Annotated in this window: 57 protein-coding genes, 4 tRNA genes and 1 pseudogene (1 of these 62 running past the window's edge); 42 read left to right on the top strand and 20 right to left on the bottom strand. The window is 63.2% G+C overall.

The window, feature by feature from the left end:
* The 8 genes from CSZ94_RS15560 to CSZ94_RS15525 all read left to right on the top strand — a co-directional run.
* Positions 1-396, top strand: partial view of an MFS transporter gene (locus CSZ94_RS15560; protein WP_102122329.1) — the 3' portion only. The gene continues 912 nt to the left of window position 1, outside the view; 396 of the gene's 1,308 nt are visible here — the last part of the coding sequence; its start codon lies off the left edge, out of view; the stop codon is at positions 394-396.
* Between the two features lie 10 nt (positions 397-406).
* Positions 407-2,959 carry a nitrite reductase large subunit NirB gene (gene nirB, locus CSZ94_RS15555; RefSeq protein WP_102122328.1) on the top strand — a complete coding sequence of 851 codons (2,553 nt, stop codon included), beginning with the start codon at positions 407-409 and terminating at the stop codon, positions 2,957-2,959.
* Between the two features lie 12 nt (positions 2,960-2,971).
* Positions 2,972-3,325 (top strand): nitrite reductase small subunit NirD, encoded by a 354-nt coding sequence (gene nirD, locus CSZ94_RS15550; protein WP_102122338.1) that lies wholly within the window; start codon positions 2,972-2,974, stop codon positions 3,323-3,325.
* The gene (locus tag CSZ94_RS15545; protein ID WP_258001008.1) at positions 3,310-4,560 is read left to right on the top strand and encodes an NAD(P)/FAD-dependent oxidoreductase; all 1,251 of its coding nucleotides are present in this window, start codon (positions 3,310-3,312) and stop codon (positions 4,558-4,560) included. The genes nirD and CSZ94_RS15545 overlap by 16 nt, the downstream gene beginning before the upstream one ends.
* An 11-nt stretch (positions 4,561-4,571) precedes the next feature.
* A complete protein-coding gene (locus tag CSZ94_RS15540; RefSeq protein WP_102122327.1) occupies positions 4,572-7,241 on the top strand; it encodes a nitrate reductase in 2,670 nt (889 codons plus the stop codon).
* A 62-nt stretch (positions 7,242-7,303) separates the two neighbouring features.
* Complete coding sequence (gene cysC / locus CSZ94_RS15535) at positions 7,304-7,834, top strand: adenylyl-sulfate kinase (protein WP_102122326.1); 531 nt, start codon at positions 7,304-7,306, stop codon at positions 7,832-7,834.
* Positions 7,835-7,853: 19 nt separating this feature from the next.
* A complete protein-coding gene (locus tag CSZ94_RS15530) occupies positions 7,854-8,102 on the top strand; it encodes a hypothetical protein (RefSeq protein WP_102122325.1) in 249 nt (82 codons plus the stop codon).
* Between the two features lie 114 nt (positions 8,103-8,216).
* Positions 8,217-8,576, top strand: a complete 360-nt coding sequence (locus tag CSZ94_RS15525) for a PAS domain S-box protein (protein WP_180977495.1) — start codon at positions 8,217-8,219, stop codon at positions 8,574-8,576.
* A 183-nt stretch (positions 8,577-8,759) separates the two neighbouring features.
* Here CSZ94_RS15525 and CSZ94_RS15520 read toward each other — a convergent pair whose 3' ends face one another.
* The 3 genes from CSZ94_RS15520 to CSZ94_RS15510 all read right to left on the bottom strand — a co-directional run bounded on the left by CSZ94_RS15520 (position 8,760) and on the right by CSZ94_RS15510 (position 10,719).
* Positions 8,760-9,677 carry a pyridoxal-phosphate dependent enzyme gene (locus tag CSZ94_RS15520; protein WP_102122323.1) on the bottom strand — a complete coding sequence of 306 codons (918 nt, stop codon included), beginning with the start codon at positions 9,675-9,677 and terminating at the stop codon, positions 8,760-8,762.
* Positions 9,678-9,756: 79 nt separating this feature from the next.
* Positions 9,757-10,257: a MarR family winged helix-turn-helix transcriptional regulator gene (locus tag CSZ94_RS15515; RefSeq protein ID WP_102122322.1), complete on the bottom strand. Its 501-nt coding sequence runs from the start codon at positions 10,255-10,257 to the stop codon at positions 9,757-9,759.
* Positions 10,258-10,578: 321 nt separating this feature from the next.
* Positions 10,579-10,719 (bottom strand): hypothetical protein, encoded by a 141-nt coding sequence (locus CSZ94_RS15510; protein ID WP_258001007.1) that lies wholly within the window; start codon positions 10,717-10,719, stop codon positions 10,579-10,581.
* 116 nt (positions 10,720-10,835) lie between these two features.
* Here CSZ94_RS15510 and CSZ94_RS15505 point away from each other — a divergent pair, with 116 nt between their 5' ends.
* Entirely contained in the window at positions 10,836-11,069 is a 234-nt protein-coding gene (locus CSZ94_RS15505; RefSeq protein ID WP_258001006.1) for a zinc-binding dehydrogenase, read from the top strand.
* A gap of 61 nt (positions 11,070-11,130) precedes the next feature.
* On the opposite strand, the gene CSZ94_RS15500 is transcribed toward CSZ94_RS15505, so the two are convergent.
* A complete protein-coding gene (locus CSZ94_RS15500) occupies positions 11,131-11,892 on the bottom strand; it encodes a DeoR/GlpR family DNA-binding transcription regulator (RefSeq protein ID WP_102122321.1) in 762 nt (253 codons plus the stop codon).
* Positions 11,893-12,086: 194 nt separating this feature from the next.
* On the opposite strand from CSZ94_RS15500, the gene glpD reads away from it, so the two are divergent.
* From glpD to glpK, 8 genes are all read left to right on the top strand, one after another.
* Entirely contained in the window at positions 12,087-13,658 is a 1,572-nt protein-coding gene (glpD, locus tag CSZ94_RS15495; RefSeq protein WP_258001005.1) for a glycerol-3-phosphate dehydrogenase, read from the top strand.
* An 81-nt stretch (positions 13,659-13,739) separates the two neighbouring features.
* Entirely contained in the window at positions 13,740-14,834 is a 1,095-nt protein-coding gene (locus tag CSZ94_RS15490; RefSeq protein ID WP_102122320.1) for an ABC transporter ATP-binding protein, read from the top strand.
* 1 nt (position 14,835) lies between these two features.
* Entirely contained in the window at positions 14,836-15,927 is a 1,092-nt protein-coding gene (locus tag CSZ94_RS15485) for an ABC transporter ATP-binding protein (protein WP_102122319.1), read from the top strand.
* Positions 15,927-16,811 carry a carbohydrate ABC transporter permease gene (locus CSZ94_RS15480; protein WP_102122318.1) on the top strand — a complete coding sequence of 295 codons (885 nt, stop codon included), beginning with the start codon at positions 15,927-15,929 and terminating at the stop codon, positions 16,809-16,811. The genes CSZ94_RS15485 and CSZ94_RS15480 overlap by 1 nt, the downstream gene beginning before the upstream one ends.
* Positions 16,808-17,614, top strand: a complete 807-nt coding sequence (locus tag CSZ94_RS15475) for a carbohydrate ABC transporter permease (RefSeq protein ID WP_102122317.1) — start codon at positions 16,808-16,810, stop codon at positions 17,612-17,614. Before CSZ94_RS15480 ends, CSZ94_RS15475 begins: the two co-directional genes overlap by 4 nt.
* Before the next feature lie 31 nt (positions 17,615-17,645).
* Positions 17,646-17,921 carry a DUF2160 domain-containing protein gene (locus CSZ94_RS15470; RefSeq protein ID WP_102122335.1) on the top strand — a complete coding sequence of 92 codons (276 nt, stop codon included), beginning with the start codon at positions 17,646-17,648 and terminating at the stop codon, positions 17,919-17,921.
* A gap of 72 nt (positions 17,922-17,993) precedes the next feature.
* Positions 17,994-19,721, top strand: a complete 1,728-nt coding sequence (locus CSZ94_RS15465) for an ABC transporter substrate-binding protein (protein ID WP_102122316.1) — start codon at positions 17,994-17,996, stop codon at positions 19,719-19,721.
* 80 nt (positions 19,722-19,801) lie between these two features.
* Positions 19,802-21,295, top strand: coding sequence for a glycerol kinase GlpK (glpK, locus tag CSZ94_RS15460; RefSeq protein WP_102122315.1), 1,494 nt, complete (start codon positions 19,802-19,804; stop codon positions 21,293-21,295).
* A gap of 7 nt (positions 21,296-21,302) precedes the next feature.
* Here glpK and CSZ94_RS15455 read toward each other — a convergent pair whose 3' ends face one another.
* Both CSZ94_RS15455 and CSZ94_RS15450 read right to left on the bottom strand, forming a co-directional pair.
* Complete coding sequence (locus CSZ94_RS15455) at positions 21,303-21,863, bottom strand: YdcF family protein (RefSeq protein WP_258001004.1); 561 nt, start codon at positions 21,861-21,863, stop codon at positions 21,303-21,305.
* A 54-nt stretch (positions 21,864-21,917) separates the two neighbouring features.
* Positions 21,918-22,550, bottom strand: a complete 633-nt coding sequence (locus CSZ94_RS15450) for a cysteine hydrolase family protein (RefSeq protein ID WP_102122314.1) — start codon at positions 22,548-22,550, stop codon at positions 21,918-21,920.
* A 143-nt stretch (positions 22,551-22,693) separates the two neighbouring features.
* Here CSZ94_RS15450 and CSZ94_RS15445 point away from each other — a divergent pair, with 143 nt between their 5' ends.
* Together CSZ94_RS15445 and CSZ94_RS15440 are read left to right on the top strand one after the other, a co-directional pair.
* Positions 22,694-23,662 carry a GlxA family transcriptional regulator gene (locus tag CSZ94_RS15445; RefSeq protein ID WP_441326565.1) on the top strand — a complete coding sequence of 323 codons (969 nt, stop codon included), beginning with the start codon at positions 22,694-22,696 and terminating at the stop codon, positions 23,660-23,662.
* Positions 23,663-23,715: 53 nt separating this feature from the next.
* The gene (locus CSZ94_RS15440) at positions 23,716-24,066 is read left to right on the top strand and encodes a hypothetical protein (RefSeq protein ID WP_102122312.1); all 351 of its coding nucleotides are present in this window, start codon (positions 23,716-23,718) and stop codon (positions 24,064-24,066) included.
* Between the two features lie 162 nt (positions 24,067-24,228).
* Here CSZ94_RS15440 and CSZ94_RS15435 read toward each other — a convergent pair whose 3' ends face one another.
* Together CSZ94_RS15435 and CSZ94_RS15430 are read right to left on the bottom strand one after the other, a co-directional pair.
* Entirely contained in the window at positions 24,229-24,576 is a 348-nt protein-coding gene (locus tag CSZ94_RS15435) for a hypothetical protein (protein WP_102122311.1), read from the bottom strand.
* 148 nt (positions 24,577-24,724) lie between these two features.
* The gene (locus CSZ94_RS15430; RefSeq protein ID WP_102122310.1) at positions 24,725-25,225 is read right to left on the bottom strand and encodes an Lrp/AsnC ligand binding domain-containing protein; all 501 of its coding nucleotides are present in this window, start codon (positions 25,223-25,225) and stop codon (positions 24,725-24,727) included.
* A 104-nt stretch (positions 25,226-25,329) separates the two neighbouring features.
* Here CSZ94_RS15430 and CSZ94_RS15425 point away from each other — a divergent pair, with 104 nt between their 5' ends.
* The 12 genes from CSZ94_RS15425 (at position 25,330) to CSZ94_RS15370 (ending at position 38,608) form a co-directional block, all read left to right on the top strand.
* Positions 25,330-26,619: a D-amino acid dehydrogenase gene (locus CSZ94_RS15425; RefSeq protein ID WP_102122309.1), complete on the top strand. Its 1,290-nt coding sequence runs from the start codon at positions 25,330-25,332 to the stop codon at positions 26,617-26,619.
* Positions 26,620-26,632: 13 nt separating this feature from the next.
* A complete protein-coding gene (alr, locus tag CSZ94_RS15420; RefSeq protein WP_258001003.1) occupies positions 26,633-27,751 on the top strand; it encodes an alanine racemase in 1,119 nt (372 codons plus the stop codon).
* 89 nt (positions 27,752-27,840) lie between these two features.
* The gene (locus CSZ94_RS15415) at positions 27,841-28,398 is read left to right on the top strand and encodes an NADPH-dependent FMN reductase (protein WP_102122307.1); all 558 of its coding nucleotides are present in this window, start codon (positions 27,841-27,843) and stop codon (positions 28,396-28,398) included.
* Positions 28,399-28,536: 138 nt separating this feature from the next.
* Positions 28,537-30,111 (top strand): sensor domain-containing diguanylate cyclase, encoded by a 1,575-nt coding sequence (locus CSZ94_RS15410; protein ID WP_102122333.1) that lies wholly within the window; start codon positions 28,537-28,539, stop codon positions 30,109-30,111.
* 305 nt (positions 30,112-30,416) lie between these two features.
* Positions 30,417-30,860 (top strand): hypothetical protein, encoded by a 444-nt coding sequence (locus tag CSZ94_RS15405; protein WP_102122306.1) that lies wholly within the window; start codon positions 30,417-30,419, stop codon positions 30,858-30,860.
* Positions 30,861-30,973: 113 nt separating this feature from the next.
* On the top strand, positions 30,974-31,300 hold the full coding sequence (locus tag CSZ94_RS15400; protein ID WP_102122305.1) for a hypothetical protein: 327 nt from the start codon (positions 30,974-30,976) through the stop codon (positions 31,298-31,300).
* A 1-nt stretch (position 31,301) separates the two neighbouring features.
* Complete coding sequence (locus CSZ94_RS15395) at positions 31,302-32,660, top strand: TolC family protein (protein WP_102122304.1); 1,359 nt, start codon at positions 31,302-31,304, stop codon at positions 32,658-32,660.
* 2 nt (positions 32,661-32,662) lie between these two features.
* A complete protein-coding gene (locus CSZ94_RS15390) occupies positions 32,663-34,033 on the top strand; it encodes a multicopper oxidase family protein (protein ID WP_102122303.1) in 1,371 nt (456 codons plus the stop codon).
* Positions 34,034-34,202: 169 nt separating this feature from the next.
* Positions 34,203-35,858 (top strand): methyl-accepting chemotaxis protein, encoded by a 1,656-nt coding sequence (locus tag CSZ94_RS29185; protein ID WP_146009812.1) that lies wholly within the window; start codon positions 34,203-34,205, stop codon positions 35,856-35,858.
* A 116-nt stretch (positions 35,859-35,974) separates the two neighbouring features.
* A complete protein-coding gene (locus CSZ94_RS15380) occupies positions 35,975-36,709 on the top strand; it encodes a transporter (RefSeq protein ID WP_258001002.1) in 735 nt (244 codons plus the stop codon).
* Positions 36,710-36,802: 93 nt separating this feature from the next.
* The gene (locus CSZ94_RS15375; RefSeq protein ID WP_102122302.1) at positions 36,803-37,294 is read left to right on the top strand and encodes a hypothetical protein; all 492 of its coding nucleotides are present in this window, start codon (positions 36,803-36,805) and stop codon (positions 37,292-37,294) included.
* A 15-nt stretch (positions 37,295-37,309) separates the two neighbouring features.
* A complete protein-coding gene (locus tag CSZ94_RS15370; protein WP_102122301.1) occupies positions 37,310-38,608 on the top strand; it encodes an NAD(P)/FAD-dependent oxidoreductase in 1,299 nt (432 codons plus the stop codon).
* 57 nt (positions 38,609-38,665) lie between these two features.
* On the opposite strand, the gene CSZ94_RS29290 is transcribed toward CSZ94_RS15370, so the two are convergent.
* From CSZ94_RS29290 to CSZ94_RS15355, 3 genes are all read right to left on the bottom strand, one after another.
* Complete coding sequence (locus tag CSZ94_RS29290) at positions 38,666-38,944, bottom strand: DUF6265 family protein (protein WP_102122300.1); 279 nt, start codon at positions 38,942-38,944, stop codon at positions 38,666-38,668.
* A gap of 4 nt (positions 38,945-38,948) precedes the next feature.
* Complete coding sequence (locus tag CSZ94_RS29285; RefSeq protein WP_102122299.1) at positions 38,949-39,182, bottom strand: DUF6265 family protein; 234 nt, start codon at positions 39,180-39,182, stop codon at positions 38,949-38,951.
* A 77-nt stretch (positions 39,183-39,259) separates the two neighbouring features.
* Positions 39,260-39,973, bottom strand: coding sequence for a sensor histidine kinase (locus CSZ94_RS15355; protein ID WP_102122298.1), 714 nt, complete (start codon positions 39,971-39,973; stop codon positions 39,260-39,262).
* 309 nt (positions 39,974-40,282) lie between these two features.
* On the opposite strand from CSZ94_RS15355, the gene CSZ94_RS15350 reads away from it, so the two are divergent.
* Entirely contained in the window at positions 40,283-40,678 is a 396-nt protein-coding gene (locus CSZ94_RS15350) for a hypothetical protein (RefSeq protein ID WP_102122297.1), read from the top strand.
* A gap of 76 nt (positions 40,679-40,754) precedes the next feature.
* Here the strand turns inward: CSZ94_RS15350 and CSZ94_RS15345 are convergent, their stop codons facing one another.
* Together CSZ94_RS15345 and CSZ94_RS15340 are read right to left on the bottom strand one after the other, a co-directional pair.
* The gene (locus tag CSZ94_RS15345) at positions 40,755-41,738 is read right to left on the bottom strand and encodes a GGDEF domain-containing response regulator (protein ID WP_102122296.1); all 984 of its coding nucleotides are present in this window, start codon (positions 41,736-41,738) and stop codon (positions 40,755-40,757) included.
* A 432-nt stretch (positions 41,739-42,170) separates the two neighbouring features.
* Positions 42,171-44,243 carry a PAS domain-containing sensor histidine kinase gene (locus CSZ94_RS15340; RefSeq protein ID WP_258001001.1) on the bottom strand — a complete coding sequence of 691 codons (2,073 nt, stop codon included), beginning with the start codon at positions 44,241-44,243 and terminating at the stop codon, positions 42,171-42,173.
* A 425-nt stretch (positions 44,244-44,668) separates the two neighbouring features.
* Here CSZ94_RS15340 and CSZ94_RS15335 point away from each other — a divergent pair.
* The 4 genes from CSZ94_RS15335 to CSZ94_RS15320 all read left to right on the top strand — a co-directional run bounded on the left by CSZ94_RS15335 (position 44,669) and on the right by CSZ94_RS15320 (position 45,295).
* A tRNA-Arg gene (locus tag CSZ94_RS15335) sits at positions 44,669-44,745 on the top strand.
* A gap of 82 nt (positions 44,746-44,827) precedes the next feature.
* A tRNA-Arg gene (locus CSZ94_RS15330) sits at positions 44,828-44,904 on the top strand.
* 78 nt (positions 44,905-44,982) lie between these two features.
* A tRNA-Arg gene (locus tag CSZ94_RS15325) sits at positions 44,983-45,059 on the top strand.
* A 159-nt stretch (positions 45,060-45,218) separates the two neighbouring features.
* Positions 45,219-45,295: transfer RNA gene (locus CSZ94_RS15320), tRNA-Arg, on the top strand.
* A 56-nt stretch (positions 45,296-45,351) separates the two neighbouring features.
* On the opposite strand, the gene CSZ94_RS15315 is transcribed toward CSZ94_RS15320, so the two are convergent.
* Positions 45,352-46,224: a helix-turn-helix domain-containing protein gene (locus tag CSZ94_RS15315; protein WP_102122295.1), complete on the bottom strand. Its 873-nt coding sequence runs from the start codon at positions 46,222-46,224 to the stop codon at positions 45,352-45,354.
* A gap of 115 nt (positions 46,225-46,339) precedes the next feature.
* Between CSZ94_RS15315 and CSZ94_RS15310 the strand changes: the two genes are divergently transcribed.
* Complete coding sequence (locus CSZ94_RS15310; RefSeq protein WP_102122294.1) at positions 46,340-47,296, top strand: phytanoyl-CoA dioxygenase family protein; 957 nt, start codon at positions 46,340-46,342, stop codon at positions 47,294-47,296.
* Between the two features lie 92 nt (positions 47,297-47,388).
* Positions 47,389-48,534 carry an alpha-hydroxy acid oxidase gene (locus CSZ94_RS15305; RefSeq protein ID WP_102122293.1) on the top strand — a complete coding sequence of 382 codons (1,146 nt, stop codon included), beginning with the start codon at positions 47,389-47,391 and terminating at the stop codon, positions 48,532-48,534.
* On the opposite strand, the gene CSZ94_RS15300 is transcribed toward CSZ94_RS15305, so the two are convergent.
* The 4 genes from CSZ94_RS15300 to CSZ94_RS15285 form a co-directional block, all read right to left on the bottom strand.
* Positions 48,531-49,043 carry an AAA family ATPase gene (locus tag CSZ94_RS15300; protein ID WP_102122292.1) on the bottom strand — a complete coding sequence of 171 codons (513 nt, stop codon included), beginning with the start codon at positions 49,041-49,043 and terminating at the stop codon, positions 48,531-48,533. The two genes, CSZ94_RS15305 and CSZ94_RS15300, sit on opposite strands and share 4 nt — an antisense overlap.
* Before the next feature lie 185 nt (positions 49,044-49,228).
* A complete protein-coding gene (locus CSZ94_RS15295; protein WP_102122291.1) occupies positions 49,229-50,035 on the bottom strand; it encodes a DUF6624 domain-containing protein in 807 nt (268 codons plus the stop codon).
* 10 nt (positions 50,036-50,045) lie between these two features.
* A complete protein-coding gene (locus tag CSZ94_RS15290; RefSeq protein WP_102122290.1) occupies positions 50,046-50,702 on the bottom strand; it encodes a hypothetical protein in 657 nt (218 codons plus the stop codon).
* Positions 50,703-50,710: 8 nt separating this feature from the next.
* A complete protein-coding gene (locus CSZ94_RS15285; protein WP_180977494.1) occupies positions 50,711-51,475 on the bottom strand; it encodes a CPBP family intramembrane glutamic endopeptidase in 765 nt (254 codons plus the stop codon).
* Between the two features lie 173 nt (positions 51,476-51,648).
* Between CSZ94_RS15285 and CSZ94_RS15280 the strand changes: the two genes are divergently transcribed.
* The 4 genes from CSZ94_RS15280 to CSZ94_RS15265 all read left to right on the top strand — a co-directional run bounded on the left by CSZ94_RS15280 (position 51,649) and on the right by CSZ94_RS15265 (position 54,209).
* A complete protein-coding gene (locus tag CSZ94_RS15280; RefSeq protein ID WP_102122288.1) occupies positions 51,649-52,212 on the top strand; it encodes a GNAT family N-acetyltransferase in 564 nt (187 codons plus the stop codon).
* A gap of 20 nt (positions 52,213-52,232) precedes the next feature.
* Positions 52,233-52,769 carry a GNAT family N-acetyltransferase gene (locus CSZ94_RS15275; RefSeq protein WP_102122287.1) on the top strand — a complete coding sequence of 179 codons (537 nt, stop codon included), beginning with the start codon at positions 52,233-52,235 and terminating at the stop codon, positions 52,767-52,769.
* A gap of 100 nt (positions 52,770-52,869) precedes the next feature.
* Positions 52,870-53,697, top strand: a complete 828-nt coding sequence (locus CSZ94_RS15270; RefSeq protein ID WP_102122286.1) for a hypothetical protein — start codon at positions 52,870-52,872, stop codon at positions 53,695-53,697.
* Positions 53,694-54,209: a DUF1993 domain-containing protein gene (locus CSZ94_RS15265; protein ID WP_258000999.1), complete on the top strand. Its 516-nt coding sequence runs from the start codon at positions 53,694-53,696 to the stop codon at positions 54,207-54,209. The genes CSZ94_RS15270 and CSZ94_RS15265 overlap by 4 nt, the downstream gene beginning before the upstream one ends.
* 25 nt (positions 54,210-54,234) lie before the next feature.
* Here the strand turns inward: CSZ94_RS15265 and CSZ94_RS15260 are convergent, their stop codons facing one another.
* Together CSZ94_RS15260 and CSZ94_RS15255 are read right to left on the bottom strand one after the other, a co-directional pair.
* The gene (locus CSZ94_RS15260; protein ID WP_102122285.1) at positions 54,235-55,074 is read right to left on the bottom strand and encodes a hypothetical protein; all 840 of its coding nucleotides are present in this window, start codon (positions 55,072-55,074) and stop codon (positions 54,235-54,237) included.
* Between the two features lies 1 nt (position 55,075).
* Positions 55,076-55,322 (bottom strand): annotated as a pseudogene (locus CSZ94_RS15255) (IS630 family transposase); the annotation flags it as partial.

The raw sequence follows: 55,322 nt of genomic DNA, 5'->3' as shown, positions 1-55,322 counted from the left end.
AAACTGGCCCTGCGCGGCAATCTGAACAGCCGCGTGACCCTGCTGTTCATGCTGATGATAGGCGAAGGCGTGGGCTTGCTGTGGTTTGCCAAAGTTGACAGCGTCACCTGGGCCGTCATCGCCATGCTGGTCTTCGGCCTGTTCACCCACATGGCTTGCGGCGCCACGTATGCGCTGGTGCCCTTCATCGATAGTAAGGCGCTGGGCGGCGTGGCCGGCATCATCGGCGCCGGCGGCAACGTGGGTGCCATGGCGGCCGGCTTCCTGATGAAAGGGACGGGCGACATCCGCCAGACCCTGATCATCTTGAGCGCACTGGTGGTGATCTCGGCCCTGTGCGCCATCGCCGCCCGTTTCACGGGTCTGGCGGCCGAACCGAACATGGCTGCGGCCTGAGGAGACAAGCATGAACCACCCCTTGAACATCGTCGTCCTGGGCCATGGCATGGTCGGGCACAAATTCCTCGAACGCCTGGCCTTGGAAACCGCGCCGCACCTGCATGTCACCGTGCTGTGCGAAGAACCGCGGCCCGCCTACGACCGCGTGCACCTGTCCGAATTTTTCAGCGGCAAGTCGGCCGAGGAGCTGTCCTTGGTGACGCCCGGCTTTTTCGACAAGGGCAACGTCGTCTTGAAACTCAATGCACGGGCCATCGGCATCGACCGCGCGGCGAAAACCGTCACGGCCAGCACGGGCGAAGTCTTGAGCTACGACAAACTGGTGTTCGCCACCGGTTCCACGCCCTTCGTGCCGCCGTTGCCGGGCAAGGAGCGCGACGGCTGCTTCGTCTACCGCACCATCGAAGACCTGGAAGCCATGCTGGCCTGGGGCGCCAAGTCCACCACGGGCGTGGTGATCGGCGGGGGCTTGCTGGGACTCGAATGCGCGAAGGCCCTGCGCGATTTGAAGCTCGATACCCACGTGGTGGAATTCGCCCCGCGCCTGATGGCCGTGCAGGTCGATGAAGGCGGCGCGCGCGTCCTGCGCCGCAAGATCGAGGAACTGGGCGTGACCGTGCACACGCAAAAAAACACCCTGGCCATCGTCGATGGCGAATCGGCCACGCACCGCATGCAGTTCGCCGACGGCAGCCACCTGGAAGCGGACATGATCGTCTTCTCGGCCGGCATCCGTCCGCGTGACGAACTGGCGCGCGCCTGCGGCCTCGACGTGGGGCCGCGCGGCGGCATCGCCATCGACGACCGCTGCGTCACCTCCGACCCGGACATCTACGCGATAGGCGAATGCGCATTGTGGGGCGGCTTGATCTTTGGCCTGGTGGCACCCGGTTATGAAATGGCGCGCATCGCGGCGCGCCACCTGCTGCAGGAAGAGGGCGAAGCATCGTTCAAGGGCGCCGACATGAGCACCAAGCTCAAACTGATGGGCGTGGACGTGGCCAGCCTGGGCGACCCGCACGGCAATGCGCCCGGTAGCCGCTCCTACCAGTTCATGGACGAGCGCAAGCAGATATACAAGAAGATCGTCGTTTCCGATTGCGGCAAATATCTGCTGGGCGGCGTGATGGTGGGCGACGCCAGCGAATACGGCACCTTGCTGCAGATGATGCTGAATAAAATCGAGCTGCCGACATCCCCCGAATTCCTGATCCTGCCGCAGGCGGACGGCCAGCAAAAGGTGGGCCTGGGGGTGGACGCCTTGCCCGATGCGGCGCAAATCTGCTCGTGCAACGACGTCTCGAAAGGCGCGCTGTGCGCCGCCGTGGCCGCTGGCGCGACGACTATCGGCGCATTAAAAAGCTGCACAAAAGCCGGCACGGCCTGCGGCGGCTGCGTGCCTTTGGCAACGCTGATCATGAAGGCGGAAATGCAGAAGCAGGGCTTGGCCGTCAATAACCACGTGTGCGAGCATTTTGCGTACTCGCGCCAGGAATTGCACCACCTGGTGCGCGTAGGCAAGATCCGCAGCTTCGGCGCGCTGCTGTCCGCGCATGGCCAGGGCCTCGGTTGCGACGTGTGCAAGCCCGTGGCGGCGAATATCCTCGCTTCGTGCTGGAACGATTTCGTCCTCTCGCCCGTGCATGCCAGCCTGCAGGACAGTAACGATTATTTCCTGGGCAATATCCAGAAGGATGGCACGTATTCCGTCGTGCCGCGCATGCCGGGCGGCGAAGTGACGGCTGACGGCTTGATCGCCGTGGGCACGGTGGCGAAAAAATATGGCCTGTACACCAAGGTCACGGGCGGACAGCGGGTCGACCTGTTCGGCGCGCGCGTGGACCAGTTGCCCGCCATCTGGGAAGAGCTGATCGCGGCAGGCTTCGAGTCGGGCCACGCCTACGGCAAATCCTTGCGCACGGTCAAATCGTGCGTGGGCTCCACCTGGTGCCGCTATGGCGTGGCCGACAGCGTGGGCTTTGCGATCCAGCTGGAAAACCGCTACAAGGGCTTGCGCACGCCGCACAAGATCAAGTTCGGCGTGTCCGGCTGCACGCGCGAGTGCGCCGAGGCGCAGGGCAAGGATATCGGCCTGATCGCCACGGAAACAGGCTGGAATCTGTACGTGTGCGGCAATGGCGGCATGAAGCCGCGCCACGCGGAACTGATCGCGGCTGGCCTTGATGAAGCCACCCTGGTGCGCTATGTCGACCGCTTCCTGATGTTTTACGTGCGCACGGCCGACCGCCTGCAGCGCACCAGCGTGTGGCGCGACAATCTGGAAGGGGGTCTCGATTACCTCAAGCGCGTCATCATCGACGACAGCCTGGGCATCGCCCACGAGCTGGAAGCGGACATGCAGCACGTGGTCGATACCTATGCCTGCGAGTGGCAGGAAGCCATCTCCAACCCCGCCGTGCGCCAGCGTTTCCGCCACTTCGTCAACAGCGAGAAGCACGATGAAAACGTGGTGTTCGTGGAAGAGCGGGGCCAGATCCGGCCCGCCAAGGCCATTGAACGCCGCAGCAGCGTGATCCCCATCCTTGCCGTGGAGGCTTGAGCCATGAATGCGATGAATGAACTTACCGGCGCCACTGCCGACAACTGGATGGCCATCTGCCCCCTGATGGACATCGTGCCCGATACGGGCGTGTGCGCGCTGCTGAACGGGCGCCACGTGGCCGTGTTCCGCGTCGGCGATGCCGCGCCGCGCGTGTACGCCATCGACAATATCGACCCGAATGCAGGGGCTTCCGTGCTGTCGCGGGGGTTGGTGGGCAGCATCGGCGAGCGCGTCGTTGTCGCCTCGCCCATCTACAAGCAGCACTTCGACCTGGCCAGCGGCGAGTGCATCGAAGCACCTGAACACTCGGTGGCCACCTGGCCCGCGCGCGTGTTTGCGGACATGGTGTGGGTGGCCCTGTGAACCCGCCAGCCAAGGCAACTGCGCGCCCCTCGCTCGTGGTGGTCGGCAATGGCATGGCCGGCATGCGCACGGTCGAGGAATTGCTGAAACTCGCCCCGGAGCTGTACGACATCACCGTGTTTGGCGCCGAGCCGCACGGCAATTACAACCGCATTTTGCTGTCGCCCGTGCTGGCTGGCGAAAAGACGGTGGACGACATCATGCTGCACACGCGTGACTGGTATGCGCACAACGGCATCACCCTGCACGCGGGCGACCCCGTGGTGCGCATTGACCGCCAGGCGCGCACGGTACAAGCGCAGTCGGGCATCGAGGTGCGCTATGACCGCCTGCTGCTGGCCACCGGTTCGACGCCGTTCATCGTGCCCGTGCCGGGCCACGCGCTGCCCGGCGTGATCGGTTTTCGCGATATCAGCGACGTCGACACCATGCTGCAGGCGGCGCGCGCGCACCGCCACGCGGTGGTCATCGGCGGCGGCTTGCTGGGGCTGGAAGCGGCCAACGGCTTGCAGCGCCAGGGCATGGACGTCACTGTCGTGCACATGAGCGGCGCCCTGATGAACCAGCAGCTGGATGTTCCCGCATCCATCCTGCTGAAAACGGCGCTGGAAGCGCGCGGCCTGCGTTTCCTGATGCAGGCGCAAACGGCGGAAATCCTCGGCACCGAGCGCGTGCAGGGAGTTCGCTTTGCCGATGGCACGTCGATCCCCGCCGACCTGGTGGTGATGACGGCCGGCGTGCGCCCCAACATCGCCCTGGCGCAGGCGGCCGGCCTGCACTGCGAACGGGCCATCGTCGTCGACGACTGCCTGCAAAGCTATGACCCGCGCGTGTATGCGGTGGGCGAATGCGTGCAGCACCGGCGCGCCACCTTCGGCCTGGTGGCGCCCATCTGGGAGCAGGCGCGCGTGTGCGGCGCGCACCTGGCCGGCGCAGGGCACCGGCGCTACGTACAGCAGGCCAGCGCCACCAAATTGAAAGTGACGGGCATCGACCTGTATTCTGCCGGCGACATCATCGGCGGCGAGGGCAGCGAAGACCTGGTGCTGCGCGATCCGCGCCGCGCCATCTACAAGCGTCTGGTGGTGCAGGGCAGCCGCCTGGCCGGTGTCGTGCTGTATGGCGACGTGCAGGATGGTCCCTGGTATTTTGACCTGATCCAGCAGCGCCGCGACATCAGCAAACTGCGCGCCTATTTATTGTTTGGTCAGGCGCTGTGCGCCCAGGCCGCCTGACAGGACACCCCATGACAAGCTGCACGCCCGTGAAAACCACTTGCCCGTATTGCGGCGTCGGCTGCGGCGTGGAAGCGACACGCCTGCCCGACGGCGCCATCCGCATCGCCGGCGACAGCAGCCACCCGGCCAACCTGGGGCGCCTGTGCGTAAAAGGCTCGGCGCTGGGCGAAACCCTGGGGCCAGAGAATCGCCTGCTGCAGCCGCAGGTGCGCGTCGCCGGCGTCTTGCAGCCGGCTTCATGGGACGTGGCGCTGGACAAGGTGGCTGGCGGCTTGCGCGCCATCATCGATGCACACGGTCCCGACGCCGTTGCCCTGTATGTATCGGGCCAGCTGCTGACGGAAGACTATTACATCGCGAATAAATTCATGAAGGGCTATGTGGGCAGCGCGAATATCGACACCAATTCGCGCCTGTGCATGTCGTCGGCCGTGGCGGGCCACAAGCGCGCGTTTGGCGAGGATATTGTGCCGGGCTGCTATGAAGACCTGGAACTGGCCGACATGATCGTGTTGGTCGGTTCAAACACGGCCTGGTGCCACCCCATCCTGTTCCAGCGCATCGCGCGCATCAGGGAAAGCCGGCCTGAAGTCAAGCTGGTGGTGATCGACCCGCGCCGCACGGCCACCTGCGAGCTGGCCGACCTGCATTTGCCCGTCAAACCGGGCACCGACGTGTGGCTGTTCAACGGCTTGCTGTGCCATCTGGCGAAGGAAGGCGTGATCGCCGACGATTTCGTCACGCGCCACAGTTCGGGACTCGACGAGGCGCTGGCGGCCGCCCATGTGGATTGCGGCGATCCGCTGCAGGTGGCGAAAATCTGCAAGCTCGACCCGCACGCCATGCTGGCGTTTTACCAGGCCTTTGCCGCCACGCGCAAGGTCGTTACGGCCTTTTCGCAGGGTGTGAACCAGTCGTCCTCCGGCACGGACAAGGTCAACAGCATCATCAACTGCCATCTGGCGACAGGACGTATCGGCCAGCCCGGCATGGGCCCGTTTTCGCTGACGGGCCAGCCGAACGCCATGGGCGGACGTGAAGTGGGCGGCCTGGCCAACATGCTGGCGGCGCATCTGGAGCTGGACAACCCACTGCACCGCGACACCGTGCAGACGTTCTGGGATGCTCCCCGCATCGCCAGCCAACCTGGCTTGAAGGCCGTGGAGCTGTTCCACGCGATCGAATCGGGCAAGGTCAAGGCCGTGTGGATCATCGCCACCAATCCGCTGGTGAGCATGCCGGACGCCGACCAGGTGCGCCGCGCGCTGGATAAATGCGAGCTGGTGGTGGTGTCGGACATCAGCGCGCAGTCGGATACGAACGCGCATGCCGACGTGCTGCTGCCGGCGCTGGGCTGGGGCGAGAAAGAGGGCACGGTGACCAATTCCGAGCGGCGCATCTCGCGCCAGCGCGCCTTCATGCCGGCGCCTGGCGCGGCGCGCGCCGATTGGCAAGTGTTGTGCGATGTCGCCACGCGCATGGGTTATGCCGGTTTTGATTTCACGTCGCCGCAGGCCATCTTCGACGAGCATGCGCGCCTGTCCACCTTCCGCAACGAGGGGGCGCTGGCGCGTTTGTTCAATCTGGCCGGCCTGGACAAGCTCGATGCGGCGCAATACGACGCGCTGGCGCCGCAGCAGTGGCCGCAGGGCAGAGCGCGCCTGTTCGGCGACGGCCGCTTTGCGCATGCGGACGGGCGCGCGCGTTTCGTGCCCACGGCACCGCGCGCGCCGCGCAACGCGCCCGACGAAGATTATCCGCTGATCTTGAACACTGGCCGGGTGCGCGACCAGTGGCACACGATGACGCGCACGGGCAAGGCAGCCAAGCTGTCGGGCCATGTCGCCGAAGCGTTCATCGACATCCACCCGCAGGATGCGCTGCTGTACAGCGTGCGCGAAGGCGAGCTGGCGCGCGTTTCCAGCGCCTGGGGCGCGATGGTGGCGCGGGTTGTGCATGGCGGCGGCATTGCGCGTGGCCAGGTCTTCGTGCCGATACACTGGAGCGACGCGAATGCCTCTGACGCGCGCGTGGGCGCCGTCGTCAATCCGGTCGTCGATCCTGTCTCGGGCGAGCCAGAATTCAAGCACACGCCCGTGCGCATCGAGCAGTTCCGCGTGCACTGGCATGCGTTTGTCCTGAGCCGCACGCCCTTGAATCTGGATGGCGTGGCGCACTGGACGCGCATCCAGGGCGAGCAATTCCTGCGCTACGAGCTGGCAGGCCGCCAGCGCATCGCCGACCTGGGCGCCTGGGCGCGCACCCTGCTCGGTGTGCAAGGGGAAGAGGCCGACTGGCTCGATTACCTTGACGCCAGCGCCGGCGTGTACCGCGCCGTGCACCTGGAAGCGGGGCGCATCGCGCAATGCGTGTATGTCTCGCCCCGTCCCGACCTGCCGTCGCGCAGCTGGCTGGCCAGCCTGTTTGCGCATGCGCAAATGGATGCGGCGGACCGCGCCGGCGTGCTGCTGGGCCAGCCGATCGGCAAGGGTGTCGACGCCGGTCCCACCGTGTGTTCGTGCTTTGGCGTGGGGCGCAACACCATTTGTGCTGCCATCGTGGAACAGAAGCTGACGACGACGGCGCAGGTGACAGCTTGCATCAAGGCGGGCGGCAATTGCGGCTCCTGCGTGCCCGAGATACGACAGTTGCTGTTTGAGGCGCGTAGCGCGGCCTGAAAATCTGTCCTTTCCAGCATGCCTTTGTTATATTGCCAGCTCTATAAAAGAGAGGCAGTGTGATGACAGCAGCACAACACCCCACGGTATGGTTGACGGGCTTGAGCGGCGCCGGCAAGACCACCGTTGCGCAGGCGCTGGCGCAGGCGCTCAAGGCGCAGGGCCGCGCCGTGGCGCTGCTCGACGGCGACCAGCTGCGCCATGGCTTGAACCGCGACCTGGGTTTTACGCCGCAAGACCGGCATGAAAACATCCGCCGCGTGGCTGAAGTAGCGCGCCTGATGAACGGGGCGGGCCTGACCGTCATCGCCGCCTTCATTTCGCCGTACCGCGCCGACCGGGCCATGGCGGCCGACATCATCGGCGCCGCGCACTTCATTGAAGTCCACGTCAGCACGCCGCTGGCCGTGTGCGAGGCGCGCGATCCCAAGGGCTTGTATGCAAAGGCGCGCGCGGGGCAGCTGGCGCAATTCACGGGCATTTCCGCGCCTTATGAAGCGCCGCTGGCTGCCGCGCTGACCCTGGATACGGGCACGCTGGCGCTGGACGCGTCGGTCGAGCGCCTGTGCCGGCATTTGCAGCAGCGGCTGTGACGGTGTGGTGGCGATGCGTATGAGATTGCGCAAACTGCTGCGCCGGCGCCGGCCGGCCAGCCTGAAGGCGCGCATGAGCGTGGTCGAGCGCGGCATGCGCGACGTGACGGGGCGCCAGCAGTACGTATCGCTGGCCAGCGCCGCCGTCTTCATCGACGAAGAGCGCGACGCGAAGCGCAATGTGCTGCGCACGATGGCGCCAGCCTGCAGCGTTTCCTGGCCGCGCAAACGGTGCTGGGCAAGGAGTTTTATACGGCCGGCGTGGTAGCCGCCGATGGCTCCCTGCTGGCCAGCATGGGCCCCGTCAAGCCGCAGGCAGGGATGAACCTGAAAGGCCGTCCGTATTTCGACCAGACGCTGGCGACCCGGCGGCCGGGGCGCCGTGCTGCTGCGCCTGCTGCAGCCTTTGGCGCGCCTGCGCCATCATGTGCATGAAATCCGCCGCCAGCGCCTGGGCATCGAGGCGCAGACGCGCGACAGCGAGCGGCGCTTGAAGCTGCTGACGGACCATGTACCCGTGGTGATCGTCTACATCGACCGCGAGCACCGCTACCAGTTCATCAACGCCACGTTTGAAAAATGGTTCGGCCGGTCGCGCAAGGAAAGCATGATGCAATCGATCCGCGACGTGCTGGGCGAAGAAGCGTATCAATTGCGCGAAGCCTACCTGCAGCGCGCCTTCCAGACCAGTTCAAGGTCATCAACGACAGCCTGGGCCACCATCCCGGCGATGCATTCGTGATCATTTTCGAAGGCGTGAACAGCGCGGCCGAAGTGCGCCAGATCGGCGCGAAGATCATCGACGCCATCCGCCATCCGCCAGCCCTTCGACCTGGCCAGCGGTCCGCTGCCGGTGACGACCAGCATCGGCATCGCTATCTTCCGCGAAGGCGTGGCGCTGCTCGAGGCGGCTGCTTAGCCGGCGTTACAGGGTGGCGTTCCAGTGGTCGAGCTGCTGCGTGGTGGCCGTGACGCCGCCACAGACGATGACCAGCACATTGCGGTAGGGCGCCAGTTCCGGCGCCTTGCCGTAGACGGCCGCCAGCGCCGCACCGCAGGCCGGTTCCACCACCAGGCGCTGGTGGCTAATGAAACGCTGGCAGGCATCGACGGCGGCCCGGTCCGAGACCACCACGCTGTGCAGCCGGCGCGTCTGGCTGATGGCATAGGCTTGCGCGCACACCTGGCGCGCGGCCAGCGAGGTGGCGATACTGCTCACGGCGGGCAGGGCCACGTGGTCGCGCGCGGCCACGGCGGCGGCCAGCGAGGCCGCGCCTTCGGTTTCCACGGCCACCAGGGCCACGTCGTCCCAGCCATTGCGCTGCAAGCCTTCGGCCACGCCGGCCAGCAGGCCGCCGCCGCCCACCGACAGCACCACCGCGTCCGGTTTCAGGCCAGCGCCGGCCACTTCATCGATCATGCCAGCATGGCCCTGCCACAGCAACGGGTCGTCGAACGGGTGTAAAAAGGCGTCTTGCGGCGTGAGCATCGACTGCGCCAGCGCGTTCGCTTCTTGCCAGGCGGCGCCGTGCACGATGACTTCGGCGCCTTCCTGCGCGATCAGGGCCCGGGCCCGTTCGCTGGTCGTTTCCGGCACCACGACGATGACGGGAATGCCCAGCTGGCGTCCCGCGTAGGCCACGGCGATGCCGGCATTGCCACCGGAAGAAGAGATGAAACGGCTGGCACCGCGCCGCGCGTATTCTTCGCAGGCGAGGCCGATGCCGCGGATCTTGAAGGAGCCGGGCGGCTGCAAGGCTTCGAGCTTGAGCCAGATGGCGCGGTCGCTGTGCAGGCTCAGGGTGCGCGAGTTGAGCAGAGGGGTTTCGATGTGCAGGGCCATGCGTGTTCCTGGTAGACGGTCAGGCCTGCATCATAGCCGAAGCGCCGATGCCACCGTCTCACCCTTGCCGCAAGCTGCCTTAATTCAAGGGCGCACTTTTGAGCTGATGCGTGCGCGCCACTTCCTTCATCGCTTCGAGCAGGTCGTCGCGCAGCTGGCGTGGTAGCTTGCCGAAGAATTCCTCGTCGTTCTGGTCGGCCATCCCGGCCAGCACGGGCACCAGCGCTTCGCCTTCCGTGGTCAATTCGATCGAGTGCTGGCGGCGGTCGGCCAGCAGGATCGATTTGCTGACCATGCCCTTGCTTTCCAGGCGGTCGATCAGCTTCGACACGGCACCCTTGCTCATGCCGGATACTTGCGCCAGCACCGTGGGCGAGGTGCAGCCCAGGCGGAACATTTCGCGCAGCACCACCCATTCGGACACCGTCACGCCGTTGGCCTCGGCTTTTTTCTGGAAGCTGTGGGAAACGTGGTTGGAGACGAAACGCAGCCAGTAGCCGAGATGGGCTTCCAGCTCGCTGACGGGAACGCTGTTGGGATGGGCGGCTTGCGTGGCGGCCGCTTCAAAAGTATGGCTCATTTTTCTTCCTTCACTGGGCGGCGTTACGGGCATGGTTATGGCCTTCACGCTTGCTGTCGAGTGGTTTGTTTGGGAACAATCATCGTGCTTGAGGTAGTACTAACACTGTTTTCACAGGAAATCACTGACTGGAAAAGAGTTTTTCCTTTTTTTCTTGCTCTGGATAGATAAAAATCAATATCAAGCAAATAACCGTATTGCTGGCGAGGAAGATTAAAAAAATAACTCATGTTGCATCAATGGTAACATGATTTTTGCCGAATTGATAAATATTTCAATTGCAATTGATGTCGAATGACAGCCGCTTGTTACTGCTGCCATTCAGCTGAATCGTTCCACCAGAAAATCGACGAAGCTGCACAATATGGGCGAGCGGTAGCGCTGCGGCAGGTAGACCACGCTCATGGGGCGGCTGGGCAGCGCCTGGCCGTGGTTGACTTGCCGGCGGCCCGAGACGGACACGCTGCAGACGTCGTCCAGCGATGAAAAGCTGGAACGGGCGCGCCAGTTGGGCGCCGATCACCTGATTAACTGCCGGGCCAGGCCCGCCTGGGATGCGGGAGTGCTGAAACTGACCAGTGGGCGGCACGGCCGCCAGCGTCGACTTGCTGCCCGTCATCGTCAAGGCCTTGCGCATCGTCGGCAACAACACCGGTTCCGTGGCCGACCTGGCGCAGGCGGTCCAGGCCATTGCCGCACATGGCATCGTGCCCGTCATCGACCGCGTATTCAGCATTGACGATACGGCCGAAGCGTATGCGGAGCTGGCTGCCGGCGGACGCCACTTCGGCAAGCTTGCCATTGCGCACTGAGGCGGGGACGCCCTGTCTTGGACGGCGATGGCGCCCGCCACCGGCCGTGGGACGCGCGTCGTCAGGCAGCCACCACCACCTTCACGTTGGCGTCGCGCAATACTTCGGCAAAGCGGGCCGGCGGCGGCGCGTCGGTAAACAGGATGTCGACTTGCGCCAGGTCGGCCAGGCGCACCAGCGCCTTGCGGCCGAATTTATGCTGGTCGGCCACCAGCCACACTTCGCGCGACTGCTCGATGATGGCTTGCGCCACTTTCACTTCGCGCGCATCGAAGTCGCGCAAGCTGCCGTCTTCGTCGATGCTGGAAATGCCGATGATGCCGATATCGACCTTGAACTGGCGGATGAAGTCGATGGTCGCTTCGCCCACGATGCCGCGGTCGCGCCCGCGTACCACGCCGCCGGCCACGATGACTTCGCAGGCGGCGTTGTCGGCCAGGATGGCGGCCACGTTCAGGTTGTTCGTCACCACGTGCAAGCCCGTGTGCTGTCCCAGCGCGCGCGCCACTTCCTCGGTGGTGGTGCCGATATTGATCAGGAGCGAGCAGCCATGTGGCACTTGCGCCGCCACGGCGGTGGCGATGCGCCGCTTGGCTTCGCTGTTGAATACCTGGCGCTGGTGGTAATCGATGTTTTCCACCGATGAGGGCAAGCCCACGCCACCGTGATAGCGGGCCAGCAGGCGCGCTTCTTCCATCTGCTTGACGTCGCGCCGCACGGTTTGCGGCGTGACGTCGAGCTGCTGGGCCAATTCCTCGACCGACATGGTGACTTTCTGGCGCACCACTTCAAGCAAGCGGCGCTGGCGGGGATTCAAATTCATGGGCGTGTCTCTTTAAAATTCCAAAAACGAACAAAATCGAACAAATGTGGGTAAAAATATGTTGCTATGAGTTCGATTTATGGCGTAATCTTATCCATATTGTATTCGTATGACATCCGTATTGATCTTAACCACAGTCGCCGGGTGTGCCTAGTCTTTCTTGACCGCCTGTCCTTGATAACGATGGAGTCCCGATGGCCTCAGTACAGCTGGGAAACGACGCAGTGCCGGAATCGGCGATGGAATGCGACCTGCTGGTGGTGGGCGGCGGCATCAACGGCGCCGGCATCGCGCGCGACGCGGCCGGGCGGGGCTTGTCCGTGGTGCTGTGCGAAAAAGACGACCTGGCGGCCCACACCTCGTCGGCTTCCACCAAGCTGATACACGGCGGCCTGCGCTACCTCGAATACTATGAATTCGGCCTCGTGCGCAAGGCGCTGATCGAGCGCGAAGTGCTGCTGCGCTCGGCACCGCACATCATGTGGCCGCTGCGCTTCGTCATGCCGCATGCGCAGGGCCAGCGCCCGGCCTGGCTGATACGCGCCGGCCTGTTCCTCTACGACATGCTGGCGAAGCGGGAAATCCTGCCTGCCTCGCACGGCGTCGATCTTGCGCGCCACGCGGCCGGCAAACCGTTAAAACCCGAATTCAAGCGCGGCTTCGTGTATTCCGATGGCTGGGTCGACGATGCACGCCTGGTGGTCTTGAACGCCATCGACGCGGCGGACAAGGGCGCGCACGTGCTGACGCAGACGCGCTGCACGGCGCTGGCGCGCCAGGGCGAGGGTGAGGATGCTGCTTGGCTGGCCACCTTGCAGCACGCCAGCGGCAGGCAGACGCTGGTGCGCGCGCGCAGCGTCGTCAATGCGGCCGGTCCATGGACGGCCGAATTCCTGCAGCAGGCGGCGCCCGGCGGACAGGGCCGGCATTTGCGCTTGATCAAGGGCAGCCATATCGTCGTCAAGCGCCTCTACGCGCATGATCATGCCTACATCTTCCAGCATCCGGACGGACGCATCGTATTTGCCATTCCGTATGAGCACGATTTCACGCTGATCGGCACCACGGACCTCGACTATCAGGGCGAGCGAGGCAAGGTGGAAATCGATGACGAGGAAATTCGTTACTTGTGCGAGCTTTCCAGTTACTATTTCAGCAAGCCCGTCGTGCCAGCCGACGTGGTCTGGACGTATGCGGGCGTGCGCCCGCTGGTGGAAGACGCGGCGGCCGACGCCAAGGCCGTCACGCGCGATTATCGCTTCGAACTGGACCAGGAAGGGGCGCCGTTGCTCAGCGTTTTCGGCGGCAAGATCACCACCTTCCGCAAGCTGGCCGAGGAAGCGCTGGATATGCTGGCGCCCTTGCTGGGCAATACGCGGCCAGCCTGGACGGAACACGCCTGCCTGCCCGGCGGCGACGTGTTCGGCAGCACGCCGCAGAACAGATCGGTGCGCGAATTCGGCCAGTTCGTACAAAGCTTGCAGCGCGACTATGCCTGGCTGCCGGCGGCATTGGTGGCGCGCTATGCGCGCGCTTACGGCACGCGCATCCATCTGCTGCTCGATGGGCGCCGGGACGTGGCGGCCATGGGCGAGGAAATCGCCGCCGGCCTGTACGCGGCGGAAGTCGATTATTTGCGGCGCCATGAGTGGGCCGTCGGCGCGGCCGACATCCTGTGGCGGCGCTCCAAGCTGGGCCTGCACCTGCCGCGCGAGACGGCGGGCAGGCTCGATGCGTGGCTGTTGCAGCATCCCGTGTTGCCGTAGGAAGAACACAGAACACGCTGGCGACCGCGCCCCGCAGAGGGTGCGGCGAAGAATAAGAAACCATCACTGGAGGAGAAGCGCGTGCAACTGGTACTGGACAAGATCAGCAGGAAACAGGGTGCTGACGACTTTTTATATCCGATGTCGCTGGCCCTCGTGCCGGGCGCCATCAACGTCTTGCTGGGCACCACGCGTGCCGGCAAGACCACCCTGATGCGCGTGATGGCGGGCCTGGACAAGCCCAGCGGGGGCAGCGTCACGGCCGATGGCGTCGACGTGACGGGCGTGCCTGTCAGCCGTCGCAACCTGGCCATGGTGTACCAGCAATTCATCAATTATCCGGCCTTTACCGTGTACGACAATATTGCCTCGCCCTTGCGCTTGCGCAAGGTGCCCGAGGAGGAGATACGCGCGAAAGTGCTGGCGCTGGCCGAGCGCCTGCACATCACGCCGTATCTGCAGCGCACGCCAGGCGAACTGTCGGGCGGCCAGCAGCAGCGCACGGCGCTGGGACGCGCGCTGATCAAGGATGCCTCCCTGCTGCTGCTCGACGAACCGCTCGTCAATCTCGATTACAAATTGCGCGAGGAATTGCGCCGCGAATTGACGGAACTGTTTTCCAGCGGCAGCACGACGGTCGTGTACGCCACCACGGAACCGCTGGAAGCGCTGCAGCTGGGTGGCCACGTGGCTGTGCTGCATGAGGGGCGCTTGTTGCAGCAGGGGCCGACGCTAGACGTCTTCAACGCGCCCAATTCCATCGCCGTGGCGCGCACCTTCAGCGACCCGCCCATCAACCTGATTCCCGCGCGCGTGGATGCGCACGGCGTGGCGCAGGCGGCCGATGGCCTGGCGATTCACCTGAGCGGCGAACAGCGCGCGCGCCTGAGCGACAGCACGGAGGTGATTCTCGGCGTGCGCGCACACAGCCTGCACTTGTCGCCGCAGTCCGATGGCGACGTGGCCATCGCGGCGCAGGTGGACCTGGCGGAAATCAGCGGCTCGGAAACCTATCTGCATGCGCGCCGTGGCGAGCTGGCCCTGGTGGCGCAGCTTGGCGGCGTGCACAATCTGGAGATCGGCAGCGCCTGCACCGTGTATTGCCAGCCGCATGCCCTGCTGATCTTCGCGCAAGACGGCGGCCTGCTGTTCGCTCCTGTGCAAGGAGGAGTGTGACATGGCGCGCATCGAACTGGTCGACTTGGCCCACGCCTATAAACCGAACCCGACTGCACCCGCCGACTATGCGCTGCGGCCCATGAGCATGGCATGGCATGACGGCGGCGCGTACGCCTTGCTGGGCCCGTCCGGCTGCGGCAAGACGACCTTGCTCAATATCATCTCCGGCCTGGTGAAACCGTCGCATGGCAAGGTGCTGTTTGACGGCAAGGATGTGACGCAACTGCCCACCGAAGCACGCAATATCGCGCAAGTGTTCCAGTTTCCCGTCATCTACGACACCATGACCGTGCACGACAACTTGGCGTTTCCGCTGCGCAATCGCGGCTGGAAAGAAATCGAGGTGAAAAAACGCGTGCAGCAGGTGGCGCAGATGCTGGAGCTGACGGGCGACTTGAAACTGCGCGCCAGCGGCTTGTCTGTGGATGCCAAGCAAAAGATTTCGCTGGGACGGGGCCTCGTGCGCCCCGACGTGGCGGCCGTGCTGTTCGATGAACCGCTGACGGTGATCGACCCGCACCTGAAATGGCTGCTGCGTAGAAAATTGAAGGAAATCCACCACGAATTGAAGTTATCGTTGATCTACGTCACGCACGACCAGGTGGAAGCCTTGACCTTTGCCGACCAGGTGGTCGTCATGACGCAGGGCGAAGTGGTGCAGACGGGCAGCGCGCAAGCGCTGTTCGAGGAGCCGGAACACACGTTTGTCGGTTATTTCATCGGCAATCCGGGCATGAACTTGCTCGATTGCACCTTGGACGATGGCGCCGCGAGGGTGGCGGGACAGGCACTGACCGTGTCCGCTGCAGCCCGTGCGGCGCTGCTAGGGGCGCAAGGCAAAATCACCTTGGGCGTGCGGCCCGAATTCGTCGAATGCTTGCCGGCGGGCGAGAGTGGCGACCACTGCCTGGATGCCACGGTCACGGCCGTGCGCAACATGGGCACGCATTATCTGGCGGAATTCCAACTGGGCGGTGCAACGGTGGCGGCCAAGCTGCGCGCCATCGATGCGGTAGCGGGAAAGACTGTGCGGCTGCGCTTTCCGCCGCAACGAACCTTGTTCTATGTCAACGATAAGCGGGTGGCCTGATGATACATAACGGTAAAACCGACAACAACCGCCGCGCCTGGCTACTGATACTGCCCGTGCTGCTGTGCGTGGCCTTTTCCGCCATCTTGCCCCTGATGACGGTGGTGAACTATTCCGTGCAAGATATCCTGAGCCCCACGCAAAAGGTGTTTGTGGGCACCGAGTGGTTCCGCATGGTCATGCTGGACGGCGACTTGCACAGCGCCTTGCTGCGCCAGCTGCTGTTTTCCGGCTGCGTGCTGGCGATCCAGATTCCGCTGGGTATATTGATCGCCCTGTGCATGCCGGCCGATGGCTGGAAGGCCTCGCTGGCGCTGGTGCTGATCGCGCTGCCCTTGCTGATTCCCTGGAACGTGGTGGGTACTATCTGGCAAATCTTTGGCCGCGGCGACATCGGCCTGATGGGCTACAGCCTGAATCAGCTGGGTTTTGATTACAACTACAACGGCAATTCGCTCGACGCCTGGCTGACGGTGATGGTGATGGATATCTGGCACTGGACGCCCTTGGTCGTGCTGCTGTGCTACGCGGGCTTGCGCGCCATTCCCGACGCGTATTACCAGGCGGCACGCATCGACGGCGCTTCGCGCCTGGCCGTGTTCCGCTACATCCAGCTGCCGAAACTGCGCAATGTGCTGATGATCGCCGTGTTGCTGCGCTTCATGGACAGTTTCATGATCTACACGGAACCGTTCGTGCTGACGGGCGGCGGTCCCGGCAATGCCACCACCTTTTTGTCGCAATACCTGACGCAAAAGGCCGTGGGCCAGTTCGACCTGGGGCCGGCTTCCGCGTTTTCCCTGATTTACTTCCTCATCATCTTGCTGTTCTGCTTTGTGCTGTACACGTGGATGCAGCGCGTCGGCACGGGAGACCAGAAATGATGCACAAGAAAACGAGCACTGCCATCCTCGTCGTCTTTTTGCTGGCGTCCCTGTTGCCCATCTACTGGATGCTCAATATGTCGCTCAAGACCAACGAGGAAATCGTCGGTGTGCTGAGCCTGTGGCCCCGGCAGCTGACGTTTGCCAACTATCACACGATTTTCACGGACCTATCCTGGTACAGCGGTTACATCAATTCCATGATTTACGTGGCGCTGAACATGGTGATGTCGGTGACGGTCGCCTTGCCGGCCGCCTATGCCTTTTCGCGCTACAACTTTGTCGGCGACAAGCATTTGTTCTTCTGGCTCTTGACCAACCGCATGACGCCACCGGCCGTCTTCCTCGTGCCCTTCTTCCAGCTGTATTCGACGGTGGGCCTGATGGATACGCATCTGGCCGTAGCGCTGGCGCACATGGTCTTCAACGTGCCGCTGGCCGTGTGGATACTGGAAGGCTTCATGTCCGGCGTGCCCAAGGAAATCGACGAGACGGCGTATATCGATGGCTACAGTTTCCCCCGCTTCTTCATCCGCATCTTCTTGCCGATGATCAAGTCGGGCGTGGGCGTGACGGCTTTCTTCTGCTTCATGTTCAGCTGGGTGGAATTGCTGCTGGCGCGCACCTTGACTTCCGTCAATGCCAAGCCGATTGCCGCCACCATGACGCGCACCGTGTCGGCGGCCGGCATGGACTGGGGCGTGCTGGCGGCGGCAGGCGTGCTGACCATCGTGCCCGGCGCGCTGGTGATCTGGTTCGTGCGGCATTACATTGCCAAGGGTTTTGCGATGGGGAGGGTGTGACATGGAAAATACCAATGACAGCACAGCCAGCCTGTTCGGCTGGATGGCGTGGACGCCGGAAGTGGTCATCTTTTTCATTTGTATAGGCTTGATGCTGGCTGGCATGACGGTGTGGCAAATCCGCTCGCCCAGCATAGAGCGCAAGGGTTTCTTGCCCATGCCCACCACGCGCGGCGACCGTTTGTTCATCGGCCTCTTGCTGGCTGCGTATGTGAATCTGGCCTGGGCTGGCTTTACGGAAATGCAGCAGGCGATAGGTGCTGCCATCAGTTTTGTCTTGTTGTTGCTTGTCATGCGGTGGGGGTGAGCCGGCTTGCCGGTGTTGATGGAGGCCGGACCGTCAGCAGGCGGCCGGCAATAAAATAAAAGGAGATTCACGATGAAATTGAAGTTCACGGTCTTCGCGGCTGCGGCCATGCTCGTGTCGAATGCAGTCCTGGCTGATGCCAGGCAGGCGCAAACCTGGATCGACAAGGAATTCCAGCCATCCAGCCTGAGCAAGCAGCAACAGCTTGCTGAAATGAAATGGTTCATCGATGCGGCGGCCAAGTTGAAAGCCAAGGGCATCAAGGAAATTTCCGTGGTCTCGGAAACCATCGATACCCACGTCTACGAATCGAAGACCCTGGCCAAGGCTTTCGAGGAAATCACGGGCATCAAGGTGCGCCACGACATCATCCAGGAAGGCGACGTGGTGGAAAAGCTGCAGACCTCCATGCAGTCAGGCAAGAGCATCTATGACGGCTGGATATCCGATTCCGACCTGATCGGCACGCATTACCGCTATGGCGCCGTCGAACCCCTGTCCGACTACATGGCTGGCAAGGGCAGGGAATTCACCAACCCCGGCCTGGATTTGAAGGATTTCATCGGCATCAGCTTTACCACGGCGCCCGATGGCAAGGTGTATCAATTGCCCGACCAGCAATTTGCCAACCTGTACTGGTTCCGCGCCGACTGGTTCGCGCGCAAGGATTTGCAAGCCAAGTTCAAGGCCAAGTATGGCTACGAGCTGGGCGTGCCGCAAAACTGGTCCGCGTATGAAGACATCGCCGATTTCTTCACGAATGATGTGAAGGAACTGGACGGCAAGAAAGTCTATGGCCACATGGATTACGGCAAAAAAGACCCGTCGCTGGGCTGGCGCTTCACCGATGCGTGGCTGTCGATGGCTGGCGCGGCCGACAAGGGCATTCCGAACGGCATGCCGGTCGACGAGTGGGGCATCAAGGTGGCGGCCGACAAGTGCACGCCCGTGGGCGCGTCCGTCTCGCGCGGCGGCGCCACCAATTCGCCGGCGGCCGTGTTTGCGCTGACGAAATACATCGACTGGATGAAGAAATACGCGCCGCCGCAGGCGAACGGCATGAATTTCTCGGAATCGGGTCCCGTGCCGGGGCAGGGCGAAATCGCCCAGCAAATTTTCTGGTACACGGCATTTACGGCCGGCATGACGAAACCGGGCTTGCCGGTCGTCAACAAGGATGGCACGCCGAAATGGCGCATGGCGCCGTCGCCGCACGGCCCGTACTGGAAAGAAGGTATGCAGAACGGCTATCAGGACGTGGGTTCCTGGTTCCTGTTCAAGTCCACGCCGGACGACCGCAAGGCCGCCGCCTGGCTGTATGCGCAGTTTGTCACCTCGAAAACCGTCTCGCTGAAGAAATCGATTGTCGGCCTGACTTTCATTCGCGATTCCGACATCCGCCACGATTACTTCACGAAGCATGCAAACGAATACGGCGGCTTGATCGAGTTCTACCGCAGCCCTGCCCGCGTGGCGTGGACGCCGACGGGTAACAACGTGCCCGACTATCCGAAGCTGGCGCAGCTGTGGTGGAAGAACGTGGCCACGGCCATCACGGCGGAAAAGACGCCGCAAGCGGCCATGGATAAGCTGGCCGAGGAAATGGACCAGGTCATGGCGCGCCTGCAGCGGGCGGGCATGAAGGCGTGTGCGCCCAAGCTCAATCCGAAAGGCGACCCGAACCAGTATCTGTCGGACCAGCACGCTCCATGGAAAAAGCTGGCGAATGAAAAGCCGAAGGGTGAAACGATTGCCTACGATAAATTATTGCAGGCGTGGAAAGAAGGCAAGGTAAGGTAGTCGTGTAAACTTCTGCCGCCGCTTTTCCGGGGCACGGGCGCTTGCCCGTGCCCCTTCACTGTAAAGACGTAGTAGCGACCATGACCAAATATATACTTGCTTTAGACCAGGGCACCACCAGTTCGCGCGCCATTCTGTTTGACCATGCGGGCCGGCCGCACGCCAGCGCGCAGCGGGAATTCCGCCAGATATTTCCCCAGCCGGGCTGGGTCGAGCATGACGCGGGCGAAATCTGGGCCTCGCAAGAGGGCGTGCTGCAGCAAGTGCTGCGCGACAGCGGCGTGGCCGCATCCGACGTGGCCGCCATCGGCGTGACCAACCAGCGCGAAACGACGGTGCTGTGGGACCGCGCCACGGGCGAGCCCGTTGCCAATGCCATCGTCTGGCAAGACCGCAGAAATGCGGCCTACTGCGCGCAACTGGTCGAGCAGGGCAAGGCGGACTTGATCCAGCGCAAGACGGGGCTCGTGCTGGACGCCTATTTTTCCGCCACCAAGTTGAAATGGCTGCTCGACAAGGTGCCCGGTGCCCGCGCGCGCGCCGAGCGGGGCGAGCTGGCCTTCGGCACCGTCGACAGCTGGCTGATCTACAAGATGAGCGGCGCCCACCTCACGGACACGAGCAACGCGGCGCGCACCATGCTGTTCAATATTCACACTTTGCAATGGGACACGGATTTGCTGGCGCTGCTGGACATTCCCGCTTCGCTGCTGCCCGACGTCGTGCCATCGAGCGGCGTGGCCGCGTACACGCACGCGGCATTGCTGGGCGTCTCCGTGCCGATCGCCGGCATCGCGGGCGACCAGCAGGCCGCCACCTTCGGCCAGGCCTGTTTGCAACCGGGCATGGCGAAAAACACCTACGGCACGGGCTGCTTCATGCTGATGAACGTGGGCAAGCGCCCCTTGCCCTCGAAAAACCGCTTGTTGACGACGGTGGGCTGGAGCCTGGGAGCCGGTAGCGACAAGACCGATTACTTGCTCGAAGGCAGCGCCTTTATCGCGGGCGCGGCCGTGCAATGGATGCGCGATGGCATCGGCATCATCCGCGACTCGTCTGAAGTGGAAGCGCTGGCCACCAGCGTGCCCGATTCGGGCGGCCTGGTCTTCGTGCCCGCGTTTGCCGGGCTCGGCGCGCCGTACTGGGATCCGTACGCGCGCGGCACCCTGATCGGCATCACGCGCGGCACGGGCAAGGCGCACATCGCCCGGGCCGCGCTGGAAGGCGTGGCCTACCAGAACGTGGACGTCTTGTCCGCCATGCAGGACGATGCGGGCATCGCGCTATCCGAATTGCGCGTCGATGGCGGCGCGGCCCGCAACGACATGCTGATGCAGTTCCAGGCCGACATTCTGAACGTGCCCGTGGTGCGTCCCGTGGTAACGGAAACGACGGCCCTGGGCGCCGCCTACCTGGCGGGCCTGGCCGTGGGTTTCTGGGAATCGCAGGAAGAAATCGCCGCCCAATGGCAGGTGGGACGCCGTTTCGAACCGGCCATGGCGGCCGAGGAGCGCCTGACGCGCTTGCACAAATGGCAGCGGGCCGTGGAGCGGTCGCGCGACTGGAGTGAATAAGAGGGAATCAGGGCCGCGCGTAATACACGGCGTAGCCCAGCGTTTCGCGCGGCACGGAATACAGGTCGCGCAGCTCGAAGTAGGGCGCGTGCACCTGGCCGCTGACAGCGATGCCGGCCCGTTCCAGGGCCAGCCGGAAGCGCGGCACATGAAAATATTGCGTGGCGACCATGGCCGTGTGCCAGCCATGCTGGAGCATCAGGGCCGCCGCATTGCGGGCCGTGGCGTCCGTGGTCCAGCCTTGATTATCCTCAATGATGGCACTGGCCGGCACGCCGCGCTTGGCCAGGTAGCGGGCCATGGAAGCGGCCTCGTCAAAACCTTCCTTGCCCGTGGCTCCGCTGACGAGGATGTGCGGCGCCCTGTGTTCCTGGAACTGCCTGAGCGCCACGTCGAGCCGCGCCTGCAAGCGGGGGCTGGGCGTGCCGTCGGGCAGGATCGTATTGCCGGGCACGACGATCACGTCGGCAGGCGCCAGTTTGTCGTGCAGGCCCGCCAGCACCAGGGCGGCGGTGGCCAGCAGGAAAACACCCGCGGTCGTTAAGCCCAGCACAGTTATTTTTCGCATCGCTCAACATCAAGTTTGGAATGGACGCATCATACCCGTCCATTCCGGCAAGTGTCAGTTCGCCTGCGCTTGTCGCGCGCGCTGGTTCGACAGATAAATATTGTCCATTTCCAGAGGCTTGCCTTCGCGTACGGCAGCCAGCCAGTCCTGCGTGCTGACGACGGCGGCGAAATTCGAATGAAACACAGTGCTGAAGACGCGGTGGATTTCCTCCGCGCTGGCCGTGCCTCCCGCATTCGCGTAGGGCAGGGTGCCGGTGGCGTCCTGCAGGAACTCGACTTGCAAGCCGTCGTGCGCGGCGTGGTAGATGGTGGCGGCGTCGCAGTTGTGCGTCATGTAGCCGATCACCGTCAAGGTGTCGATGCCATGGCTCTCCAGCCAGGCGCGCAAGTCCGTGCCCGCAAACGCGCTGCCCATGACCTTGTTGATGCGGTGGTCGGCGGGGAAGGCGGCCACTTGCGGATGCAACTGCCAGCTGTCGCTGCCTTTTGCGAAGATGGGGGAGGCTTCCGGCGCATCGTGCTGGACGACGATCACGGGCACGCCGGCGGCGCGGGCGGCGGCCATGGCGGTGACGATATTCGGCAGCGAGATGTCGACGGACGGGTATTCGATGGGCATGTCGCCCGTGAAGTATTCATTTTGTACATCGATGACGAGCAGGGCGCGACGTGGGGCGGTGGACATGGGTTCTCCTGGAAAGGTTGAAAAGAGGAAACAGCTCCTCGATAAGGCCATTGTCAGGCCGTGCGCCGTAAATATAAAGTGGCCTGAAGGCCGATATGCGATAAAATCGGGCCATGCCTACTATTCCTGCTTCTTCCTCCCTTCTGAGCGTGGCCGTGATCGCCTTCGACGGCATGACGCCATTTCACTTGTCCGTGCCTTGCCTCGTGTTTGGCGCCCAGACGGACGAGGTCGATCTGCCGCCTTTCCACGTGCGCGTGTGCGCCGCCGATCCCTCACCCCTGCGCACGGCGGCTGGCTTTTGCATCACGCCCGAGTTCGGGCTGGAAGGAGTGGAGGGGGCCGATATCGTCATCATGCCGGCGTGGCACGACGATTGCCGCGCTGCGCCGGCGCCATTGATCGAGGCACTGCAGGCGGCCAGCCGGCGCGGTGCGCGCATGGTGGGCCTGTGTCTGGGCGCGTTTCCCCTGGCGCAGGCAGGCTTGTTGGATGGCAAGAGCGCGGCCACGCACTGGGGCATGGCGGACGGGCTGGCGGCCCGCTATCCCAAGGTCAGGGTGGACCGGGAAGTGCTGTATGTGGACGATGGCGGCGTGCTGACGTCAGCGGGCGTGGCGGCCGGCCTCGATTGCTGCCTGTATTTGCTGCGCCAGCTGGCGGGCGCCGAGGTGGCCAACCGGGTGGCGCGCCGGCTGCTGGTGGCGCCGCACCGCCAGGGTGGGCAGGCGCAATTCATCGAGCGCCCGCTGCCCGTGTCCGGCAGCGAAGGGCGCTTCGCCGATGTGCTCGCCTGCGTGACGGCCAGCCTGGGCCAGGCGCACAGCATCGACGCGCTGGCCGAGCGGGCCGCCATGAGCCGGCGTAATTTTACGCGCCATTTCCGCCAGGCCACGGGTACGTCATTCAAGCAGTGGCTGCTGAACCAGCGTCTGGCGCATGCGCAAGGCATGCTGGAAAAAAGCGCGGCCTCGATCGATGTCGTGGCGCAAGAGGCTGGCTTCGGCACGGCCCTGTCGCTGCGCCAGCATTTCCGGGCGAACTTGCAGACGTCGCCATCGGCGTATCGCAAGCTGTTCCGGCAGCAACTAAGCCATGCCCGACAACCATAGCGCTGCCGAGTCGCCGCTGCCCTGGGGCAGCTTCCAGCGCGCACATACTGGCCATGCAGCAGCACCAGGGCGTCCGTATATTCGGGCAGGATGGCCAGCGCCGCTTCCAGCAGCGCGATGGCAGCGTCCGGGTTGCGCTGCGCAATCCATTCCTTGGCAGCCAGGAAGGCGGCGCGCGGCGAGGCGGCATCATCGGCCAGCGAGGGCGTGGCGATATACTCGTCCTCTGCGGCTGCGTGGGCTTGCAGAAACGCCGCCAGGCTGGAAAAGTGTGGCTGGATACGCCATTCGTCATGCCACGTCTCGACCACGATCGGTTCGAACGCTTCGCGGCCGATGGGCCAGTACAGGCCGAAAGTGTCGCCGTTGCCCAGCGCGCCTTCGGAAAACGGTGTGAAGCCTAGCGGTGGATACGCTGTCGTGTGTTGCCAGTCTTGTTCCGCCGAAAGGTGGGCGAAGTTAGCAGGTCGTTGCATGGGGCGCAGGAAGAGAAAACGCCAGTGTAGAACAAGAGGGCGCGGCTGGCGCGTTCCCCATGGCTTGCTTGTGCAGCTTATTTGCGTGATTTACTTGCGCGGCTCGTGTATCCGGAATTTCCTGACGATGCCCGCCTGGTCGAACATGACGGCCACTTCGCGCGTGCCTTTTTCGCCCAGCAGGGGGATCAGCCGCGTCACCTTGGGCGCTTGCAACTGGTTCTTGTAGACCCAGACTTCATAGCCCGGATCGAAGCTGACGACGGTGGCGTTGCCCAGGGCCGCGTCGAGGTCGAGGCGGGTGGTCTTGCCCACCTTGATGTTCTGATAGAAGGCGCCGTTATCGGGCGCGCGGTTGACCTTGTATTCACTGGCGGTGCACATGGCCACGGCCAGGCCCGCGAGGCAGGATGCTGCCAGTTTTATCAATGTGTTCATATGGACTCCCAGTGTGCATCACTGCTTCCAATCTCAGAGGGGACGGGCGTGATGTCAGGTGGGGAGTGTGCTTGTGTCGCCACGAATGTGCTACAAGATTATACAAAGGCGAACAAAACGATGCTACCGGTACCGGCAGCCGGTACCTTCAGCGGCTCTGCAGCACGTCGGTGGGCAGCGCCAGGGTTTCCTTGATTTCTTCCATCACCACATAGCTTTTCGATTGCGCGGCGCCCGGCAGTTGCAACAGCATGTCGCCCAGCAGCTTGCGGTACTCGGCCATTTCATGGATGCGCGCCTTGATCAGATAGTCGAAGTCGCCCGACACCAGATGGCATTCCTGTACTTCGGGAATTTGCAGCACTTCGCGGCGGAATTGCTCGAAGGCAGACGCCGATTTTTGATTCAGCGTAATCTCCACAAAGACGAGCAGCTTGGCGCCCAGCGCGGCCGGGTTCACCTTGGCGTGGTAGCCCGTGATGACGCCGTCGCGTTCCATGCGCTTGACCCGCTCGATGCAGGGCGTGATCGACAGGCCCACCTGTTCGCCCAGGTCTTTCATCGAGATGCGGCCATCCTGTTGCAGGATGCGCAGGATGTGGCGGTCCAGCTTGTCGAGGCCACGTGCCGATTCTTTAAGGATTCTCATGATTTATTGCTGAATATCTCGATTTATACGTGAACAAATACTGGCTCTTTCCCAATATGATAGCGGTTAATCTGGCGCTAGCCATAAATATAATCGAGGAAACTATGCGTATTGTGATTCTGGGTAGCGGCGTCATCGGCGTCACCAGTGCTTACTATCTGGCCAAGGCAGGACATGAGGTGACCGTCATCGACCGCCAGCCGGGCCCGGCACTGGAAACCAGCTTCGCGAATGCGGGGCAAATCTCGCCCGGCTACGCCTCGCCATGGGCGGCGCCCGGCATTCCCTTGAAAGCCGTGAAGTGGATGATGCAGCGCCACGCACCGCTGGCCATCTCGCTCGACGGCAGCGCCGCCCAGCTCAAGTGGATGTGGCAGATGTTGCGTAATTGCACCCCGGAAGCGTATGCCGTGAACAAGGAACGCATGGTGCGCCTGGCCGAGTACAGCCGCGACTGCTTCAAGGTGCTGCGCGCCGAGGCGGGCATCACCTATGAAGGCCGCCAGCAAGGCACGATGCAATTGTTCCGCACTGAAAAGCAATACAACGACGCCGCGAAAGATATCGAAGTGTTGAAAGACGCAGGCGTGCCGTATGAAGTGCTGCAGCGCAACGAGTTGTCGCGCGCCGAACCGGCCCTGGAAGGTGTCAAGGATAAACTGTTCGGTGGCTTGCGCCTGCCCAACGATGAAACGGGCGATTGTCAGCTGTTTACCACGCGCCTGTCGGAAATGGCCGTGGCGCTGGGCGTGAAGTTCCGTTATGGCGTGGCCATCGATGCCTTGCTGACGCAGGGCGACGAAATTGCTGGCGTGCAATGCGGCGCGGAAATCGTCAAGGCCGATTCCTATGTGGTGGCCCTCGGTTCCTACTCGACCGGCTTCATGAAGCCGCTGCTGGACATTCCCGTGTATCCGCTGAAGGGCTATTCGATCACCGTGCCTATCGTCAACGCGGCCAAGGCGCCCGTGTCGACCATCCTCGATGAAACCTACAAGATAGCCGTCACGCGTTTCGACGACCGCATCCGCGTGGGCGGCATGGCGGAAATCGCCGGCTACAACCTGGACCTGAACCCGCGCCGCCGCGAAACCCTGGAAATGGTCGTCAATGATCTGTTCCCCGGCGCCGGCAACACGGCGCAGGCCACGTTCTGGACGGGCTTGCGCCCGATGACGCCGGACGGTACGCCGATCGTCGGCCGCACGCCGCTGCGCAACCTGTTCCTGAACACGGGCCACGGCACTCTGGGCTGGACCATGTCCTGCGGTTCGGCGCAATTGCTGGCCGACCTGATGTCGTCGAAGCAGCCGGCGATTCTGGCCGAAGACCTGTCCGTCAGGCGCTACAGCGGCGCGCAGCGCAGCGGCAAGTTGCAATACGCGGGAGCCTGAGATGGCGGCCAGCATGCCTCCGAAGGAACGTAGCGGCGCCATCCTGACGGTGGACCTCGATGCCGTGCGCGCCAACTACCGCTTGCTGCGAGACAAGGCGCACCCGGCCGCCTGCTCGGCCGTGGTGAAGTCCGACGCGTATGGCCTGGGCGCCGCGCAAGTGGGCGCGGCCCTGTATGAAGAGGGTTGCCGCCATTTCTTCGTGGCCCATCTGGAAGAGGGCATCAGCCTGCGCCCGCACGTGGCGCCGGACGCGGACATCTTCGTGCTGCACGGCCCGCCCGTCGATACGGAAGGTGAATTCACGGCCCACGGCTTGATACCCGTGCTCAACAGCGAGCCGCAGGTGGCGGGCTGGCGCAAGCATGCAGCAGCGCTGGGCACTACCCTGGACGCCATCGTGCAGGTCGACAGCGGCATGTCGCGCATGGGCTTGTCGCCGCGTGAAATCGATGGCTGGCTGCAGGATGCACACTTTCTCGATGGCATCAAGGTGCGCTACATCATGAGCCACCTGGCGTGCGCCGACGAACGGAGCAACCCCATGAATGGCGAGCAACTGGCCCGTTTCACCGCCATCCGCGCCCGTTTGCCGCAGTATCGCGCCAGCCTGGCCAATTCTTCGGGCATCTTCCTGTCGCCCGACTATCACTTTGACCTGGTGCGCCCCGGTGCTGCCCTGTACGGCATCGCGCCGCAGGGCGACGCGCCCAATCCCCTGCGCTCCGTGGTCCGGCTGCAAGGCAAGGTGCTGCAAACGCGCACGATCGCCGCCGGCGACCACGTCGGTTACAGCCGCCGCTACACGGCCAGCGAGCCGCGCCAGGTCGCCACCGTCTCCGTCGGTTATGCCGATGGCTGGCTGCGCAGCATGAGCAACCAGGGCCTGGCCATCGTCGATGGCGTGAAAGTGCCGCAGATCGGCGCCATCTCCATGGATTCCATCACCCTGGACGTGAGCACCATCGCGCAGGAGCGCGTGGTGCCGGGCAGCCTGGTCGACCTGATTTGCGCCGAACACCCGGTCGACGCCGTGGCGGCCATGGCCAATACCATCGGCTATGAAGTGTTGACGAATCTGGGCGGGCGCTATTACCGCGAGTATCAAGGCCTCGCGCAAGCCGCACGCTAGACAGCGCGAAACCGATGATTGTGTGGCAAGATAGCCTTGGTGTGAGCTTCACTCCAGGGCTATTTTTTTCATCATGATCGGGGATTTCTATGAGTCAATATCAAGTTGCAATCATCGTCGGCAGCCTGCGCAAGGATTCCTTCAACCGCAAGCTGGCCGACGCCATCATCAAGCTGGCGCCGCCCGAATTTTCTTTTAAACATATCGACATCGGCGACTTGCCGCTGTACAACCAGGATGACGATGGCGCACAGGCCGAGCAGGTGTTGCGCCTTAAATCCGACATTTCTGCTTCGCAAGCCTTGCTCTTCCTCACGCCCGAATACAACCGCTCTATCCCTGGCGTGCTGAAAAACGCCCTCGACCACGCTTCGCGCCCGTATGGCCAGAGCGTGTGGGGCGGCAAGCCGGGTGCCGTGCTCGGTGTTTCCGTGGGTGCCACGGGCACGGCGCTGGCGCAGCAGCATTTGCGCAATGTGCTGGCCTATCTGGATGTGCCCCTGCTGGGCCAGCCCGAGATGTTTATCCAGGCCAAGGAAGGCCTGTTCGACGAGCATGGCGGCATCGGCCCGGCCAGCCTGGGCTTCTTCCAAGGCTGGATGCAGCGCTATGTGGACTGGGTCAGGAAGCACGCCATCCACGCTTGATGCATAGCAAGGCGACAGCGTCCTGCGTTGCCGCTTGCCCACATTCTTTGAGCATGGATGCCAAGATTTCAATATTGGCACGGTTGTCTCGGTATAATGCGCCCTTTCTTTAGCGCAATATTTTTTCTTGCCGACGCCATGTGGACTAAACCTGTTCCGCGCATGAATTTGCGCCGTTTGATCGTGCTCGTGGCCTTTGCCAGCGCCCTGGTGTCGCTGGTCAATACGTTTTATGCCAGCTACAGCGTGCAGCGCCAGTTGCTGATCGACACCACCCTGGAAGCGAACCACGCGTATGCGAGCAAGCTGGCCAGCACGGCCGAGGATTTCCTGCAATCGGCGCGCCAGCAGCTCGCTTACAGCGCCGGCGGCCTGCCGGCGCGCATGGGCGACAACGCCTGGCTGACGGACGAGGCGCAGCGGCTGCGCCTGCAAACGAACAGCTTCAATTCCGTGCTCATCGTCGATGCCCAGGGCAAGGTGCTGGGCGTGTCGCCGGAAACGCTGGCCCTCAAGCACCGCACGCTCGATTCGGCCGGCGCCGTGCAGGCGCTGCGCGAGCGGCGCCCGCTGGTGACGCAGCCGTACATGTCCTCGGCCGGCAACCTGGTGGTCTTCATTTCGCATCCCATCGTCGGCAAGGATGGCCGCTACCTCGGTTATGTGGGCGGCAGCATCTACCTGAAACAGAAAAACATCCTGTACACCATGCTGGGCCAGCATTACTACCGCGACGGCTCCTACCTGTACGTGGTGGACCAGAACCGCCGCCTGCTGTACCACCCGGACCCCGAGCGCCTGGGCGAGGTGGCTGGCAGCAATGACGTGATCGACACCATCATCGCGCAGCAGGGCGGCGGCAACCGGCGCATGCACAACAGCCTGGGCGTGGACATGCTGGCCGGCTACGCCGTCATGCCGTCGACGGGCTGGGGCATCGTGGCGCAGCGTCCGACGGCCATGACGCTGGCCCCGCTGAACCAGCTGATGGTCAATACGGTCTGGTATTCCTTGCCGATCGCCTTGCTGAGCCTGCCATTCATCTGGTGGCTGGCCAGCCTGATTTCGCGGCCCCTGGTGCAGCTGGCCGAGGGCGCGCGGCGCATGGATGCGCCCGGCACGGCAGAACGTATCGCCGCCATCCGCTCGTGGTACGTGGAGGCGGCGCAGATCAAGAAAGCCTTGCTGAAGGGCTTGGCGTTGTTGCAGAACAAGATCGGCAAGCTGAAGACGGACGTGGAAACGGACCCGCTGACGGGTTTGTCGAACCGGCGCGGCATGGCGGCAGCGCTGGATGTCTGGCAGGCGCAGGCGCGACCCTTTTCCGTCATCGCCATCGATATCGACCATTTCAAGCAAGTCAACGACCGCTGGGGCCATGCCGTGGGCGATGACGTCATCCTGCGCCTGGCGCAGCTGATGCGCGCCTGTTCGCGCGATGCCGACGTGCTGTGCCGCAATGGCGGCGATGAATTCATCATGCTGCTGCCCGACGCCGACCTGGACGCGGCCATGCAGGTGGCCGAGCGCCTGCGCGCCAAGGTGGCGGCCGCCGTGATTCCCGGCGCGGGCGCCGTCACGGTCTCGCTGGGCGTGGTCTCGTCGTCGCACGGTGCGCGCAGCACGGACGCCGTGTTGCTGGCCGCCGATGCAGCCCTGTATGTGGCCAAGGAAAACGGACGCAACCGCGTGGGACTGGCCGAGCCTGCCTGACAGGCGGACGTGCGGCATAAACTGATCCGCTGTTTTCTGTTGTCTCTGAGCCTGTCCGGTTTGCCCGCCAGCGCTTGCCATCTGGCCCTGATGAGGTACTAGGAGGACAGCAGCGATGGCAGGGATGGATATTGATGACGTTTGAGCAAGAGCTTGGCATCCGCTGCACCCGTTCCGCCTGAGCGTGCCAGGCCCTGTTCGAAGGGCAGGGATATTATGGTGCGTACGGCATCTGGCTGACGCACGGCTACGTGCGCAAATAGGGACTTGACCTTCCACATGTGGGAAGGTTTATAGTCCATGCCATGAACCGTGCCTTTTTTCGCTTTTCCCGCTTTTTCGCCCGCTCGCTGCTCTGGCTGCTGGCCGTCACCTTGCCCTTGCAGGGCTTTGCGTCGGCCATGCGCAGCTGTTGCGTGGACGAGCTGGCGGCAACGGCGACCGTCGTGGCAGCGCAGGCGCAGGCGCCCCAGTGCCACAAGATGGACGATGCGGGCGACATGGCCGACATGCAGATGGCGGACCAGCCGATGACAATGGCCATGCACGATGGCGGTGCCACGCAGCATGGCCACGATTGCAGCAACCATGGCGCGTGTACCGTGGGCGCCACGGCGCCGCCGGGCATGCCGGCCTTGCACGCCTTGATTCTGCGCGCGCCGCCACCGGCGCTGGCGCCCGATTCCCTGTTCGCCGGGCATATCCCGCCTGGTCCCGAACGTCCCCCGAGAAGCACGCGCTCCGCCTGACCGCCCGTTGAACCTGGCGGTGCCGCCGTCGCACGTGCTTGCACCTTGCACCGGCCGCGCCAGCGTTCCAATAGCGCGCCCGCCGCGCCATACCCTGTCAATCAAGGAATGCCATGAAATACCTGTTCAGCCTCGCGCTGGCGGCGCTGCCGCTGGCCGCCAGTGCCGCCCGCCCGGTCGCCGCCGTCACGCCCGCCCCGCAAGAGGCGCAAGCGCCCGTGCCGGCCAGCACGTACCGCTCCGCCTTTGCCGGCTACCGTCCCGCCGCCGAAGACGAGGCCACGCCCGACCAGGCCTGGCGCGCCGTCAACGAGAAAGTCGGCAAGGCCGGCGGCCACATGGGCATGATGAAGATGGAGGGCCACAAGATGCCAATGGATAAGCCCACTGCCAAACCGCCCGCCCAGCCCGCCCCGCAACACCAGCACGAAGGACACTGACATGGCCCGTTTCACAAAATCAACTTGTTTGACGCCGCTGGCGCTGGCGGCCGTCTTGCTGCTCAGCGGCTGCGCCAGCTTCAGCCCCGATGGCGGCATGCAGACGGTGTCCGCGCTGGCCGACGCCCGCACGGGCGCTCCCGCCGCTCTGGCGGACAAGGGCGGCGAGGATAAATTGGCTACCCTGCTGGCCCAGCCCCTGGACGCCGACAGCGCCGTGCGCATCGCCCTGATGAACAACCACGGCATGAAAGTGGCGCTGGCCCAGCTGGGCGCGTCCGAGGCGGACCTGGTGCAAGCGGGACGTTTGCGCAACCCGGGCCTGTCGTTCGGCCGCTCGCATGGCAGCCACGGCAATGAAATCGACCGCGGCGTCAGTTTCGACCTGGCAGGACTGCTGACCATGCCGATGCGCGTCAACATCGAGCGGGGCCGTTTCGAGCAAGCCAAGCTGCAGGCAGCCAGCAGCGCCGTGCAACTGGCGTCTGACACGCGGCGCGCCTACTTCAATGCCGTGGCCGCCGTGCAGACGGAAGCATTCATGCAGCGGGCGCTGGTGTCGGCGGAGGCGGGCGCCGAACTGGCCACGCGCCTGCGGCAGGCGGGCAACTGGAGCCGCCTGGACCAGGCACGCCAGCAAGTGTTTTATGCGGACGCCGTCGGCGACCTGGCGCGCGCGCGCCACCAGGCCACCGCCACGCGCGAGCACCTGACGCGGCAGCTGGGCCTGTGGGGCAAGCAGACGGCCTTTACTTTACCGTCGCGCCTGCCGGACTTGCCGGCCCAGGCGGTGCAGGCGGCCAATATCGAGGCGCAGGCGATGGAGCAGCGCCTGGACGTGCAGATGCGCAAACTCGATGCGCACGCGACGGCCGACGCGCTGGGCCTTGCCAAGGTGACGGGTTTCGTCAATGTGCTCGACGTGGGCTATACCAACAAGAGCACGAACGAGGCGCCGCGCGAGAACGGCTATGAGGTGTCGCTGGAATTGCCTCTGTTCGACTGGGGTACGGCGCGCAACGCCAAGGCGCAAGCCTTGTACGAGCAGTCGCTGCAGCGCACGGCGGGCACGGCGGTGCGGGCCCGCTCCGAAGTGCGCGAGGCGTATTCCCGCTACCGCACGACGTATGACCTGGCGCGCCACTACCGCGATGAAGTCGTGCCGCTGCGCAAGACGATTTCGCATGAAGTATTGCTGCGCTACAACGGCATGCTGGCCAGCGTGTTCGAGCTGCTGGCTGACGCGCGCGAGCAGGTCGCCAGCGTGAACAGCGCCATCGACACCCAGCGCGATTTCTGGATCGCCCAAACCGAATTGCAGTCAGCCATCAATGGCAGCGGCTCTGCCGCGAAGGAATAATGATGATTACACGTAGAAACTTTTTCATGAATGCGGGCGCTGTCGCCCTCAGTGCGGCAGCCGTCAGCAGAGTCGGCGCGGCATCGTTGCCGGAAGCCGTCAGCATGGCCGGCGCCGATACCAAGGCGCCGCCACCGCCGCCGAACGGGCGGCCATTCAACCCCGTCGTCACCCTGAATGGCTGGTCCTTGCCCTGGCGCATGAACAACAACGTCAAGGAATTTCATTTGGTGGCCGAACCCGTCGTGCGCGAACTGGCGCCCGGCATGCAAGCGAATCTGTGGGGCTACAACGGCCAGTCGCCGGGGCCCACCATCGAAGTGGTGGAGGGCGACCGCGTGCGCATCTTCGTCACGAATAAATTGCCGGAACACACGAGCGTGCACTGGCATGGCCAGCGCTTGCCCAACGGCATGGATGGCGTCACGGGCCTGACCCAGCCTGGCATTCCTCCGGGCAAGACTTTCGTCTATGAATTCGTCGCCAAGCGCCCCGGCACCTTTATGTACCACCCGCATGCCGATGAAATGACGCAGATGGCCATGGGCATGATGGGATTTTGGGTGACGCACCCGAAAGACCCGAACTTCATGAAGGTGGACCGCGATTTCGTCTTCTTGCTCAGCAACTACGACATCGATCCCGGCAGCTACACGCCGAAGATCATGACCATGACAGACTTTAATTTGTTCACTTTCAACAGCCGCGTCTTCCCCGGCATCGCCCCCATGGTGGTGCGCCAGGGCGACAAGGTGCGCGTGCGCGTGGGCAATCTGACCATGACCAACCATCCGATCCACATGCATGGCCATGAATTCGAGGTGACGGGCACGGATGGCGGCTGGACCCGGCCCGAATCGCGCTGGCCCGAAGTGACAACCGATATTGCCGTGGGCCAAATGCGCGCCGTGGAGTTCACGGCCACCGACCTGGGCGACTGGGCTTTCCATTGCCACAAGTCGCACCACACGATGAATGCCATGGGGCATGATGTGCCCACCATGATAGGCGTCGACCACCAGGGCGTGGCCGCGAAGATCAACCAGCTCGTGCCCGGCTACATGGTGATGGGCGAGCGGGGCATGGCCGACATGGGCGAGATGCAGATGCCGATCCCCGACAACACCTTGCCGATGATGGCCGGCGACGGTCCCTTCGGTGCCATCGGCATGGGCGGCATGTTTACCACGGTGAAGGTGCGCAAGGAGCAGAAGCCGGGCGACTACCGCGACCCGGGCTGGTGCAAGCACCCGGCCGGCAGCGTGGCCTATGAATGGACGGGCGCCTTGCCGGAACCGGTGCGTGGCCAGGGCACGGCCAAGAGCGGCGTGGAAATGACGGTGCGCAAGCCGGCCGGCCACAGCGGACATTAAGGATGCGCCCGAACGGCTTGCCTAGCATGGCAAGCCGTTTTGCATGTTGTTGCACATCAATGAATTATTGTTTGGTGACAATCCGAGCATTTTGTTTCGTGGTTTTTCTTTATATTCAAGCCAGTACGCTCCAGTTGCATCGAGTATGGGCCAGTCTACGGGGGAAATCATGTTGAACCGGATGAAGGTGGGAACGCGCTTGCTGGCGGCATTTTTCTGTGTCGCGCTGATGGGGGCCATCGTGGCCGGCATCGGCATCTTCAACATGGGCAAGATCGATACCATGGCGGGGCAGATGTACCACAGCGAATTGCTGGGCCTGTCGCACATCAAGGAAGCCAACATCGCCTTGATCAAGGTGGGCCGCGCCCGTAGTAATTTTTTGCTGGCCACTACTGACGAAGAGCGCGCCAAGCGTCAGGCCGACATCGCCAAATTCCTCGACGTGAATAAAAGCTACCTGGTCAAGGCGCAACCGCTGTTTGTCACGCCCGCTGCCAAGGAGCTGTTTGCCCGTTTTGCCGCCGTCGAAGCGGACTATATTGCCACCATGCGGCAGGCGCTGGCGCTGGCTGCGGCCGAGCCGCTGGCCCAGCGTAGCGCGCAACTGATCGATCTGCTCAACAAGACGCGGCTGCATGCCGACGAACTCGACGATGTGCTGGATAAACTCTCGCTGCAGAAAGAAGCGCGCGCCAGGGCGGCGGCCGAGCAGGCGTCCGGCGTGTACCAGGCCAGCCGCAGCTTCATGATTGCGCTGGTGCTGGGCAGCGTGGCGGCCGGCCTGGCGCTGGGCGCGCTGATCACGCGCGGACTGACGCGCCAGCTGGGCGGCGAACCGGCGTATGCCGTCAGGATCGCCGGTGCCATCGCCGGCGGTGACCTCACCATAAATATCCGCACGGCCAGCGACGACAGCGACAGCCTGCTGTTTGCCATGAAATCCATGCGCGACAAGCTGGTGGGCATCGTCAGCCAGGTGCGCTCGGGTACGGATACCATCAACACGGCTTCGGGCGAAATCGCCCAGGGTAACCTGGATTTGTCGTCACGTCCGGAAGAGCAGGCCAGTTCGCTGGAAGAGACCGCTTCATCGATGGAGCAGCTGACCTCGGCCGTGCGCCAGAATGCCGACAATGCGCGCCAGGCTAATGTACTTGCCGGCGCCGCCTCCGAGGTGGCCGGCAAGGGCGGCGCCGTGGTGGGGCAGGTAGTGCAGACGATGGAATCGATCAATGCCTCTTCGCGCAAGATCGTCGACATCATCGGCGTCATCGACGGCATCGCCTTCCAGACCAATATCCTGGCCTTGAACGCGGCCGTGGAAGCGGCCAGGGCGGGCGAGGAGGGGCGCGGTTTTGCCGTCGTGGCGTCTGAAGTGCGCAACCTGGCGCAGCGCTCGGCCAGTGCGGCCAAGGAAATCAAGACCCTGATCGGCGACTCCGTCGAGCAGGTGGAAATCGGTTCCAAGCTCGTGCATGACGCGGGCAAGACCATGGATCAAGTGGTCGCCAGCGTGCGCCAGGTGGCCGACATCATGCAGGAAATCACGGCCGCCAGCGCCGAACAAAGCGCCGGCATCGAGCAAGTCAACCAGGCTGTGCTGCAAATGGACCAGGTGACGCAGCAGAACGCGGCCCTGGTGGAGGAGGCGGCGGCTGCCGCCGCCTCGCTGCAAGAGCAGGCGCACACCTTGACGGAACTGGTGGGCGTGTTCCGCCTGCATGCCCAGGCCCAACAGCTGGCCATACCGCCAGCGAGCAACGTCACGCCGCTGCGCCGGCCGGCGCCCCCGGCCAGGCAGGGCGTGCGGCGCCTGGCTTGAACGCGGCTGGCTCGGGCACCATCGGCGCGGTGGTGGTAGGCTGTCGTTATTGCGCGTTTGCCGCTTCCGGGTCTTTCATGCCGTCTCCTTTCGTGTCGCCCATATGTTTCTCCTTATTGCTACTGTCCCTGGTACCATTGGCGCAGGCGCAGGAGGGCGATCCCGTCCTGCCTTACCGGCCTTCCGTGGCCAGTCCCGCCCAGCTGCCCGTGCCGGGCCAGCTGGAATTCGAGGTGGGCGGCCTGCTGTCGAAAACGGACGATACGCGCCGCGCCAGCCTGCCAACCACGTTTAAACTGGCGTTCACGCCCGAATGGGGCGTGCTGCTCGAAGGCGAGGGTGTTGTGCGCGCGCGCGATGAAACGGGCCGGCGCGAGACGGGCGTGGGCGACACGACTGTCGTGCTCAAGCGTGCTTTCTTGCTCGACAGCGCCACGGCGCTGGGCCTGGAACTGGGTTGGAAGTTGCCGACGGCCAAGGACAGCATCGGCAGCGGCAAGAGCGACGTGTCGCTGAACGGTATTTTCAGCCGCGACCTGGGCGCCGTGCACCTGGACGCCAACCTGAACGCCGCGCGCCTGGGGGCATCGGACCCTGGCACGGGCCGGGTACAAACGGGCTGGGCGGCCTCCTTTTCCACGCCCGTCAGCACCCGTTGGGGCGCCACGGCGGAAGTGTCCGGCACGCGTTTGCGCGGTGCCGCAGCCACGGCGCAGTTGCTGCTGGCAGCCACCTACAGTCCCACGCCACGGCTGGCCATCGATATCGGCATGGCGCGCGGCTTGACTGCAGCGCCGCCGGACTGGTCGCTGTTTAGCGGCCTGGTAGTGCCTTTGGGCAAGCTGTGGTGAGTTTGCCACGGCTTTCCTTATGTATCCTTGCGAACAAACTAGCTGACGCACAAGGACTACAATCGAGACATCACTGATAAAAGGAGTGTCCCCATGAAACCCCTGATTCTTGCCGCCGTCTTGCTGTCTGGCGCCACCGCCGCTGTTGCCCAGGTGGGCGTCTCCGTCAGCATCGGCCAGCCAGGCTTTTACGGACGCATCGACGTGGGCGACTATCCCGCGCCGCAATTGATCTACGCCCAGCCCGTCATCGTGCAGCGTCCGCAATACTATTCATCCCGTCCCATCTATTTGCGCGTGCCGCCCGGCCATGCGAAAAACTGGTCCAAGCACTGCCGCAAGTATAATGCCTGTAACCAAGAGGTCTATTTCGTCCAAGATAGTTGGTATAACAATCAATACGTGCCCCGTTATCGCCAGCAGCATGGCGACCATGGCCGTCCCGGTTACGGTGATCGCGGCCGTCATGACAACAAGCATGACAAGCACTTTGACAAGCATAATGACAAGCGCGACAGGCATGACAACAAGCCGGACAAGGGCCATGGCAATGGTCACGGCAATGGCAACGGGCACAGGGATTAACAAGCAGGAGGATCTTTGCATAGTAAAATCGTTATTGTAGGTGGCGGAGCAGGCGGCCTGGAGCTGGCCTGCAAACTCAGCCGCAAGCGCGGCCCCGGCCAGGTGACCCTGGTCGACAGCCGCTTGTACCATATCTGGAAACCGTCGCTGCATGAGGTGGCGGCCGGCACCCTGGACATTCACCAGGAGGGCCTGTCGTACCAAATGCTGGCGCATGACAATGGTTTTACCTATGTCTACGGGCCCTTGATCGCGCTCGACGCGGCGTCGAGCAGCCTCACCGTGGGCGCCATCGCTACCGACAAGGACGAGCAGCTCTTGCCGCAACGGCAGATCCACTACGACCAGCTGGTGCTGGCAGTGGGCAGCACCTCGAATTACTTCGGCGTACCCGGCGCCAAGGAAAACACGATTTCCCTTAATGCCACGGAAGACGCCGAACGCTTCCGCCTGACGCTGTTGAAACTGCTGGCCATGGCCGAGCAGCGCCAGGGCGATGCGGGCCATCCCGGCGTCGATATCGTCATCATCGGCGGCGGCGCCACGGGCGTGGAGCTGGCGGCCGAATTGCGCGAAGCGAGTGGCGTGTATGCCGCGTATGGTTTCCAGAATCTCAACGCCATCAAGGACGTGCGCATTACCCTGCTCGAAGGGGCGCCGCGCATCCTAGCGCCGCTGCCCGAGCGCGTCTCCATCGCCGCCTCGAAACTGCTGCACCAGCATGGCATCTCCGTGGTGACCGATACGCGCGTCACCAGCATCGCAGCGGACAAGGTGACGGTGGCCAGCGGCACCAGCTATGCGGCCGACATCTGCGTGTGGGCCGCCGGCATCCGCGCGCCGGAATTCCTGTCGACGCTGGGCTTGCCGACCAATCGCGCCGGCCAGCTGGAAGTGACGGGCATGCTCAATGTGCAGGGCCATGCGAATATTTTCGCGCTGGGCGATTGCGCTGCCTGCACGGGGCCGGACGGCAAGCTGGTGCCGCCGCGCGCCCAGGCAGCCCACCAGCAAGCCGATTACCTGCTGAAAACCTTTTTGCTGCAAGCCAAGGGCAAGCCGCCGCAAACCAAGCCGTATGAATACCTGGACTACGGTTCGCTGGTGTCGTTCGGCCGCACCACCTCGGTGGGCACCCTGATGGGCTCCCTGAAGGGTCTGAGCTGGTTCGTGGAAGGCTTTGTCGCGCGCATGATGTATGTTAGCCTGCACCTGATGCACCACAACGCCGTGCTGGGCAGCGTGCGCACGGCCGTCATGGCCATGGGCCGCTTCCTGATCAAGCGCAGCACGCCGCAGGTCAAGCTGCATTAAGCAATGCTGCACCAGGCGCTTTGCGCCGGATCAAACAAGGGGCTGTGCGGCCCCTTTTTATTGTGCGCGCGCGAGGGGAGACGCCTCGCAGCGGCTCCGCGTCATGGGGAAGGCGATGGTGGTGAGTTTGCCTTTCAAGCTGCCGCTGATGCTGGCGTGCAAGATGCGCTCGCTGTCGTGGCGGTAGATGATGCGGCTGGGAAAGTCATTGTCCAGGTTGGCGAAGATGAATTCATTCGGCTTGTCCTGGCGCAGCAGATTGAAGACCACGGGCGGCTGGCCCGATGGCTGCACGATGTAGGCCAGCTGGCCCGGCTCGGTGAGGCGGATCTGCACGAATTCAAAGGCCGTCGTCTTGCCGCCCTTGACGGGTGCGGCTGGCGCCGAGGAGGGTGCCGCCGGCAGCCGTGCTCCATTGCTCTCCGGAACCGGGTTCGGCGCCATCGACGTTCCAGCAGCCGGCCAGCCAGGCCAGCTTGTCCACCGTTTCCGGCGGCGGCGCGGCCTTTTCGGCGGCCTGGGTGGCGCCGACGGCCAGTAGCGCTGCCAGCAGGGTGCTTGCGTATCGTTGCATACGATCTCCTGTCGTTGACTCGTCCAGCGGGGCAGGGCGGCCCGGCGGCGTTATGGCCCGGTCCCGCCGCGCGATGACTATTCTTTCGGGCTAATGCGCGGCAAGACGACGCTCAGGACCGTGCCGTCTGAGGGCTTGGCCGCCAGGCTCAGGCTGCCGCCCAGGTACTGCACGCGCTCGCGCACGGAGCGCAGGCCATGCTTGTGCATTTCGACGGGCCCGCTGGCCGGCAAGCCGCTGCCGTTATCCTTGACGGTCATCATCAGCGCCTCGTCGTTGTCGTCGATGATGATGTCCACTTCTGTGGCGTTGGCATGCGTGGCGATGTTGCTGAGCGCTTCTTCCAGGGTGCGCAGCAGGGCCACGCCCACGTTGCGCGGGCAAAGCAGTTCATCGTCGGGCAGGCTGCAGCGCACGATAATTTTGTGCTGTTCGGCAAATTGCGCGGCCAGCTCGCCCAGCGCCACATTCACGCCGAGAAACTCCAGCTTGTCATTCCACAGCTTCATCTGCATTTGCCGGTTGGTTTCAATCACATTCAGCAGCAATTGCTTCATGGTCGCCGCGCGGTCGAGCAAGGCCGCTTCCTGTGGCATTTTTTGCGTCAGCAGCGACAGGTGCATGGTCAGCGCCGTCAGCGATGAGCCCAGGCTGTCGTGCAGCTGGCGCGACAGGGCGCGCCGTTCATTGTCCCAGCTGGTGTTGACATGACCCAGCAACTCGCTGAGATCGGCGGCGCGTTCCGCATCGGCCTGGGCCGCTTCCTTGTTCGGATCTGTTTGTGCGGACATAGCGCCCCGTGAATGGTGAATGGTGGACCAAATTCAAGTGGTGGATCATACATGAGGATTTCATCGCGGGGCGCATGGATGGAAAATTTCTGTCTTTTCAGCAATTTTGATCTCCTTCCATCATTTTTATATGATAGGCAAGATTATTGTTTTCACCAGTTGGTAAAGTTCCCGTCGTTACGTACGGCTGCGCACATACCGGGGCGCTGCGCGCTGCCATAGTGGGTCATGCATTCTCCCCATGCAGCATAGCCGCCATGCGGCGCAGGGCGCGATACAGGCCCGCTTACCGAAACGAAAGGACATGCCATGAATATCGATACCATCGTCGACAAGGAATACCTCGACAAAAGCTTCCGCGACATCGTCAATGCCCCCATCAGCGCCCTGCGCGGCGTCAGCGCCAAGGATGCCAAGGCCTTGCAGCAGGCGTTTGGCGTGAACACTGTGCGCGAACTGTCCAACCTCAATTTCGTCAAATGGGCCAGTGCGCTGGCCATCCTGGCCGATGAAGAGGGCATGAGCGGCGAAGAGCGGGCCAAGGAAGAGTTGCTCGACGACGCCGTGGAAATGACCTTCCCCGCCAGCGACCCGATTTCCGTCGATGCCGGCATTACGCGCATCGAAGTGCCGCCGGAGACCGTGAATGCACAAACGGACCACCAGCATGCGGGCCAGCACGAAGTGACGGCTGACAAGAAATAAGGTGTCTCTGCATAAAAAACCGGCTGGCCGTGATGATGGCCAGCCGGTTTTTTTTACGCGCCGCGCGGAATTAAGTTCATGCGATCGAGGGGATGCTGTTTTTCTGCATGTTCACCTGCGACACGATCACGTCGTGGGGCGAGCAGCAAAAGCGGTTCTTGCCGGAGCGCTTGGCTTCATACAGGGCCGTGTCGGCCGCGCCCAGCAGGGACTCGACGGTATTGGCGTCGTCCGGATAGATGGCGATGCCGATGCTGGTCGACAGGCGCAAGGTCAGGTCGTTGATGAAATACGGTTCGGAAATGACTTCGATCAGCTTGGCGGCCGGTTCGCGCGCGTCGCCCTTGCCGGCCAGGTTGCCCAGCACGATGACGAATTCGTCGCCGCCGATGCGCGCCACCGTGTCTTCCTTGCGCGACGCGCCCACCAGGCGGGCCGCCACCATTTTCAGGATGTCATCGCCATAGCCGTGGCCGTAACTGTCGTTGATGGCCTTGAAGCCGTCCAGGTCCAGGTACAAAATGGCCGACTTGCCGCGGCTGCGGGCCGATTGCTGCAGGGTGTGTTCGATGCGGTCTTCCAGCAGGCGTCGGTTCGGCAAGCCCGTCAGGGGGTCGTGCAGCGCCAGTTCCTGCTGTTGCTTGCTGTATTGCGCCAGTTCCTTGTACAGCAGGCGCACTTCCAGCATGTTGTGGATGCGCTTGTGCACTTCCATCAGGTCGAACGGTTTGCTGATGAAGTCGCGCGCACCCGCTTCCAGGGCTGCGATCTTGAAACTCGGCTGTGCTGTCAGGGCCAGCACGGGCAGGTAGCCGCCATGCTCGATTTCCTTCAAGCCTTTCATGACCTGGAAGCCATTCAGTTCCGGCATTTGCAGATCCAGCAAGATCAGGTCGTAGCAATGCTCCCGGTGCAGGGGGCAGACCTGGGCCGGGCGCATGGTGGCCGTGACATTGGTATAGCCGGCATCGCGCAGGATTTCCAGCATCAGGTCGACATTGTCGGGCGAATCGTCGACGACCAAAATTTTGGCTTTCAAAATTTCATCTTGGCTGGGCATGTAGGGTCTCGGTTAATACGGTCTATGTAACGCTGGCTTCTACCGCTGATGATCTGCTGACGGCGGTGGGAAAGATAGTAGCGCCTTGCAACAAGATAGGGCGCACAACAGCGCTTGAACTCGCTTCTGCCACTGATGGCAGCCAAGGGTGCCTGTTTCCTGCCTGCCGTGCAGGTGTGCTTCTGTATTTCAGTGTAGCAAACTTCAGCTTAGTTGCTTGTAGGACAGTGCCGCGTCTGAAAGTAGGAAGGCCAACCCACAAAAATAGTCATTTTATTCTGTACTATGTATTTCTTTACATCATCTTTTTAAGGTCGGGGCCGTGATGCGCGTCGCGGCCAGTTGCGCCACGGCTGCCACGCTGCCGGCGTTGTGTACTTCGGCGTGGTTGTCGCGCAGGATGCGTTCCGTCGTTCGCGCGCATCGGCCTCGTCATCGACCGGCAGCACCCTGGCGCACGGCAGCGGCCGGCGTGTCCAGGGGCAGGCGCACGGTGAAACTGGCGCCCTGCATGTCACCGGCGCTGCAGACCGTGACCGTGCCGCCATGCTGCTCCACCAGGTGCTTGACGATGGCCAGCCCCAGTCCCAGGCCGCCATGCCGGCGCGTGGTGGAGGCGTCGGCCTGACGGAAGCGGTCGAATACGTGGGGCAGGAAGTCTTTCTTGATGCCCACGCCGTTGTCGCTCACCGTGATGGCCAGGCGCGACGCCTCGCGGCGCACGCCGATATCGACCCGCCCCCCTTGCGGCGTGAACTTCAGGGCATTCGACAGCAGGTTCCAGATCACTTGCTGGATACGGGCGGGATCGGCCATGATGCTGCCCGCATCGCTGGCGATGTGGCTGTGGATGGCGATGTGCTTGGCGTCGGCTGCCGGGCGCAGGGTTTCGATGGCCGAGGCAATGACGCTGGCGGGCGCGAGGGTTTGCAGGTCGAGCAGCACTTTGTTGGAGGTGATGCGGCTCATATCGAGCAAGTCTTCGATCAGTTGCGCCTGCGCGCGCGCATTGCGTTCGATGCTTTGCAGGCCACGGTGCAGGTCGGCCTGGTCCCGCGTGCCGCGCCGCAGCACCTGGGCCCAGCCCAGGATGGCCGACAGCGGCGTGCGCAGTTCATGCGACAGGGTGGCGAGAAAATCATCTTTCAGCTGATTCGTGCGCTCGGCCTCGGCGCGCGCCTCGCGTTCGCTGTCGAGCAGCACCTTGCGCTCGTCGGCGGCGCGCGTGGCGGCTGCGTACAGGCGTGTATTGTCGAGTGCGACGGCGGCCTGTGCCGCGATGGCCGAGACGATGCGTTCGCTACGCGCGCTGAACATGCCCGTCTGCTGATGGCCCAGCAGCAAGCGCCCCAGCAGCAGGCCCGAGCGCGAGCTGACGGGCAGGCTCAGGCAGCTGCGCAGCGGCGGCGCGCCGTCGGCGCTGGCGTCGGGTGCGGTCTGCAAGTCGTTCTGGCGCATGGCCGGTCCCTGGCGCAGTTCCACCGCAACGGCATCGGCCTGGTGCAGGCTGATGCCGTTGACGGCGCACGCTGCGGGCACGGTGCCCGGGCTGTCGAGGATATCACCCGCATCGTCATAGTAAAAAGCGCCAAAGTGCGCGCCGCTGATGCGCGTGGCCGCATCGACGGTTGCCTGCAGCAGGGCAGGCAAGTCGAGCGTGCTGGCCAGGGCCGCACCCGTGTTATTGAGCAACTCGAGTACGCGCGTCTCGTCGCGCAAGGCTTCCTGCGCGCGCTTGACCTGGTCGACGTCGGTGCTCGTGCCAAACCAGCGCAGCAGCTGGCCGCCCCGGTCGCGCACGGGGTTGGCGCGCGTCAGGAACCAGCGGTACTGGCCGTCGGCGCCGCAGATGGGAAATTCCATTTCGAAGGGCGTGCCATCGCGCAAGGCAGCCTTCCAGCCTTCCAGTATGGGGGGCAGGTACCGCGCGTCATAGGCGATGCTCCACCCCTCGCCCACCATCTGTTCCGCGCTGGTGCCCGTGTAGCCGTGCCAGCGCTGGTTGTACCAGACAATGGTGCCGTCGAAGCTGGCGATCCAGGCCAGTTGCGGGATGGAATTGGCCAGCGCGCGCAATTCTTCCTCGCTGTGGCGCAAGCTTTCCTCGGCCGCCTTGCGCTGGGTGATGTCCTGGATATACGTGGTCAAGCCTTCGCTGGACGGGAAGATGCGCACTTCCAGCCAGCGCCCCAGTGGCAGATACAGCAGCTCGAAACTGCAGCTGTGCTGCTGCGCCATGGCGCGCCGATACTGTACCTCCAGTTCCGTGCCCTGCAATTCGGGGCAGGCGTGCCACAGGCTGTTGCCTGCCAGCTGGCTGTCGGGCGGACGCTGCGGCGCGAGCATGTCGGCGCCGCGCGTATTGATGTAGCGGATGGTCCAGTCGTGGTCGAGCAGGCAGAAGCCGTCGGTAATGCTCTCCAGCAAGTTGGCCAGGCGCTCGTCTGACAGGCTCAGCGGCGCTGATGGGGGTAGCAAATCTTGTTTGCGGTCATGCTTAGCCATCGGAAATCCTGCAACGGTGAGTTTGCCGCACAGGCGGTTGCCCCGCCGGGCCGCCATCGCCAAGCTCAGTGAATGGGGCATGATGGAACTGCCTGCTGTCATGCATGAAAGGAGGCACAAGCACTCCTGTCTGACCGGTATTGTAGCCCCAAGCGGCGCGCCGCCACCGCACGCTTGCGTGCCGCCTGCAGATAGCACTGGACAGGCGGGAAGGCAGTCCCTATAATCCCGCTTCTTTCGAGACAGCAACTTCTCGATGCGCTGGAGGCGACTGTGAAAGCAGCCGTGTCCATCGATGAAAGGCGTCGGCTTTTCGGCAGTGAAAAGAGGCTTGGTAGTGTGGGGCGGTATTCTGCAAAATCAGCTAAGCGATTGAAAAATCGAACTTTTCAAAGCGAAATGAATACGCTATAATGTTTGCCTGCGCGGCTGTAGCTCAGCTGGATAGAGTACTTGGCTACGAACCAAGGGGTCGTGGGTTCAATTCCTGCCAGCCGCACCAGAATACTGAAAATCAGACTTTGTCTGGTTTTGTTGTGAAAAATTTCACCTCCATGTTGTTGATGGAATGTTGTAGAAGTTTTGCGGCTGTAGCTCAGCTGGATAGAGTACTTGGCTACGAACCAAGGGGTCGTGGGTTCAATTCCTGCCAGCCGCACCAGTATTGCCAACATCAGGTTTGCCTGGTTTTGATGAAAGTTTCAAGCTTCGCGCCGTCCGGTGAAGTGTGTCAGTGTTTGCGGCTGTAGCTCAGCTGGATAGAGTACTTGGCTACGAACCAAGGGGTCGTGGGTTCAATTCCTGCCAGCCGCACCAGTATTAGCAGTAAAGAAAAAACCCGGAAAGCTCGCTTTCCGGGTTTTTTTCGTCATGACATCGGGCAGGCAGGGGTCATGCTGGCGGCCTGGGCAATTGTGAAATATCCACACGGCGCCCTTTGCCATTCTGCAAAGCCCTGCTATAATCTTGTCTTAGGCGGCTGTAGCTCAGTTGGATAGAGTACTTGGCTACGAACCAAGGGGTCGTGGGTTCAATTCCTGCCAGCCGCACCAGAATATTGGGGGTCAGATTGTTAAATCTGATCCCCTTTTTTCGTTTCTGCATGGATTTACGCTGCGCCTGTGGCGCCGCGCCGGTACTGCAGGCGAAACGCGCGCGGCGTGACTTGCTTGGCGGCGCGGAACTGGCGGTTGAAATGCGCCAGGTTGCGGTAACCGGCCTCTTGCGCGATGACGGCGATGGCAAGGTTGCTCTCGATCAGTTGTTGACAGGCGCGGCCGATGCGCAGCCGCGCCAGGTAGGCGCCTGGCGTGCAATGCGCGTGGCGCTTGAAACAGCGGTGAAAGGCGCCCAGCGACAGGGCCGCCCGCTGCGCCAGAGTCTGCAGGGCGATTTCTTCCCGGAAATGCGTGTGCATGCAATCAAACACGCTGGCCAGGCGCTTTTGCTGCCCATCGGGCATCGGTGCCTGCGCTGTTGAGGCCAGCGGCTGCGCGCCCCCATCACCGGCCAGTTCCAGCAGCACGTCGAGCAGCAGCGGCAGGCGCTGTGGCACGGGCAGGGCATGCAGTTGCAGCAGTTTGGCCGCGCTGCGCGCGCTCGTTGCCGGCGAAAAGTGCAGGGCGGGCCCGGCGCGGGCCGCCAGTTGCCGCAAGCTGTGCAATTCGGGGAAACACGCCGCCAGCTGTTCCAGCCACTCCAGCGAAAACCACACGACGACGGCCAGCATGGGCTGCGCGCTGTCGATGCGCTCGCTGGCCGACCACGTGTGTGGCAAATTCGGTCCCAGCAGCACCAGGTCGCCCGGTTCGAAATCGCCCAGGTGGTCGCCGATGTAGCGTTGTCCCCGGGCATTCACCGTCAGGGTCAGCTCGAACTGCGGGTGGTAGTGCCAGAGGAAGGGAATGGTGTCGAGTTCGCGCCACAGCAAACCCCAGGAGTGGCCTGTCGGGATTGTGACTTGTTCAAATAAAGGCGTCATGATGACGTTTTGATGCTATCGATAGTCAGGATAGTATCAGTATTGGCCGCTCGGCGCGCATTTCAGCTGGCCGTGCCATCGCACAATCTGTCTCACACCAACACGGGAGACAGCGATGCAGAACCCATACCAATACGGCCAAGACCGTCCAGGCAATCCGTCCGTGGCCTATACGGCACAGACCCAGTTGCGCGACATACAAAAACAGCTGCCCCTGCGCGTGCTGTCCGACAGCGATTTTTTGCATTGGCAAACCTATGGTTATGTCATCGTCAAGGATGCGGTGTCGCCAGAGCAAGTAAAGCGCACGACGGATTTTCTGTGGCAATTCCAGGGACTCGACCAGAACGACGCCGCCACCTGGAACCGGGACCAGTTGCGCGACCACGCGATGAAAGAGCTCAACGGTTCCGGCATGGTCGAGGCCTATCACAACCAGACCCTGTGGGATAACCGCCAGACCCCGCGCGTAGTTGACGCCTTTGTCGACATATGGGACCGCGAAGACCTGTGGGTGACCATCGACCGCGCCAACCTGAACACGCCGAACAAGGGCAAGCGCAAGTTTGGCGGCTTCATCCACTGGGATGCCGACACCACGCTCGACCCGCTGCCCGTCAACGTGCAAGGCGTGCTGGCCCTGTCCGATACCTCGCCCGAGAGCGGCGGTTTTCAGTGCTATCCAGAACTGTTTAACAACTTGCTGGCATGGCGCAAGACCGTGCCTCTTGATCGCAACCCGTGGCAGCCGGACCTGGCGACCGTGCCGTACCCGATGCAATTCATCGCCATGAAGAAAGGCGAGTTGTTGATCTTTAACAGTCTGCTGGCGCACGGCATCCGTCCGAACACCTCCACGGATCAGGTGCGCCTGGCGCAATACATTTCCTTTACGCCCGCCCAGGAAGACAAGCCAGCCTTGCGCGACTGGCGCGTGCAAAGCTGGCGCGAGCGCAGCGCGCCGCAGGGCTATGCCTTTCCCGGCGACCCCGAGGAAAAGGAAAAGCTGCGCTATCCGCAAGCGCAGCTGAGCGAACTGGGCGAGAAGATCCTCGGCGCGCGCGACTGGTAAGCCACGTTCCCTCCAACAGTCTTGCCTGCCGGATAGACAATTGCGGGTAAATGCACGATCATGATCCGACTTGCCATCGACCGAGGAAACGCATGAGTATCATCACCTGCATCGAAGACTTGCGCGTGCTGGCCCAGAAACGGGTGCCGCGCATGTTTTACGACTACGCCGATTCCGGTTCCTGGACGGAATCGACCTACCGCGCCAACAACAGCGATTTCACCAACATCAAATTCCGCCAGCGCGTCGCCGTCAACCTGGAAAACCGCAGCCTGGCCTCGACCATGGTGGGCCAGCACGTGTCGATGCCGGTGGCACTGGCGCCCACGGGCTTGACGGGCATGCAGCATGCGGATGGCGAAATCCTCGCGGCCCAGGCGGCCGAGCGCTTTGGCGTGCCGTTCACCCTGTCGACCATGAGCATCTGCTCGATCGAAGATGTGGCGGCGAACACGAGCAAACCATTCTGGTTCCAGCTGTACGTGATGAAAGACCGCGAATTCATCAACCGCCTGATTGATCGCGCTAAGGCGGCCAACTGTGGCGCGCTGGTATTGACGCTCGACTTGCAGGTGCTGGGCCAGCGCCACAAGGACTTGCGCAACGGCCTGTCGGCGCCACCGAAACTGACGATTCCGAATATGCTCAACATGGCCACCAAGCCGCGCTGGGTGGCGGGCATGCTGGGCACGAAACGCCGGGGCTTCGGCAATATTGTCGGTCATGCCACGTCCGTGTCCGACATGTCGTCCCTGTCGGCCTGGACGCAGCAGCAGTTCGACCTGAGCCTGTCGTGGGCAGACGTGGAATGGATCAAGCAGCGCTGGGGCGGCAAGCTCATCATCAAGGGCATCATGGACCCCGAAGACGCGCGCCTGGCCGTGGAAAGCGGCGCCGACGCGCTGATCGTCTCGAACCACGGCGGGCGCCAGCTCGACGGCGCGCAATCGTCGATCGCAGCCTTGCCCGCCATCGTCGACGCGGTCGGCAGCCAGATCGAAGTGCATATGGATGGCGGCATCCGCTCGGGCCAGGACGTGCTCAAGGCCGTGGCCCTGGGCGCGAAAGGCGTGTACATCGGCCGCCCGTTTTTATACGGCCTGGGCGCCCTGGGCGGCCCGGGCGTGACGCGCTGCCTGGACATCATCCGCAACGAACTCGACTTGACGATGGCCTTTTGCGGCTTGCGCGACTTGCAGCATGTGGACAAGAAAATCCTGCTGCCGGGAACGTTTTAAGCGGCAATCCGCACGATGTGAAAGCCTTCCGATGCGTCGGGCGGCACGAAGTGGCGCGTGATTGCATCAAATTGCGCCTCGCTGGTGGCGAACGGGTGCAATCCGCCGGCATTGCGCTGGCGCAAGCGCGCCTTGCATTCGTCGTCCGGCACGTCGAGGTAATGCAGCACGTGCGGCGTGCCTGCCTGCTGGAATAACGCGCGCATCCAGGCGCGGCTGGCCGGCGTATTCGCGGGGAAATCGAGCACGACGGAGACGCCTGCCTGCAGCATCTGCAGGGCCAAAGGGGCGATGGCCGCGCGCAGCCGCGCTGCGCAAGCCACGTAGTCGGCCAGGCTGGCGATCTGGCCCGGATACAGCTGCGCCAGCAGACTGTCCTCGCTGATGTGTACGGTCTGCGGCGCAATGGCCAGCCGGGCCGTCAGGGTGGATTTTCCGGAAGCAATCTTGCCGCACACCAGGTGCAGGGTGGCGGTGGGGGCGGCGGTGGTACTGGAAGTGGCTTGCATGGTCGCGCTTTCAGGTGAGGGAAACACAGCCTGCGAGACGACAGATGAAGCCTAGCCGCCTTGCAGGCGGCTTGGTCAATGTCATTCCTGCCCAGCCACCATGGTTCGAATGGCGGCAATAATCGATGGCAGGGGCGGGAATGGCGATGGCATGGGGTAAGCATGCAATGCAATCGATGGCGTTGTCAATTGTCCTGTTCGAATTGCTGCCGGTATTGCGTATAGGGTTCGAGTCCCATGCTGGCGCGGCGCTGATCCAGCCGCTGCGGATCATCGATGGGGAAGGGGACCGTCTTGCCGGTGCTATCCGTGTGGAACTGGCTGCCGTACAGCTGCGGCTGATTGTCGTTACACAGGTCGCGGTCGATCGCCAGTGCCAGCTTCGATGGCGTGATCTCCCCCCGTGCCGCTGCTGCGCGCATCAGCGGCAGGCTGCGTTTCAGAAAATGTTTCGAGCCGTGCTGGACAATCAGCCAGGCGCTGCCCGCTGCCTTGTAGCCCACCATCGTTTGCGTGGGCCAGCCCTTGCTGGCGATGATTTGCCGCAAGCGTTGCTCGCGTGCGCCATCCGTGGCCAGCATGCGCTGGCGTGTGGCCAGGTCCGGCCCCGTTGGCGGGAATCCCGCGCGCAAGGCCTGGTCTTCCTGCTCCATGGTACGCAATTCGGCTGCCAGCGTCGCTTCGGGCACTGCCGCCGGATACAGCAGGAAGTCCGATGCGTCCGCCGTGGCCGCGCTGAAGATGAGCTTGGGTTCCGCTTCCCAGTCGGGCGATTGCAGGAACAGTGCCAGTGTGGCGCCTTCCGGTACGTCAATGCGGTAGCGGCCATTCTCGACCGTGCCATGTATTTGCGGCTCGCCGTGCATGCGCTCGGCAACGATGCTGATGGCTGGCGGCAGCGGTGGGCCGTTGCTGCGGATGGTGCCGCTCAGTTCGAAGGCGCCCGCATGGACGCTCCAGCACAGCAGGATGGCGAAGGTCAGGCGTTGCATGGGAGTCCGTTCAGGATTGGGGGATGTCGAGCAAGGTCCAGTTTTCGCGGAACGTGGCCGCATCGAGCGGTCGCGCATGCGGGTCGTCTGGCTGGAACAGGCCGCCGATCAGCATATCCTGGATGGCGCCCGTGAAACCGCCATACGCGGCGCGACCCCACTGGCGCCGCGTGTGGGCGAAGATGACGGCGTCTTGCTGCGTGGCCAGTTGCGCCAGGGATTGCCGCAAGGTAGCGGCCGCATCAAGACCCATGTCGGTGGCGATGGCGCATACCAGGCGCTGGCCGAACTGCAGGGGTTTGTTTGCCAGTCCCAGCAGCGATTCATTGGCCAGGGCGAGGAACACATCGGGCGCCAGATTGTCTTTTTCGCAGAGGGTCCAGGTGGGCGCCCACGCTTCCTGGCTCATGAAGCGCGCTTCGCGTGTTTCCGGCGTGTGCGTCCACTTGGCGTGCGATTTCTCATCCCAGCCCAGGCGACCAAAGGCAATCGGCTTGCCCTTGGGATTGTATTGATGGCTGCGCACGCCGGCCTTGCCCCGCGCTTGCGCCACGAGGCCATCGAGGCTGGCGGCAAACGGCATCCATTGCGCCGCATTCCACAGCGGCGGCGCATCGGGCGCTGCCAGTAGCAGGAATACCTCGTAATCACGTGAAAAAAACGCCATGCACATTCCTATAGTGGCAGTTGAGACAGGACCGCCCGCTGGCTGGAGCGCAGCAGGTAGACGCCGTACAGGCACAAGGGCAGCACGGCCAGCAGGGCGATAGTCGGCAGGATAGACGCACCGTCTTCGGCCGGATGCGGCAAGGTGGCCGTCACGAGTGCGTAGTCCCACAGTCCATGCACGAGGACCATGGGCCATACCGAGCGGGTGCGCAGGCGGATGGCGGCATAGCCGACGCCTTGCAGCGTGGCGGCGATGGCTTGCCACATCGCGCCACTGACGTCGCCGGTGGTTAAGCCATTGGCCGTATGGGCCAGGCCGAACAGTGCCGAGGACAGCAAGACGGCGGGCCAGACGGCGTAGCGGTCCAGCATGCCTTGGAGCAAGATGGCGCGGAACATCAGCTCTTCCGAGATGGCTACCAGCGCCGCATTGCAAGCGACGATCAGCAGTACGCGCGGCTGCGGCCAGCCGCCGGCCCATGCCAGCAACAGCATCAGCAGCGCATACAGCAGGGGCGGCCAGACCAGCCACAGCGTTTTCAGCGGCGGCGCGCACAGGCCGGCTGCGCGTCGCCGGCTGGAGGCCAGCAGCAGCGCCAGTGCGAACAGGGCGGCCAGCGCCCACGACAGACCGATACGGCCGGTGACGGCTGCGCCCGGCAAGGCGTAGCCGGCGAATTCCAGCCAGCGGCCGCCCATGCTCAAGCCCAGCCAGACGGCCAAGGCGATGATGGCGAGCGGCAAGGTGAGGTGGATTCTAGCGATGGACATGGTTGGCGTTGGCTGCATATGTTGCTGCGTGCATCCGTGGATGCTGGAGTTGTATCAATGATATGGAAATACATTGCCATACTACATTAAAAAGCCGTGCCACAAAGTTGCCACATCGTTATAGTTGCATGGAATAATAAGCATCACCCGTATACACCTTCGATTGGAGTCGCATGGCTTACACGAAAATCCTCAATACCGAACGCCTGATCCTGCGCAAGCCGCAGCCATCCGATGAAGCGGCGCAATTCGCCATGCATGCCGATCCCGAGTTGATGCGCTATTTCAGTGAGCCGCCGTGGACCGATGTCGGCCGCGCCGCGCGCCAGATCGCCGAAGACAGCGCCGCCTTCGAGAAAGAGGAATTCTTTCGTTTCGCCGTCGAACTGAAGGCGACGGGCGAATACCTGGGCAGTTGCAGCCTGTTTTCCGAGCACCGCCAGAACCGCCGCGCCGAAATCGGCTACGCGCTGGGCCGTCCGTACTGGGGCAAGGGCTATATGCACGAAGCCTTGTCGGCACTGCTGGAATTCGCCTTCATCGAGCGCGACCTGAACCGCCTGGAAGCCGATATCGATCCGCACAACGCCGCTTCGGCCAGCGCCCTGGAACGCCAGGGTTTCAACAAGGAAGGCTTCCTGCCCGAACGCTGGATCGTGGGCGGGCAGGTCAGCGATTCGGCCCTGTACGGCTTGCTGCGGCGGACGTGGGAAGCACGGCGCAAGGGCGCCGCGTGAGCCACTGCGGGAAGCCGCGATTGCCGCTCACCGATCATCCGCTGGTGACCTTGCGCCACCTGGAGCGTAGCGACGCGCCCGCCTGGTATGCCTACCTGGCCGACCCTGTTGTCGTCGAACACACGAGCTGGGACTTGCGCAGCATCGACGACTTGCAGTCCCATTTCGATGACTATGCATCGACCCAGCCGTCCTCGCCCATCCGCTTGGCCGTCGTGCTGCGCGACGGTGGCCGCCTCGTGGGTACCATCGGATTGAATGCCATTTCCCCGCAACACCGCACGGCGGAAATCGCCTACGACCTGGCGCCTGCCGTCTGGGGGCAGGGCGTGGCCACGGCCATCGTGAACGCCGTCGTGGACTGGGGCCTCCAGGGTCTGGGCTTGCTGCGCATCCAGGCGACCGTGCTGGAGAGCAATGCACGTTCGATCCGTGTGCTCGAACGCTGCGCTTTCGAGCGGGAAGGTTATTTGCGCTGCTACCGGCAAATTCGTGGAAGATCCGGTAACTTCTGGCTGTATGCGCGCATTGCCGACGTTCCACCAGTGGCAGGCTGAGCATCCCGCTGACAACGCAGCGCAGCTATGACGTGGTACGGCACCCTGGATGGCGTACTGACTGGCGCAGGAAGCCAGGCAATTTGAGCCTGGCAGCACGTTGGGCTGCAGCGAACGCGAGCGTCCCGACGAGATCGGTTTCCTGGCGCGCGGCCTGGAAACAACCTGTGCCGAACTGCAGGCGGTGTTGCGGCGCGAACAGGCCTTCGCGCGCGACGTCAGCCACGAACTGCGCACGCCGCTGCCCCTGATGCACAACACCCTGGCGCTGGCCCATGCGCAGCTGATGATGTTGCTCATCAATAATTGCCAGGCGAATGCGCTGTTCCATGTCGGCCCCGCCATCGCCGTTGACGCCATGCTAGCATGGCGGCCATCGCTGCAGTGCCATGCGGCAAATCAGGGAAGGGGGAGCACGGTGGCAATGTCAGAAGCAGGTATCGCGGCCATGGCCGAGGCGATCTTCGCCAAGCCCGGCGCGGCCGTGGCAGAAGTGTATTCGGAGCCGGAACAGGAAACGCTGCACTTTCACTCGCCTGCCGAGCTGTGCGCGTATGCGGCCAGGCTGGAAGCCGAAGGGGCCAGCGAGGTACTCCTGGCCGTGCATTACCCGGACATGGGCGGGCACTTTGCGCCGACCCGTATCGCGCTCGACCCGGCCAAGTGCGATGGCCTCACTTACCGCTACGTGTGCGAAGGCTGGGGCGTCATCCGCGTGTACCTGCGCTTGTCCAGCGGCCAGGGCCTGAACTCGAACGTGAGCGTCAATTCGCAGCAGCGCGCGGAAAAATGGCAGCGCCATTACCCGGCATTCGGCCCGACCGACGCCCGGCACTGGGATGCCGTGGGCCGCCATGAACGCCGGCTGATCCGCGTGTTGAAGAAGGTTGCGCTCCAGGATGCTACTGCACAGGAGGGCCAGTCATGACGGAGCTGATGCGTATCAACCCCGCCGCCATCTTTTGCCGCTCCCTGGCGCAGTTGTCCGCCATGCTCGACAAGACGGGCACGGCGCCGCAACTGCTGGCGGCGCGTTTGCATCCGGACATGCTGCCTTTCGCCCAGCAGGTGCGCGCGGCCGTGAGCTTTTCCTTGCGCGGTTGCTGCCCGCTGGCGGGCCTGGAAGTGGCCGATTTCAGCGCCGCCGCCAGCCTGCAGGAACAGATCGCGCAGACCATACGCTACCTCAAGGCCATCCCCGCGGAGCGCTTTGACGGGCCGCTTGAGCGCCTCTGCCGCGACCGCGCCGGCTTTGCCGACATCGCCTTGCTGGCAGGCGAGTATTTGAATCTGTACATCCTGCCGAATTTCTACTTTCACTTCGGCATGGCGTATGCGATCGCGCGCAGCGCCGGCGCGGCCATCGGCAAGGGCGATTTCGACGGCTATCACGCATATGCGCCGGGGTTTTCATTCGAGCGGCAGAAGACGGCGGGATAAGGTTGCGCCGGTACACACTGCAGGCCTAGCGATATTTTTCGGTAAATTCACGCGCTTCCTGCATCAATTTGTCCATTTCTGCCGTGGCCCAGCCGGGGTGGGCGCGTTTGGTGGTTTCGTACCATGTGCTCATTTCCGCCAAATCTTTCCTTGATGCCCAGTGCTGCCAGACGGGCAGTTGCATGGTCGTGCGGCAGACATGCCTGGGGACGTTGCCGCCAGCGTGCGGCAGGCCCAAGGCCTCGATGTCGTCGATCTCCTTGATGTATTCCGCAGCCATGGCGGCGTATGGGCTGCTGAATTGATGGCCCTTTGGTTTGAGTATCCGATAGCTTGCGATGCGGCCTCGGGCCTTATCGAGTTTTCCTTCGAGAATCATCAGTTTGCTATCGTATTCTTCCATTTCCTTGGAACGGTACTTGTTCTTCGTTCTATGCCAGGCAAAGTAGGCATCGGCTTCGTTTGATCGGAGATACATTCCCACATACACATGCCCTTTGCGCACGGCAATGAATTCGATAGAGGCTGAGCTGGGGAAGGCCCGTACTTCCTTGAAAAAACTGCGTCCCCCATTGGTCGAGAAAATGAGTCGTTCAGCGTATCCAATATTGCCCAGGATAACGTCGGGGTCATCGCTGTCGAACGTGGCCAGCGGCGGAGAGTCTATGCCCACAAAGCTGCTGATGTTGCGCTGTTTGTCGACAAAGTAGATGGGGCCCCGGCAGCTACTATTGAATTCTGCCTCGAAGGTACGTCCTTCGTCCCATGGCCATGCCAGCTGGCGCGGGGCGTGGGGGCCAGAGTTGGGATCGATCGGACCTGGTGCTTTAGCTATTTGCAATGTCGGTGCGGGAATGGCGGGCAAGCTAGTGTAGTGCTTCGTTATTCTTTGAACTAAGCCTCCGATTGGCACGGATCACTTTTTGCAGGATGTCGTTAGCCTTGGCGGTCCATACAAACGGCTTCGGATTCTGATTATGGGCCATAATATATTCATGGATTGCGACGGTCAGTTCATGGACGCTACGAAAGACTCCGCGCTGGAGTCGATCCGTTGTCAAACTGCGGAAGAAGCGCTCGACCATGTTGAGCCAGGAGGCGGACGTCGGCGTG

Source organism: Janthinobacterium sp. ROICE36, assembly GCF_002869965.1.
Taxonomy (GTDB): domain Bacteria; phylum Pseudomonadota; class Gammaproteobacteria; order Burkholderiales; family Burkholderiaceae_D; genus Janthinobacterium.
The sequence above is the reverse complement of the archived record's forward strand: the minus strand, read 5'-3'. Positions and strand labels throughout refer to the sequence as shown.

Coding starts and splice junctions, on each gene's coding strand:
- CSZ94_RS15465 (WP_102122316.1), top strand. CDS start 17,994: ATGAAATTGAAGTTCACGGTCTTCGCGGCTGCGGCCATGCTCGTGTCG.
- CSZ94_RS15280 (WP_102122288.1), top strand. CDS start 51,649: ATGGCTTACACGAAAATCCTCAATACCGAACGCCTGATCCTGCGCAAG.
- CSZ94_RS15350 (WP_102122297.1), top strand. CDS start 40,283: ATGAATATCGATACCATCGTCGACAAGGAATACCTCGACAAAAGCTTC.
- CSZ94_RS15405 (WP_102122306.1), top strand. CDS start 30,417: ATGAACCGTGCCTTTTTTCGCTTTTCCCGCTTTTTCGCCCGCTCGCTG.
- cysC (WP_102122326.1), top strand. CDS start 7,304: ATGACAGCAGCACAACACCCCACGGTATGGTTGACGGGCTTGAGCGGC.
- CSZ94_RS15340 (WP_258001001.1), bottom strand. CDS start 44,243: ATGGCTAAGCATGACCGCAAACAAGATTTGCTACCCCCATCAGCGCCG.
- CSZ94_RS15375 (WP_102122302.1), top strand. CDS start 36,803: ATGAAACCCCTGATTCTTGCCGCCGTCTTGCTGTCTGGCGCCACCGCC.
- CSZ94_RS15305 (WP_102122293.1), top strand. CDS start 47,389: ATGAGTATCATCACCTGCATCGAAGACTTGCGCGTGCTGGCCCAGAAA.
- CSZ94_RS29285 (WP_102122299.1), bottom strand. CDS start 39,182: ATGCAACGATACGCAAGCACCCTGCTGGCAGCGCTACTGGCCGTCGGC.
- alr (WP_258001003.1), top strand. CDS start 26,633: ATGCCTCCGAAGGAACGTAGCGGCGCCATCCTGACGGTGGACCTCGAT.
- CSZ94_RS15430 (WP_102122310.1), bottom strand. CDS start 25,225: ATGAGAATCCTTAAAGAATCGGCACGTGGCCTCGACAAGCTGGACCGC.
- CSZ94_RS15295 (WP_102122291.1), bottom strand. CDS start 50,035: ATGCAACGCCTGACCTTCGCCATCCTGCTGTGCTGGAGCGTCCATGCG.
- CSZ94_RS15345 (WP_102122296.1), bottom strand. CDS start 41,738: ATGCCCAGCCAAGATGAAATTTTGAAAGCCAAAATTTTGGTCGTCGAC.
- CSZ94_RS29185 (WP_146009812.1), top strand. CDS start 34,203: ATGTTGAACCGGATGAAGGTGGGAACGCGCTTGCTGGCGGCATTTTTC.
- CSZ94_RS15300 (WP_102122292.1), bottom strand. CDS start 49,043: ATGCAAGCCACTTCCAGTACCACCGCCGCCCCCACCGCCACCCTGCAC.
- CSZ94_RS15415 (WP_102122307.1), top strand. CDS start 27,841: ATGAGTCAATATCAAGTTGCAATCATCGTCGGCAGCCTGCGCAAGGAT.
- CSZ94_RS15480 (WP_102122318.1), top strand. CDS start 15,927: ATGATACATAACGGTAAAACCGACAACAACCGCCGCGCCTGGCTACTG.
- CSZ94_RS15435 (WP_102122311.1), bottom strand. CDS start 24,576: ATGAACACATTGATAAAACTGGCAGCATCCTGCCTCGCGGGCCTGGCC.
- CSZ94_RS15425 (WP_102122309.1), top strand. CDS start 25,330: ATGCGTATTGTGATTCTGGGTAGCGGCGTCATCGGCGTCACCAGTGCT.
- CSZ94_RS15540 (WP_102122327.1), top strand. CDS start 4,572: ATGACAAGCTGCACGCCCGTGAAAACCACTTGCCCGTATTGCGGCGTC.
- CSZ94_RS15455 (WP_258001004.1), bottom strand. CDS start 21,863: ATGCGAAAAATAACTGTGCTGGGCTTAACGACCGCGGGTGTTTTCCTG.
- nirB (WP_102122328.1), top strand. CDS start 407: ATGAACCACCCCTTGAACATCGTCGTCCTGGGCCATGGCATGGTCGGG.
- CSZ94_RS15310 (WP_102122294.1), top strand. CDS start 46,340: ATGCAGAACCCATACCAATACGGCCAAGACCGTCCAGGCAATCCGTCC.
- CSZ94_RS15500 (WP_102122321.1), bottom strand. CDS start 11,892: ATGAATTTGAATCCCCGCCAGCGCCGCTTGCTTGAAGTGGTGCGCCAG.
- CSZ94_RS15450 (WP_102122314.1), bottom strand. CDS start 22,550: ATGTCCACCGCCCCACGTCGCGCCCTGCTCGTCATCGATGTACAAAAT.
- glpD (WP_258001005.1), top strand. CDS start 12,087: ATGGCCTCAGTACAGCTGGGAAACGACGCAGTGCCGGAATCGGCGATG.
- CSZ94_RS15395 (WP_102122304.1), top strand. CDS start 31,302: ATGGCCCGTTTCACAAAATCAACTTGTTTGACGCCGCTGGCGCTGGCG.
- glpK (WP_102122315.1), top strand. CDS start 19,802: ATGACCAAATATATACTTGCTTTAGACCAGGGCACCACCAGTTCGCGC.
- CSZ94_RS15390 (WP_102122303.1), top strand. CDS start 32,663: ATGATTACACGTAGAAACTTTTTCATGAATGCGGGCGCTGTCGCCCTC.
- CSZ94_RS15485 (WP_102122319.1), top strand. CDS start 14,836: ATGGCGCGCATCGAACTGGTCGACTTGGCCCACGCCTATAAACCGAAC.
- CSZ94_RS15520 (WP_102122323.1), bottom strand. CDS start 9,677: ATGGCCCTGCACATCGAAACCCCTCTGCTCAACTCGCGCACCCTGAGC.
- CSZ94_RS15355 (WP_102122298.1), bottom strand. CDS start 39,973: ATGTCCGCACAAACAGATCCGAACAAGGAAGCGGCCCAGGCCGATGCG.
- nirD (WP_102122338.1), top strand. CDS start 2,972: ATGAATGAACTTACCGGCGCCACTGCCGACAACTGGATGGCCATCTGC.
- CSZ94_RS15515 (WP_102122322.1), bottom strand. CDS start 10,257: ATGAGCCATACTTTTGAAGCGGCCGCCACGCAAGCCGCCCATCCCAAC.
- CSZ94_RS15290 (WP_102122290.1), bottom strand. CDS start 50,702: ATGGCGTTTTTTTCACGTGATTACGAGGTATTCCTGCTACTGGCAGCG.
- CSZ94_RS15315 (WP_102122295.1), bottom strand. CDS start 46,224: ATGACGCCTTTATTTGAACAAGTCACAATCCCGACAGGCCACTCCTGG.
- CSZ94_RS15400 (WP_102122305.1), top strand. CDS start 30,974: ATGAAATACCTGTTCAGCCTCGCGCTGGCGGCGCTGCCGCTGGCCGCC.
- CSZ94_RS15410 (WP_102122333.1), top strand. CDS start 28,537: ATGTGGACTAAACCTGTTCCGCGCATGAATTTGCGCCGTTTGATCGTG.
- CSZ94_RS15530 (WP_102122325.1), top strand. CDS start 7,854: ATGAGATTGCGCAAACTGCTGCGCCGGCGCCGGCCGGCCAGCCTGAAG.
- CSZ94_RS15475 (WP_102122317.1), top strand. CDS start 16,808: ATGATGCACAAGAAAACGAGCACTGCCATCCTCGTCGTCTTTTTGCTG.
- CSZ94_RS15440 (WP_102122312.1), top strand. CDS start 23,716: ATGCAGCAGCACCAGGGCGTCCGTATATTCGGGCAGGATGGCCAGCGC.
- CSZ94_RS15265 (WP_258000999.1), top strand. CDS start 53,694: ATGACGGAGCTGATGCGTATCAACCCCGCCGCCATCTTTTGCCGCTCC.
- CSZ94_RS15285 (WP_180977494.1), bottom strand. CDS start 51,475: ATGTCCATCGCTAGAATCCACCTCACCTTGCCGCTCGCCATCATCGCC.